The 57,671-nt window shown below is 35.6% G+C and carries 45 protein-coding genes and 9 pseudogenes; 40 read left to right on the forward strand and 14 right to left on the reverse strand.

The window, feature by feature from the left end; translation table 11 throughout:
* Positions 1-581: LPXTG cell wall anchor domain-containing protein (locus ACQKNI_RS17130; protein WP_427282515.1), on the forward strand; the 581-nt coding region annotated here is incomplete at its 5' end.
* Between the two features lie 100 nt (positions 582-681).
* Here ACQKNI_RS17130 and ACQKNI_RS17135 read toward each other — a convergent pair.
* Positions 682-1,146 (reverse strand): hypothetical protein, encoded by a 465-nt coding sequence (locus ACQKNI_RS17135; protein ID WP_002170575.1) that lies wholly within the window; start codon positions 1,144-1,146, stop codon positions 682-684.
* A gap of 187 nt (positions 1,147-1,333) precedes the next feature.
* On the opposite strand from ACQKNI_RS17135, the gene ACQKNI_RS17140 reads away from it, so the two are divergent.
* Positions 1,334-2,812: a SulP family inorganic anion transporter gene (locus ACQKNI_RS17140; protein ID WP_098357037.1), complete on the forward strand. Its 1,479-nt coding sequence runs from the start codon at positions 1,334-1,336 to the stop codon at positions 2,810-2,812.
* 217 nt (positions 2,813-3,029) lie between these two features.
* Positions 3,030-3,389 carry a hypothetical protein gene (locus ACQKNI_RS17145; RefSeq protein WP_140417478.1) on the forward strand — a complete coding sequence of 120 codons (360 nt, stop codon included), beginning with the start codon at positions 3,030-3,032 and terminating at the stop codon, positions 3,387-3,389.
* An 88-nt stretch (positions 3,390-3,477) separates the two neighbouring features.
* Here the strand turns inward: ACQKNI_RS17145 and ACQKNI_RS17150 are convergent, their stop codons facing one another.
* Complete coding sequence (locus ACQKNI_RS17150) at positions 3,478-4,362, reverse strand: accessory Sec system S-layer assembly protein (protein WP_141552241.1); 885 nt, start codon at positions 4,360-4,362, stop codon at positions 3,478-3,480.
* A gap of 13 nt (positions 4,363-4,375) precedes the next feature.
* Complete coding sequence (gene secA2 / locus ACQKNI_RS17155) at positions 4,376-6,739, reverse strand: accessory Sec system translocase SecA2 (protein WP_427282516.1); 2,364 nt, start codon at positions 6,737-6,739, stop codon at positions 4,376-4,378.
* Between the two features lie 251 nt (positions 6,740-6,990).
* On the opposite strand from secA2, the gene ACQKNI_RS17160 reads away from it, so the two are divergent.
* Together ACQKNI_RS17160 and csaB are read left to right on the forward strand one after the other, a co-directional pair.
* Positions 6,991-8,511 (forward strand): putative polysaccharide biosynthesis protein, encoded by a 1,521-nt coding sequence (locus tag ACQKNI_RS17160; RefSeq protein WP_280147297.1) that lies wholly within the window; start codon positions 6,991-6,993, stop codon positions 8,509-8,511.
* A gap of 148 nt (positions 8,512-8,659) precedes the next feature.
* On the forward strand, positions 8,660-9,748 hold the full coding sequence (gene csaB / locus ACQKNI_RS17165) for a polysaccharide pyruvyl transferase CsaB (protein WP_141524737.1): 1,089 nt from the start codon (positions 8,660-8,662) through the stop codon (positions 9,746-9,748).
* Between the two features lie 25 nt (positions 9,749-9,773).
* Here csaB and ACQKNI_RS17170 read toward each other — a convergent pair whose 3' ends face one another.
* On the reverse strand, positions 9,774-11,192 hold the full coding sequence (locus tag ACQKNI_RS17170) for a glycosyltransferase family 39 protein (protein WP_427282517.1): 1,419 nt from the start codon (positions 11,190-11,192) through the stop codon (positions 9,774-9,776).
* Positions 11,193-11,451: 259 nt separating this feature from the next.
* Between ACQKNI_RS17170 and ACQKNI_RS17175 the strand changes: the two genes are divergently transcribed.
* Together ACQKNI_RS17175 and ACQKNI_RS17180 are read left to right on the forward strand one after the other, a co-directional pair.
* A complete protein-coding gene (locus ACQKNI_RS17175) occupies positions 11,452-13,299 on the forward strand; it encodes an S-layer homology domain-containing protein (protein WP_098357033.1) in 1,848 nt (615 codons plus the stop codon).
* Positions 13,300-13,863: 564 nt separating this feature from the next.
* Positions 13,864-16,512 carry an S-layer homology domain-containing protein gene (locus tag ACQKNI_RS17180; protein WP_427282518.1) on the forward strand — a complete coding sequence of 883 codons (2,649 nt, stop codon included), beginning with the start codon at positions 13,864-13,866 and terminating at the stop codon, positions 16,510-16,512.
* Between the two features lie 202 nt (positions 16,513-16,714).
* Here ACQKNI_RS17180 and ACQKNI_RS17185 read toward each other — a convergent pair whose 3' ends face one another.
* Positions 16,715-18,094 carry an O-antigen ligase family protein gene (locus ACQKNI_RS17185; protein ID WP_098252329.1) on the reverse strand — a complete coding sequence of 460 codons (1,380 nt, stop codon included), beginning with the start codon at positions 18,092-18,094 and terminating at the stop codon, positions 16,715-16,717.
* Between the two features lie 303 nt (positions 18,095-18,397).
* On the opposite strand from ACQKNI_RS17185, the gene ACQKNI_RS17190 reads away from it, so the two are divergent.
* The 6 genes from ACQKNI_RS17190 to ACQKNI_RS17215 all read left to right on the forward strand — a co-directional run bounded on the left by ACQKNI_RS17190 (position 18,398) and on the right by ACQKNI_RS17215 (position 24,127).
* The gene (locus ACQKNI_RS17190; protein ID WP_141524735.1) at positions 18,398-19,210 is read left to right on the forward strand and encodes an enoyl-CoA hydratase; all 813 of its coding nucleotides are present in this window, start codon (positions 18,398-18,400) and stop codon (positions 19,208-19,210) included.
* A 63-nt stretch (positions 19,211-19,273) separates the two neighbouring features.
* Complete coding sequence (locus tag ACQKNI_RS17195) at positions 19,274-19,594, forward strand: hypothetical protein (protein ID WP_427282519.1); 321 nt, start codon at positions 19,274-19,276, stop codon at positions 19,592-19,594.
* Between the two features lie 17 nt (positions 19,595-19,611).
* Positions 19,612-19,938: a nucleoside triphosphate pyrophosphohydrolase gene (locus ACQKNI_RS17200; protein WP_098252326.1), complete on the forward strand. Its 327-nt coding sequence runs from the start codon at positions 19,612-19,614 to the stop codon at positions 19,936-19,938.
* Between the two features lie 149 nt (positions 19,939-20,087).
* Positions 20,088-21,137: a M42 family metallopeptidase gene (locus ACQKNI_RS17205; protein ID WP_427282520.1), complete on the forward strand. Its 1,050-nt coding sequence runs from the start codon at positions 20,088-20,090 to the stop codon at positions 21,135-21,137.
* A 264-nt stretch (positions 21,138-21,401) separates the two neighbouring features.
* Positions 21,402-23,012: an N-acetylmuramoyl-L-alanine amidase gene (locus ACQKNI_RS17210; RefSeq protein ID WP_098840916.1), complete on the forward strand. Its 1,611-nt coding sequence runs from the start codon at positions 21,402-21,404 to the stop codon at positions 23,010-23,012.
* Between the two features lie 161 nt (positions 23,013-23,173).
* The gene (locus tag ACQKNI_RS17215) at positions 23,174-24,127 is read left to right on the forward strand and encodes a TRM11 family SAM-dependent methyltransferase (protein ID WP_088232466.1); all 954 of its coding nucleotides are present in this window, start codon (positions 23,174-23,176) and stop codon (positions 24,125-24,127) included.
* A gap of 202 nt (positions 24,128-24,329) precedes the next feature.
* On the opposite strand, the pseudogene ACQKNI_RS17220 reads toward ACQKNI_RS17215, so the two are convergent.
* A pseudogene (locus ACQKNI_RS17220) lies at positions 24,330-24,520 on the reverse strand (YflJ family protein).
* Positions 24,521-24,828: 308 nt separating this feature from the next.
* Here ACQKNI_RS17220 and ACQKNI_RS17225 point away from each other — a divergent pair.
* The 6 genes from ACQKNI_RS17225 (at position 24,829) to lhgO (ending at position 32,295) form a co-directional block, all read left to right on the forward strand.
* Positions 24,829-26,253: an amino acid permease gene (locus ACQKNI_RS17225; protein ID WP_088232468.1), complete on the forward strand. Its 1,425-nt coding sequence runs from the start codon at positions 24,829-24,831 to the stop codon at positions 26,251-26,253.
* A 17-nt stretch (positions 26,254-26,270) separates the two neighbouring features.
* On the forward strand, positions 26,271-27,599 hold the full coding sequence (gene gabT, locus ACQKNI_RS17230) for a 4-aminobutyrate--2-oxoglutarate transaminase (protein ID WP_427282521.1): 1,329 nt from the start codon (positions 26,271-26,273) through the stop codon (positions 27,597-27,599).
* Between the two features lie 19 nt (positions 27,600-27,618).
* Positions 27,619-29,061, forward strand: coding sequence for an aldehyde dehydrogenase family protein (locus tag ACQKNI_RS17235; RefSeq protein WP_427282522.1), 1,443 nt, complete (start codon positions 27,619-27,621; stop codon positions 29,059-29,061).
* Between the two features lie 32 nt (positions 29,062-29,093).
* Entirely contained in the window at positions 29,094-29,447 is a 354-nt protein-coding gene (locus tag ACQKNI_RS17240) for a DUF3870 domain-containing protein (protein ID WP_088232471.1), read from the forward strand.
* A gap of 648 nt (positions 29,448-30,095) precedes the next feature.
* Positions 30,096-31,034, forward strand: a complete 939-nt coding sequence (glaH, locus tag ACQKNI_RS17245) for a glutarate dioxygenase GlaH (protein WP_088232472.1) — start codon at positions 30,096-30,098, stop codon at positions 31,032-31,034.
* 58 nt (positions 31,035-31,092) lie between these two features.
* Positions 31,093-32,295 (forward strand): L-2-hydroxyglutarate oxidase, encoded by a 1,203-nt coding sequence (gene lhgO / locus ACQKNI_RS17250; RefSeq protein ID WP_098252320.1) that lies wholly within the window; start codon positions 31,093-31,095, stop codon positions 32,293-32,295.
* A gap of 312 nt (positions 32,296-32,607) precedes the next feature.
* Here lhgO and ACQKNI_RS17255 read toward each other — a convergent pair whose 3' ends face one another.
* Together ACQKNI_RS17255 and ACQKNI_RS17260 are read right to left on the reverse strand one after the other, a co-directional pair.
* On the reverse strand, positions 32,608-33,381 hold the full coding sequence (locus tag ACQKNI_RS17255) for a class I SAM-dependent methyltransferase (RefSeq protein ID WP_427282523.1): 774 nt from the start codon (positions 33,379-33,381) through the stop codon (positions 32,608-32,610).
* A gap of 231 nt (positions 33,382-33,612) precedes the next feature.
* On the reverse strand, positions 33,613-34,992 hold the full coding sequence (locus ACQKNI_RS17260) for a sigma-54 interaction domain-containing protein (protein WP_427282524.1): 1,380 nt from the start codon (positions 34,990-34,992) through the stop codon (positions 33,613-33,615).
* 151 nt (positions 34,993-35,143) lie between these two features.
* Here ACQKNI_RS17260 and ACQKNI_RS17265 point away from each other — a divergent pair, with 151 nt between their 5' ends.
* The 8 genes from ACQKNI_RS17265 (at position 35,144) to ACQKNI_RS17300 (ending at position 46,510) form a co-directional block, all read left to right on the forward strand.
* On the forward strand, positions 35,144-36,196 hold the full coding sequence (locus ACQKNI_RS17265) for a proline racemase family protein (RefSeq protein ID WP_170933786.1): 1,053 nt from the start codon (positions 35,144-35,146) through the stop codon (positions 36,194-36,196).
* Between the two features lie 24 nt (positions 36,197-36,220).
* On the forward strand, positions 36,221-37,456 hold the full coding sequence (locus ACQKNI_RS17270; protein ID WP_088232477.1) for a dicarboxylate/amino acid:cation symporter: 1,236 nt from the start codon (positions 36,221-36,223) through the stop codon (positions 37,454-37,456).
* Positions 37,450-38,427: an ornithine cyclodeaminase family protein gene (locus ACQKNI_RS17275; RefSeq protein ID WP_427282525.1), complete on the forward strand. Its 978-nt coding sequence runs from the start codon at positions 37,450-37,452 to the stop codon at positions 38,425-38,427. Before ACQKNI_RS17270 ends, ACQKNI_RS17275 begins: the two co-directional genes overlap by 7 nt.
* 205 nt (positions 38,428-38,632) lie before the next feature.
* Positions 38,633-38,905 carry a hypothetical protein gene (locus ACQKNI_RS17280; protein ID WP_098252856.1) on the forward strand — a complete coding sequence of 91 codons (273 nt, stop codon included), beginning with the start codon at positions 38,633-38,635 and terminating at the stop codon, positions 38,903-38,905.
* 87 nt (positions 38,906-38,992) lie between these two features.
* Complete coding sequence (locus tag ACQKNI_RS17285; RefSeq protein ID WP_098357024.1) at positions 38,993-39,301, forward strand: hypothetical protein; 309 nt, start codon at positions 38,993-38,995, stop codon at positions 39,299-39,301.
* A 473-nt stretch (positions 39,302-39,774) separates the two neighbouring features.
* Complete coding sequence (locus ACQKNI_RS17290; protein ID WP_427282526.1) at positions 39,775-40,380, forward strand: hypothetical protein; 606 nt, start codon at positions 39,775-39,777, stop codon at positions 40,378-40,380.
* A gap of 296 nt (positions 40,381-40,676) precedes the next feature.
* Entirely contained in the window at positions 40,677-44,681 is a 4,005-nt protein-coding gene (locus ACQKNI_RS17295; protein ID WP_098357022.1) for an AAA domain-containing protein, read from the forward strand.
* A 17-nt stretch (positions 44,682-44,698) separates the two neighbouring features.
* Positions 44,699-46,510, forward strand: a complete 1,812-nt coding sequence (locus tag ACQKNI_RS17300) for a hypothetical protein (RefSeq protein WP_255291246.1) — start codon at positions 44,699-44,701, stop codon at positions 46,508-46,510.
* A 165-nt stretch (positions 46,511-46,675) separates the two neighbouring features.
* Here the strand turns inward: ACQKNI_RS17300 and ACQKNI_RS17305 are convergent.
* A pseudogene (locus ACQKNI_RS17305) lies at positions 46,676-46,872 on the reverse strand (alpha-ketoglutarate transporter); the annotation flags it as partial.
* Positions 46,873-47,261: 389 nt separating this feature from the next.
* On the opposite strand from ACQKNI_RS17305, the pseudogene ACQKNI_RS17310 reads away from it, so the two are divergent.
* Positions 47,262-47,846, forward strand: a pseudogene (locus ACQKNI_RS17310) (hypothetical protein); the annotation flags it as partial.
* A gap of 193 nt (positions 47,847-48,039) precedes the next feature.
* Here the strand turns inward: ACQKNI_RS17310 and cdiI are convergent.
* A pseudogene (cdiI, locus tag ACQKNI_RS17315) lies at positions 48,040-48,420 on the reverse strand (ribonuclease toxin immunity protein CdiI).
* A gap of 94 nt (positions 48,421-48,514) precedes the next feature.
* Positions 48,515-48,717: pseudogene (locus ACQKNI_RS17320) on the reverse strand (TIGR04197 family type VII secretion effector); the annotation flags it as partial.
* 288 nt (positions 48,718-49,005) lie between these two features.
* Here ACQKNI_RS17320 and ACQKNI_RS17325 point away from each other — a divergent pair.
* Together ACQKNI_RS17325 and ACQKNI_RS17330 are read left to right on the forward strand one after the other, a co-directional pair.
* The gene (locus ACQKNI_RS17325) at positions 49,006-49,320 is read left to right on the forward strand and encodes a hypothetical protein (protein WP_088233366.1); all 315 of its coding nucleotides are present in this window, start codon (positions 49,006-49,008) and stop codon (positions 49,318-49,320) included.
* A 350-nt stretch (positions 49,321-49,670) separates the two neighbouring features.
* On the forward strand, positions 49,671-50,810 hold the full coding sequence (locus ACQKNI_RS17330; RefSeq protein ID WP_088233365.1) for a DUF3994 domain-containing protein: 1,140 nt from the start codon (positions 49,671-49,673) through the stop codon (positions 50,808-50,810).
* Between the two features lie 331 nt (positions 50,811-51,141).
* Here the strand turns inward: ACQKNI_RS17330 and ACQKNI_RS17335 are convergent, their stop codons facing one another.
* Both ACQKNI_RS17335 and ACQKNI_RS17340 read right to left on the reverse strand, forming a co-directional pair.
* The gene (locus tag ACQKNI_RS17335; RefSeq protein ID WP_088233369.1) at positions 51,142-51,321 is read right to left on the reverse strand and encodes a DUF4083 family protein; all 180 of its coding nucleotides are present in this window, start codon (positions 51,319-51,321) and stop codon (positions 51,142-51,144) included.
* Positions 51,322-51,513: 192 nt separating this feature from the next.
* The gene (locus ACQKNI_RS17340; protein ID WP_088233364.1) at positions 51,514-52,059 is read right to left on the reverse strand and encodes a dihydrofolate reductase family protein; all 546 of its coding nucleotides are present in this window, start codon (positions 52,057-52,059) and stop codon (positions 51,514-51,516) included.
* A gap of 405 nt (positions 52,060-52,464) precedes the next feature.
* On the opposite strand from ACQKNI_RS17340, the gene ACQKNI_RS17345 reads away from it, so the two are divergent.
* The 7 genes and pseudogenes from ACQKNI_RS17345 (at position 52,465) to ACQKNI_RS17375 (ending at position 55,085) form a co-directional block, all read left to right on the forward strand.
* Positions 52,465-52,974, forward strand: a complete 510-nt coding sequence (locus tag ACQKNI_RS17345; RefSeq protein ID WP_088233363.1) for a DinB family protein — start codon at positions 52,465-52,467, stop codon at positions 52,972-52,974.
* An 11-nt stretch (positions 52,975-52,985) separates the two neighbouring features.
* A pseudogene (locus tag ACQKNI_RS17350) lies at positions 52,986-53,196 on the forward strand (hypothetical protein); the annotation flags it as partial.
* A gap of 199 nt (positions 53,197-53,395) precedes the next feature.
* Positions 53,396-53,494: pseudogene (locus tag ACQKNI_RS17355) on the forward strand (ABC transporter ATP-binding protein); the annotation flags it as partial.
* A gap of 116 nt (positions 53,495-53,610) precedes the next feature.
* On the forward strand, positions 53,611-54,012 hold the full coding sequence (locus tag ACQKNI_RS17360) for a hypothetical protein (protein WP_098253315.1): 402 nt from the start codon (positions 53,611-53,613) through the stop codon (positions 54,010-54,012).
* Positions 54,013-54,227: 215 nt separating this feature from the next.
* The gene (locus ACQKNI_RS17365; protein ID WP_088233362.1) at positions 54,228-54,437 is read left to right on the forward strand and encodes a hypothetical protein; all 210 of its coding nucleotides are present in this window, start codon (positions 54,228-54,230) and stop codon (positions 54,435-54,437) included.
* A 1-nt stretch (position 54,438) separates the two neighbouring features.
* Positions 54,439-54,626, forward strand: a pseudogene (locus tag ACQKNI_RS17370) (hypothetical protein).
* A 78-nt stretch (positions 54,627-54,704) separates the two neighbouring features.
* Complete coding sequence (locus tag ACQKNI_RS17375; protein WP_000771852.1) at positions 54,705-55,085, forward strand: hypothetical protein; 381 nt, start codon at positions 54,705-54,707, stop codon at positions 55,083-55,085.
* 193 nt (positions 55,086-55,278) lie between these two features.
* On the opposite strand, the gene ACQKNI_RS17380 is transcribed toward ACQKNI_RS17375, so the two are convergent.
* The gene (locus ACQKNI_RS17380; protein ID WP_088233361.1) at positions 55,279-56,073 is read right to left on the reverse strand and encodes an ABC transporter ATP-binding protein; all 795 of its coding nucleotides are present in this window, start codon (positions 56,071-56,073) and stop codon (positions 55,279-55,281) included.
* Positions 56,074-56,373: 300 nt separating this feature from the next.
* Here ACQKNI_RS17380 and ACQKNI_RS17385 point away from each other — a divergent pair, with 300 nt between their 5' ends.
* From ACQKNI_RS17385 to ACQKNI_RS17395, 3 genes and pseudogenes are all read left to right on the forward strand, one after another.
* Positions 56,374-56,985, forward strand: coding sequence for a hypothetical protein (locus ACQKNI_RS17385; RefSeq protein ID WP_427282527.1), 612 nt, complete (start codon positions 56,374-56,376; stop codon positions 56,983-56,985).
* Positions 56,986-57,082: 97 nt separating this feature from the next.
* Positions 57,083-57,172 (forward strand): annotated as a pseudogene (locus ACQKNI_RS17390) (ornithine cyclodeaminase); the annotation flags it as partial.
* A 132-nt stretch (positions 57,173-57,304) separates the two neighbouring features.
* Complete coding sequence (locus ACQKNI_RS17395) at positions 57,305-57,601, forward strand: WXG100 family type VII secretion target (RefSeq protein WP_000918591.1); 297 nt, start codon at positions 57,305-57,307, stop codon at positions 57,599-57,601.
* Positions 57,602-57,671 lie beyond the last annotated feature (70 nt).

Raw genomic sequence — 57,671 nt, forward strand, 5'->3', positions numbered from 1 at the left:
CAGAAGAACTGGAAGAGTCAGTAAAACCGGAAGCACCAAAGGTGACAGAAGAACCGGATGTGTTAGAAACACCAGAGGTAACAGACAAACCGGAAATTTGGGTGAAACCAGAAGAAGAAAAGATTGAAGAAGAAACAACAGAAGAACTGGAAGCGCCAGAAAAACCGGAAGCACCAAAGGTGACAGAAGAGCCGAACGTGCTAGAAACACCAGAGGTAACAGAGCGTCCGGAAATTATGGTAGAACCAGAAGAAGAACAAGTAGAAGTTGAAGCAACAGAAGAGTTAAAAGAAGAGCAACTGGAAGCACCAAAGGTAACAGAAGAGCCGAACGTGCTAGAGAAACCAGAAGTAAAAGAGCAACCGGAAGTTTCAAACAAACTAGAGGCTCAAGGTAAAGTAGAAGTACAAAACAAACAAGATGTACAACATAAATCTGAAGTGCCATCTAGTAAAGAAAGTAATAAACAATCAAAAGTACTTCCTCAAACAGGTGGAGCAGCGACTGAATCTACTTCTATGATTGCAGGTATGTTCGCATTAATTTTAGGCGCGATGATGTTTAGACGCAAAAAGAATTAATGAGTTTGAGAGTGTTAAGTTGTTGTGTTTTTAGAATAAGATGTATAGAAAAAAGCGGAGACGATAGGTCTCCGCTTTTTTCTTTTTGTATGGGAATGTATTATTTACGTGAAAACCCTTCTTCATCAAGGTATTCCGCAGCTTCTGGATAAGAGTTGAATGTACCGTCTAAGTTTACGCCAGCGTAAACGTTCCACATGTCATCTTCTGATATAAGAGTCAGGATATGACCATCTTCGTTATGCCATTCTTCTTCTTTCGCAGGTTCTGCAGGTACTACGATTTCTTCTTGTGATAGTAGTTCAATTGATTGCTCAATTACTGAACGTAATTCTTCTGCTGAAAACTCGCGGATGTTAATCATACCTTTATCGTCCGTTTTGTAGCCTTTAATGCCGCTTGCATATACAAAGCCGTTTCCATTTGGGTGTAAGTGATATACAACGTTCTTTTTATCTAAACGACTTTCTTCAAAGTGAAAGTTTACACGTTTTAATGATACGTTCTTTCTTTCTAGTTCTGGGAAAGATTCAATAATTGATAATTTTTCTTCAAAAGTTAGCATAGTGCCTCCAAGTATATAGTAAAAGATTTAATTCGTTCATTATAGCATAGTTGCAATTGTTTCCAAAGATAAGGGGGAAACTTTTCATTGAATACGTTTACGTCACGATACTGTAAAAAGTGGGATAACGAATATATCGTTTTAGGTGTACAATGGGAAATGGACTTTATACAAAGGTGGTTTTTTCATGTTTCAAAAAATAGCAAAGGAATGTTTAGCAGGATTTACTGTTGCGATTGTTGCGTTGCCACTTGCCATTGCATTTGGGATTGCCGCGACAGGAACATCTGAAGGGGCGCTTGTCGGATTATACGGTGCGATTTTTGCTGGTTTATTCGCAGCGTTATTTGGCGGGACACCTGGGCAAGTAACGGGGCCAACTGGACCAATTACGGTTATTGCGACAGGAGTTATCGCGACGCACGGGTTAGAGGCGAGTTTTATAGCCTTTATGATGGCAGGACTATTTCAAATTTTATTTGGTGTATGTAAGCTCGGTTCTTACGTTCGATATATTCCGTATCCTGTCGTTTCAGGATTTATGAACGGTATTGCATTAATCATTATTTTAGGCGAAGTGAAACATGTGCAAAATAGTTTTTTACTCGTAGTATTAACGATTATTGTGATGATTGTTTCTGGAAAGTGGATTAAGGCAATTCCATCTAGTTTAGTTGCATTAGTCGGTGTGACTGCTTTGCTTCCTTTATTTTCTCCGTTACTCGAAGGGCTTACAGTGAAGTTACCGTTTATCGGAAATCTTTCATTAAATAAAGTAATTGAAAAGATTGGAACGATTCCAGAAGCGATGCCTATGCTTCACATTCCATCTTTAAGTGGAGCAGGGATAGCGGAACTTATTTTGCCAGCGCTTAGTATTGCTTTGTTAGGATCGATTGACTCGTTGTTAACATCGGTCGTAATGGATAATGTGACAGGTACGCGTCATAAAAGTAATAAAGAGCTCGTTGGGCAAGGTATCGGTAATATGATGAGCGGATTGTTTGGCGGATTAGCAGGTGCAGGTGCGACTGTTCGGTCTATCGTTAATATAAGAAGTGGCGGTAAAACGGCGCTTTCAGCATGTATGCATAGTGTTATATTATTTATTTTCATTATGGGACTTGGTCCGGTTGTACAATACATTCCGCTTGCTGTATTATCAGGTATTTTAATTTTAACTGGTATTGGAATGTTCGACTGGGAAAGCATGAAGAAAATGCATGTAGCGCCAAAAGGTGATGTTATTGTTATGCTCGTAACGATGATCGTTACAGTGAAGTTTGATTTAATGATTGCTGTTGCGTTTGGTATTATTCTTTCTTTCATTATATATATGGTGAAATGTAAAGAACGTAAAACTTCTATTGTAAATGAAGGGGACGTGACATATAAAATTAAAGGACCGCTTTCGTTCTTATCGGTGGATCGTGTTTTTTATACTTTACAAGATGTGAAATCTCCAGTTATTTTACGTATGAAAGATGTGCGTTATATAGATGTATCAGGAGCTATGGCATTATTGAATTTCATTGAGCAGTCTCATAAAGTAGGGATGAGTGTGACGCTTGAACATGTACATCCTCGTGTTGAAAAAACAATCGTGACGATGGCGAATGATGAGCAGAAGGAACAATTGCAATTTTTGAAAGCTGAAACATTATAAAGAGAAGGGCCCTCACATGATAGAGTGTGAGGGTTTCTGATTATTCGGATATGCATGTGTGTAATTGAATATCTAGATGTTATACGTCTGTTGACAATTACTAAACTTAGCAGTATAGTAACATCTTAGATTGGCAGTATGATATCACAAAAAGTGTAAGAATTTTAAGATTTCTTTACGTTAAAAAGAAATCGCTTTAAGCTGGAGGGAATATTTGATGTACAAACAGTTACCACACGGAGTAAAAGTCGGAATTACACGTTCAATTGTTGCTTCTTTTGAGCAGTATATGAAGGAAATTGAATGGAACGAAGAAAAGTTTGATATGCAACAATTTGTTGAACAGTGGAAACAGTATTTATACACAAAATCAACTTGGATTAATAAAGTAGATGATGAGTTGAAAGGGCATCCAGATTTCCATCAAGCATTAGCAGTGAAAGTGAATGAAAAAATTAACGAGCTTATTAATGAAGAGCCGACTGAAGAGCAATTAAAAATATTAAATGAGAACAAAATAAACAATATAGATGATTTTTGTAAGTTAGAAGCAGCGTATCATATTGAACGTTTGTAGTTGAATTATATAAATAAGTTTACATAAAAAAACACGTCGTATTCTTAAAAGAGTACGACGTGTTTTTGATTCATCCATTAGCACGTAATTACGCTTGCTCTGGAATAAACGCTTTCCATTTAGATAAATCGATAGTTTCTTTTGATACAGAATTAGCAGAGAATGTAAAGGTCCAAGGTTTAGTTGAATTGGCCTTGATTTGAAACTCTTTTAATGTAAATGTTTCTTCAGCGACAACGGCTCCAGAGCGATCTGCGATATGCAATGGAAGTTGTTCAAGGGTTATATTTTGATTATAGCCATTACGAATTAAAATAGTTGCATTTAAATCGCCATTTTCTTCTACAGTTGCGTTTAGTCCTAGTAAGTTAAGTTCACCTGCTGCAGGTGGTGTAAGGTTAGCGACAATTTCTTGCAATTTCATGATTGCACTTTCAGATAGTCTTTCTTGCCATATAGGATCTAAATCTAATGAATGTTTGCCTTGTAAGTCAAATACGAGTTGCCAGTCTTCTGTAGATAGCGTTGCTTCTGTTATTGAATTTTCTTCAAAGACGAAAGTCCAAGGCATATTTACATTTGATGGGATTTCTTCTAAGAGTGACAAATCAAATGCTTGACGTGCACATGTTTCTCCATCTTTATTTAATAAGGATAGAGTAAGAGTCTCAAATTGAATTGGCTGCTTTACACTACTACGAATAAATGTAGTAATATAATACGCATTCTCATGTTTTTTACTTTCAATTCCAGCTAGCGAAATTTGATTTTCTTGTAAGGTAGGCAAAGATTTATGTAAAAATTGATAAATGTACTTTTGCTCTTGTGAAACCTCATTCCAAGAAGGGTGAAAGTATAAGTTAGGTTTTACGTTTTTTGCATTGTTGATATTGCCTTCGGTTCCTAATAATTGAGAACTCGAAATTACAGAGTCTCTACCTTTTTTTCTTGCCTTCTTTAAAAATGATAGCATGAAATTCACCTCGTTATATGTTTTGTGGAACAGTTATATATCTTGCTAAATATAAAGCAACCTCTTTTTCAAAATGGCTAAATGTTTGTAAAAAGATTTCAAAACCTTCTTGTTGATAAAGACGTGCTGGATCCTCTTGTTGGTATTGTCTTAAGCCAATACCTTCTTTTAAATGCTGCATTGCACTTAAATGGTTTGTCCAACCAGAATCAAGGAAGTGCAAGCTAACTTGACGTAATACTTGTTGTGCATCTGTATTTTTTTCTAAATCGTTCACACGTTCTATATAACTTGTAAGAGTATCTTTTAGTAGCTCTTGTAAGTCCTCTGCGGAATGGACGTTATTAGCAGATAATGCTGGAATTTCTTCGGTAGATAAAACTTCTTTTAAAGCTTCTACTAGTCTAGTGAAATCCCATTCTTCAGGAAGCATACCTTCTAATAAATGTTCTTTAGCAATAGCAACTATTGTATTTTTGATCATTGGAATGACAATCTCTATCATATCTACTTCTTCGTTTAAAAGGTTATTACGAAGTTTGTAGACTACATTTCGTTGATCGTTAATTACATCATCTAATTTCAAGTTATATTCACGCATTGAAAAATGACTACCCTCACAAATTAATTGTGTACGGTTGACTAAATCATAAATTTTCGTGTTTTGAATTAAACCGCTCTCATCAAATTTAAGTGATTTTGCATACTTTTCTATTTCTTCACCTGCGTAGCGTTGCATCATTTCATCTTCTAATGAAAGGAAGAATTGAGAACTTCCAGGGTCACCTTGTCGGCCAGCCCGTCCTTTTAACTGATTATCAACGCGGCGAGATTCATGTCTTTCTGTTCCGATTACATGTAAACCACCAAGTTCGTGGACACCTTTTTCTAATAAAATATCCGTCCCTCGTCCTGCCATATTTGTTGCAATTGTAATTTGCCCTTTTTTCCCAGCTAGAGCAATTAAATCAGCTTCTTGCTCAGCGCTTTTTGCATTCAATAGTTGATAAGAAAGCTTTGCTTCATCTAAATAACGTGCAACAGTCTCTGATTGGAGGATTGACATCGTACCAATTAAAATAGGGCGGTTTTTCTTATGCATGTTTAGTACTTCTGCACAAACAGCGTTATATTTAGCGTCAGCTGTTACATATACGACGTCTTTTTTATCTTCACGAAGTATAGGGCGATTTGTTGGAATTGAAATAACTTCCATATTATATACACGGTTAAATTCTTTCTCTTCTGTTTTTGCTGTACCAGTCATACCAGATAATGCTGGATACATACGGAAGAAGTTTTGAATTGTAATAGATGCTTGCGTTTGATTCTCATCTGTAATTGGTAAGCCTTCTTTCGCTTCAAGTGCTTGATGTAAGCCATCGCTTAACGAGCGGCCATCCATAATACGTCCTGTGAAAATATCAACAAGCATAATTTTTTCGTCTTCAACAATATAGTCTACGTCACATTGGAAAGCGACATTTGCACGTAATGCTTGAATCATATAATGATATAAAGTTTGATGCTCTAAATCATATAAGTTATCAATATCAAATAAATCTTCAATTTTTGTAATGCCATCTTCTGTAAAGTTACATGCTTTTGTTTCCGCATCATAAGTGTAATGTAAAGTGTCTTGGAATGTGTTCATTACCTTCGCACATAAATGATGGAAATCGGAACTGCTTGCTTTTTTTCCAGCGATAATAAGCGGGGTCTTCGCCTCATCAATTAAAACGCTGTCAATCTCATCAATAATTGCAAAGTGATAGGGACGCTGTACTTGTTGTGCTCGGGATGACTCCATATTATCGCGAAGATAGTCGAAGCCAAACTCAGTCCCAATTCCGTATGTAATATCAGCCTCATAGGCGCGTTTTTTATCGATAGATTCCATTTGTGGTACATTTAACCCGACTGTTAGACCGAGAAATTCATGAACTTGTCCAATTAATTCTTTATCACGTTTCGCTAAATAATCATTTACTGTAATAACGTGAACGCCTTTTTTCTCAAGAGCACGTACGTACGTAGGTAAAGAAGAGACAAGTGTTTTTCCTTCTCCAGTAGGCATTTCAGCGATGTTTCCTTCCAGTAATACAAGGCCACCGATTAACTGTACATCGTAGTGACGAAGACCAAGCACTCGTTTTGCAGCCTCTCGAACGACAGCAAATGCTTCTACTTTTATATCATCAACTGTTTTTCCGTTTTGTAACATGTTCTGAAAAACAATAGTTTTTTGGCGTAATTCATCATCTGATAATGTTTCCATTACAGATTCTAATTGATTAATATCATTCACAATTTGTTCATAATTTTTAATCTTTCTTTTTTGTGAATCTCCCAACAATTTCTTGACCGAATTCAGCATTCTTGTAACACTCCTCTGACTGACAATAGATACATTATAGCATAGTTATACTAGAAAAAAGTAGAAATGGAAAGTGGTAGGGGATTTGAGTAAAATCGTTTTTTGAGTAAGAATACTTTCGTTTTGTTGTAAAAAAGGAAGTATTCAATATATAAGAAATTTGGTATGATAATTTAATGAGATAAAATACAATCTCTATAATTTGTAATAATATGCTTGAGAATATATGTATAAAAGAAAAGAGAAGGAACATGAATAAGAAATTTGTAAAAGGTGCAGCGATTTTAACAATCACAACTTTTTTGTCGAAATTGCTTGGTAGTTTCTTTCAAATTCCATTACAAAATATTGCAGGAGATGAAGTACTTGGTATATTCCGCCTTGTGTTTCCTGTATATATGATTGCTCTTACATTGTCAGTAGCAGGTGTTCCGCTAGCAATTTCAAAATTGATTGCAGAGTTAAACGGAAAAAATAAGAAAAAAGAAATTGCAAAATTATTTAAATCCGCATCAATTATAGGAATGGCTTTCGGTGCATTCGGATGTTTGGTTATTGTATTATTTTCTACTGAAATTGCAAGTATGCTTGGTGGACAAGAAACGAGGGTGCCTTTACTGGTTACGTCATCGGCGTTGCTCGTTGCACCATATATGGCAGTTTATCGTGGTTATTTTCAAGGGTTTGGTGATATGAAACCAACGGGGATATCACAAGTCATTGAGCAATTTGTACGTGTATTTTTTATGTTAATCATCGCTTATATATTAGTATATTGGAATAAGAGTAGTGCTGTCATTACTAGTGGGGCAATGGTTGGATCTTTCCTCGGGGTAATAAGTTCCCTTATATATTTACGTATGACGTACAATAAAAGTTCATACAAATATAAGGAAAGCTCGTATTCGTTGCGAGATTTGAGAGAAGACGGAAAGAAAATATTGCAAGTATCTATTCCAATTGCTATTGGAGCTTTATCCATGCCGCTTTTAAATTTAGTGGATTCGCTTACAGTACCACATGTACTGCAAGGGTCGTCGGCAGAAATTCAAGCGCAATTTGGTATATATAGCCGAGGTTCTGCATTTACACAATTAATAGTTGTTTTCGCAAGTGCAATTGTATTTCCATTAATACCATTATTAACATCTGCGCTAGCAAAAAGAGATATGAGTTTAGCAAAAATGACAGTTCAAAATACGAATGCACTTATGCATGTGCTAACAGCCCCTTTAACGATATGGCTAATTGCATTAACAGTTCCTTTAAATGTGGGATTGTTTACAGATGCGAAAGGAAGTAGTATGTTAGCTGTTATGATTGGTAGTTCGTATTTCACATCAGTTATGGTATTATCAATAGGAGTTTTACAAGGGATTAACCGCTCTGCACAAGCTGCGTGGATTGTTATTGGCGCAAGTTTTGTGAAAGGTTTATTAAACATAGTGTTAACGAGAAAGTTTGGCATAGATGGAGCGGCGTATAGTACATTGATTATATATGTGTTAATCTGTATCGTAAATCATCTATACATCCGCAAATATCTTTCCTATTCTATTCGCATAGGAAGATTTTTTACTGTAATAGGAGTATCTTGTATTTTAGGATTAGGACTATATGAATTATCTACGGTGCTAGATGTTACATCTTCAAGAATGGTTGCGCTATTATATAGTGGTGTAGCATTTATTATTGCAACAATTTTGTACGGGGTATGTGCTTTGAAGTTAAACTGGATATCAACAAAACAAATACCATTTTTAAAAAAATAAATAAAGAGAACTACGAAATTTGAGAATTGGAATTCGGACGGGCTTATTGTGATGATACTTTTTAATGTATCGTGTGTTTTAGGTAAGGAGTTGGTACCAATTATGATGGATGAAACAATTGGTCACCAAATGTTGGAGGAGATTAAGAGTGCGGTTAGTTTTATCAGGATATTATGGTTTTTATAACGTTGGAGACGAAGCTATTCTACAATCGATTATTGAATCGTTACATAAAGAGAATCCGAATATTGAACTCGTTGTGCTGTCAAATGACCCTGACTATACAAGGAAAATGTACGGAGTGGAAGCGGTAAATCGTTGGAGTATAAAATCGGTTTATAATGCAATAAAAAATAGTGACGGGCTTATTAGTGGTGGAGGGAGTCTCCTCCAAGATAAAACGAGTGTGAAAAGTATTTTATACTATACGGGTATAATGGGGTTTGCTCGTATGCTAAAAAAACCGTATTACATTTATTCACAAGGAATAGGACCGATTACAAAAAGACATAATCGACTATTAGTAAAATGGCATTTGTCAAAAGCTGCATATATATCAGTTCGAGATGAGGATTCATTTTTATATTTAAAAGAGCTTGGAATGAAAAGGGATATTGAGCTTGTTCCAGATCCGGTTTTAACATGGAAACGAAAAAAACAATCAGATTGGTTACAAAAACATGCTCTGCACGGGAAAATTATTGCAGTTAGTGTGCGTCACTGGAATGCAAAAGAAGATTATATAAAAAAGTTAGCGATCGCTTTAAAAAAATTGAAGCAAGAAGGGTACCAAATTTTATTCGTCCCGATGCATGGGCCATTTGATCAAAATGCTTCGCGTGATGTAGTGGATTTAATGGGAGAAGAAACGTATATGCTCCCATATAAAATGGATATTGATGAGAAAATATCTATTTTATCAGAGTGTTCACTTTTAATTGGTATGCGTCTTCACGCTCTTATTTTTTCTGCTGTCGCGAAAACACCGATGGTCGGAATTTCATACGATCCAAAAATTGATTCGTTTTTAAGACAAGTGAATCAACCTGTTATAGGAAGTGTGGATGGAGACTGGAGTGCCGAAGATTTATATAAAATTGCGAAAAAGCAAGTGATACAACATGAAGATATACAGCAATCTCTGCAAAGAAGAGTAGATGAGCTTCAACTGCAAGGTGAACAAGCGGCCAAAAAAATTATTTATCATATAGAAAAAAACACTCTACAGAAAAAGTAGAGTGTTTTTTTGTTAGTGTACTTCTTTACGCTCGGAATCTTTTTTTCATATATTGCGTAATGAGATAGACGCCGTAACCTTGCATCATCATAAACGTCGGTATAATAAAGTAGCGATAACGCGATTGTATTTCAATAAATATATGGACTCCCGCGTAACCTAAAATTAATAGAGAGAAGAATAATAACGTTTTATTTTTTTGTTCTTTTATCGTTTTGATGGAAGCTATAAGGGCGAATAGGCAAATGCTTACGTAACATAATTTTTCTAACGTCCATAGTAATCGTGATAACTCAGGTTTTGTATACCCTTCTAGCCCCCAATAAATGGATGCGTCATAATCTCCCCACATAACTTTAAATTTATCTTTGAATAACAATAATAGCTGTCCTTTATCGGCAGTTCTTTCTGAAATGAGTTGTTTTTCAACTTCAAAACGTTCCTCGCCAATTGGATATTGAAAAACAAGTTTATGGTCAGGGAAAGAAAATCCACCTGTTGTCTCAGGGTTGAATCCGACTACAAATTTCCAATAAGGGTCTCGACTAGATAATGGGTATTGTGTAACTCCTGTAGCGATTAATGTATAGCTAAAGATGAAATGCACGATATAATAAATGCCAAGCATACCAATTAACTTTGATACGACCATTTTTTTATTTATTTTTTGATCACCTATTATATGAGTGATCAGTAAGAAAAGAATGAGCGCTAGTAAAATAACAATACCAATCGGTCTCATAATATCGCCAAATGCAATAAGAATACTAACGAATATCCATGCATACGAATGCGAGATTCCTTTTTTTACAAGAAGATAAAAACCAGCATAGAATAAAAATGTAGCGATGTGCTGATTTGTTAAAACAGAAGTCATCATAATGTTAGGGATGTATGTTGCGAAAATAAGTGCTGCGACTCTACCGCTAAATTCGTTAAATAGATGCGAAGCTATGCGATATATAAAGTACGTAATGCCAGTGCAATACAGTATGTTTAGTAATTTAATCGCTAATACACCTTCGCCAAACAATTTCATAACACCGGCTTGATACATCGTAAAGCCTAATTGATATACCCAAGTCGTAAAGTATGTTTCGTTTGCAAATGAGAAATTATTATTTGCTGCATCAACTGCTCCGTTATACATTTGAGCGAAATCTTGTACGATATTTGTATGGACTGTTAACACCCATGCAAGGCGAAGTATAAATGCTAGTAAACAAAGAAATATGATAAATTGTGTTTGAGTAAAGAATCGGTTCACGATAATAGAAATGAATATAATACCGGTTAGAACAATTATGAGTGCAACGATGAGTAAAAAGGTGTTGTACTTCGGTTCAGTTATTAAATATTGCAATGAGAAAATAAGAGTCATTGCAAAAAATAATACTGTTAATATTTGCAGTGATTTAAATGCAAATGTATATAATCTAGGCATAGTTATCCTCCGTAATATGTAATATCTTTTTAGTTATTTCTATATAAACAGAAATAACTACGCCATTATATCATAAAGAATTTCACGGTTGTAAAAGGAATGAGGTACGAAAGAAAAATAGCACCTGTATATATTATTGATATATAATAAAATATGTATTTTAAAAAGGCTTTATACTAATTTGTATTTATCATGTTTATATAATTAGTATATAATCGGTGTTGGAATAATAAATTGGTAGATTATGAGGAGGATAACCGTGAAGAAATTTTCAAAAGGTATTACGGCAGTTGCATTAACGGGGTCATTGCTTTTAACGCCTATTTCAAGTTATGCGGCGAGCGATGATATTACTGGGCACCTATTTGAGCAGCATATGCGTACTCTTATTAACAAAGGGATTATGTCTGGGTATGGAAATAATGTGTATTTACCTGATCAAGAGATAACGAGAGCAGAGTTTGCTACATTAATAGCGAAAGCTCTGCAACTTCCACAAGCAGATTCGAATTTCAGTGATGTGCCAAAATCTTACGGCTTATATGATGGTGTAAGTAGGGCATTCGGAGCGGGAATTATTAAGGGGCGTAGTCCTGAGAGTTTTGCACCTGGTGATATTATTACACGTGAAGAAATGGCCGTAATGGTAAAACAGGCGCTAGATTATAAGAATGTTAAAGTAACTGTAAGTCCGCTTACATTTGCTGATACGAATCGTATTAACTATAAAGAACATGTACAAGTTATGGTAGCTACCGGGATTATTAAAGGTTATCCAGAAGATAATACGTTTAGACCGCATTTATCAGCGACAAGAGGTATGGCTTCGGCAATGCTGAATTTAATGCTTGATAAAGTTGGAAACACCGGGGGAGAAACGCCTGTAGAAACAAAGAATTATGTATTGCTAAATGATGCAGGGAAAGTAGTAGAGCGTTACACTACATATAAAGAAGCTGTTACGGCTGCGCAAAGTAAAGGCATCAATGCAGTAAAGTATGAAAATGAATACGTATGGATTAAAGATGGCTTTGCAACTGCGAAGCGAATTCCTGGAAATACAATTAATGTTTACGGTGAAAATTTACAAACAGCATATACATACCTTCAGTACGGAACAGAATTTAAAGTGTTAGAAGTTGGAGAAGACCGCGTGAAAGTTCAACTCTCTGATTTAACAGGTTATGTGAAGAAAAATGAAGTCACTTTAGTTCCAGAAAAAGAAATGCAAAAATCATCCTATTACGTAAAACCAGATGGATACTTATATCATAGGTATTATACGTATGGTGCAGAGGCACCGCGTTATACAGAATATAGATATGGTGCGGCACCTTCTTTCATGAAGCAAGGGCAATCAATGTATAGTATAGATGGAAAGACATTTGGAAATGAAACGTTCTATCAATATTTTAATTACGTATCATTACGTTCTAAAACAGAATACACAGCAGAACAATTAGATAGTTATGTAAAATCAGTTAGAGCGGATTCTCCATTAATCGGTTTAGGTGCGAAATTTAAAGAAGTAGAAAGCAAGTATAATGTAAATGCACTATTCTTATATTCATTAGCAGTTCATGAAAGTTTATATGGAACAAGTGACCTTGCGCGAGATAAAAATAATTTATTTGGTTTAAAGGCAACTGATGATAGTCCATATGGTAACGGTCTAACATTTAATTCAAAAGAAGATTGTATTGAACATGCTGCAAAAGTATATATGAATGAATGGTATTTAAATCCGGGACATTGGCGTTATACAGCAGCGTATACAGGTGATAAATCTGGTGGTGTAAATATGAACTATGCATCTGATGCGAACTGGGGTAAAAAAGTAGCAGGGCATATGTTCCGTTTTGATTCATACTTAGGTAAAAAAGAGTACAACAAATATAAACTTGCACGTGTAACAAACAAGGTAGAAGTGAAAAAAGATCCTCGTACGTCAGGCGCCAAACTGTATAGCTTATCGCCAAATAAAGTTGTTACGATAACAGGCGAAGAAACGATAAATGGACAAGCATGGGTTAAAATCATTTCTGATGACCCTGCTGTAAATGAAGCGTATGTTGCAAAAGAAAATGTAGAGTACGTAAAACACTAATAAACTTTAAAAGACTGATCATCCAGATGCATTTTGAGAAAAATGAAAAAGATGATCAGTCTTTTTGTTTGCCGAATAAAACGAATGACGGTATCTAATGGTATTTAGTTACATTAAAATGAAAACAATCCCATTTTATGAAAAATAATAACAAATAATTCGACAAAACAACTAAAATAAAACGTATACATGTCGAACAGTGTCGATAATTTTAAAGAGTATAAATTGTCAATCCATTTGTAATATGTGCTATAATACTATCTGTATATTAGATACAAGCGATGTATATACGTTTACATATTAGAAAATTTGATAAAGGTATAATTCGACAAAAGTTAAGAATTTGTCGAATTATGCGATAAGAAATTCTTTTAAAAAAAAGAATTATGACGTATTATATACATGGTTTAACTTTTTGGTAAAAGATAGAATTTATTATGGCTGATAAATTACTATTCTTCAAAAAGTGTTTGTAATTTTAATATATGAATCAGGTAAATCACTAGTTTTTCAAATACATATTTCTAAAGCTAGTATTATATTTCTCAAGGAGGAAATAAATCAATGGCAAAAAATAAGTCTTTTAACAAATTAATGGCTGGTACAATGACAGCTGCAATGGTAGCAGGAGTAGTAGCACCAGTTGCTACAGCGGCAGAAGAGAGTGCATTTAAAGATGTTCCTAAAGGACATTGGTCTGCAGATGCAATCAACGCTATGGCTGCACAAGGTATTATCGTAGGTGTTGGTAATGGCCTATTCGGATTTGGTGACGATGTAACTCGTGCTCAAGTAGCTACTTTCATGGTAAAAGCGAAAGGTCTTGAAACTGGATCAACAAAAACTCCATTCACAGATGTACCAGAAAGCAGCATTTATGCTAAATTCATCGCAGCTGCTGAAGCTAACAAAATCATGGCTGGTTTAGGCGACAATAAATTCGGTCCAGACGAGAAGTTAACTCGTGCACAAATGGCACAGCTTCTTGTTAACGCATACGGCTTCAAAGCTGATGACAACAACAAAAAAACTTTCAATGACATCGACGGTTTATCTTGGGCAACTGCAAAATCTTCAATCGAAACTCTTGCAAGCTTAGGTATCGTAGCTGGTGAAGGTGAAGGCAAATTCAATCCAAACGGCGTTGTAACTCGTGAGCAAGCTGCTCAGTTCATCTACAATGCAATGACATATAGCCCAGAAGTAAAAACAGAAGCTAAAGTTGAATCTGTAAGTGCGATCAACGCTCAAGAAATTAAAGTTTCATTCACAAACCCAGTAAATGAAAAAACTGCGATTGACGAAACTAAATACATTTTCAAACAAAATGGTGCTAATTTAACATCTGCTGATTTCTTAGGTGACGCAGGTAAGAAAGGTGTTCTTTCAGAAGATGGTAAGAGCGTAACTTTCAAATTAAAAGCTGAGAAAGCATTTGCTAACTCTCACAAATATGCAGTACACGTAACTACAGGCGTATTAGGTGCTGACTTAAAACCTGTTGAAAAATATCTTGATTCAGAAAAAACATTCTCTGACTCAACAGCTCCAGAATTATTAGGTGCACGCGTTATTGGTAAAAAAGTTGAATTAACATTCAACAAACCAGTGACAACAGATGCAAAAGTTAAAATTGATGGTGTTGAGCTTAAAGAAGCAAAAACTGCAAGTGAAACTCCAGGAGTATACACTTTAACAACTGGTGAAGTTGTAGGAAAAGACGGTATCTTCGCGAAAGGTGATCATGAAGTAGTTGTATACGATGCGAAAGATACATTACGCGAAAACCCTAATACATCTTCAATCTTAACAACAAAATACACTGTATCTTCTGATACAACAGCACCAGAAGTGAAAGAATTAAAAGCTATTAACAGCCGTACTTTCAAAGTTACATTCTCTGAGCCATTAAGCCAACAACCTGAAGTAACTGTGAAAAAAGGTAACCATACATTCACGACAGCTGAATATAAACAGCCAGGTCAGTTAGGTCAAGTACAATTTACAGTTGATCCACAAGATCCAACTTCATACATCGTTTCTGTTAAAGAAGATAAAGATGGAGAGCGTAACCCATTATATGCAGGTAGTGAAAAGAACGTTGACTTAAGTGTTAACCTTAAAAACTTCAAAGATGGAGCAAACTTACTAGGTAAACCAGTTGATATGAGCGTTTCTTTATCTGAAGATACTGCTACACCAAAAGTAGCTACTGATAGCTTAAACAAAATCGAAGGTAATAGCTTAAAAGTTAAATTCGATGGTAAAATTGATGTAAATAAACCAGAACAAATCGTAGTACGTGACAAAGAGGGCGTAGTTGTAGAATCTACTTTCACAAAAGATGGTGACGTATTAGTAGTTACTCCTAAAGGTGGAGTAACAGCAGAGCCTTACACAGTAGAATTCAAAGCTGGTGCTGTTAAGTATGCAAAAGATAACGACTTAGCATCTTACTCTGTAAACACAAACAGCAACGTTGCATTCATTACAACTGTTGGTAAAACAGGCATCGTAACACCTGTTGTAGAAAAAAATGCTGACATTATTTCGATCGCAGGTGATGTAATCACTGTAAAATACGGTGAAGACATGAGCGGTAACGCGAAAGATGTAGAAAACTACAAAATTGACGGTAAAGCATTACCAGCAGGTACAACTGCAGAATTCGTTGGCAACAAACAAACTGTTGAGATTTCTTTACCGAAAAACTATTTCTCAAAAGCTCAAGATGCTAAATTTACAATTAGCACAAACGTATTAACTGCTTCTGGAAGCAAAGTAGTAGCTAATTCTCAAACGAAAGCTCCAGTTGAAAAATTAATCAACTTCGCTGATAATACAGCTCCAAAATTAGCAAGTGCTGTTTATGTGAAAGATAATAACCAAACTGATGTTTCAAACACAATCAAAGTTACATTTGATGAAAACATTAAAGAGTTCACTGCAGACGAAGCTCAATTTATCAATGACTTAAAAGTTGTTGTAAATGGCAACGATGCAGCAGTTAAAGGTATTAAGCATGGCGGAGCAAACGAGAAGAACGTTGTTTACTTAACAACTACAGAAGCTCTAAACGTTGCTCAAGCTGCAACAATTAGTGTAGTAGCAAAAGGTTCAGCTAATACAGAAGGCATCAACATTACAGATGCTGCTGGTAACCAGTTAGCACTTGGTAACGTAACTGCATCAACTGCTATTGTTAAAAAATAATAATAGATAGTATATCTGTTATTGATGAAAATCCCTTGTAGGAAATTTCCTGCAAGGGATTTTTCTATATTATTTAGTTGTTTGCGAGTAGGAGACTTATGATGTTTGATTGTTGCAAGGCGATGGAATATCAAAATTAAACATAGAAAGTATAAAAAATACCATGCCCTCAAATGATCACAAGGGCATGGTATTTCAACTGTTATTCAATTTCCAAATCAACAATCATATAAGCAAGTATAACAGCAAAGAAAATGCTAACGGCTGGTGATGTTAATACGTGGCCAGACATAAAGGCGATGCCGAGCGATAGGACGAGTGTGCTAGCTAGTAGCATATGTTTGACACTAAATAGTTTATTGAAGTTTGTGATCATACGAATGAATATTTTTATACCGAAATAAAGAAGCGGTAGTAAGTACGTAAGGAACCCGACAATTCCGAATGCGAAGAATAGGTCGTAGAAATCCATTTCGATTAACTTCACTTTCGTTGTATAGTTACCAGCGTATCCCATTCCAAATAGTTTTTGAGATAGTGGTGCGTCTTTATAATATTGTTTGTATACTTTTAAATACTTGTCACGATCACTGTAAATTAAACTTTTCACTTCAGAGTCTGTTAGTTCACCTTGCTTATGTTCTTCTTCTTTAATTACTTTTCCTTCTTTTCGTTCTTTTTCTTCTTGTACTGATTTTTTATATTCATACATTTGTAAATGAATGCTCATATTTTTTGCGATAGGAGTTTGTGGTGTAAGGACAAGTAAACCTCCTAATACGATAGCAGCAATAACTGTGTTTACAAGGTATGTGAATCCTTTTCCTTCTCGTTTGCGATGAATCATATATTGAATGAATGAGAATAGGAGTGCAACGCCAAGCGTAACAATAATTGCACCATATCCTACTTTCGTTCCGACCATAATGCTTGCATACATCGCGAGTACAGTTGGAATCCAGTAATAGAATTTTGAGAAAGAAGTTGTTTTATGAACGGAGTATAAGACAACGATTGGGAACATAATTGCAAAAATAGAACTTAAATCATTCCCAGCAAAGAACCAACCTCTTGAACCGATCTTTGAGTGAGGATAGCTTTGGAAATCTGTACCCGTTACCATTGCCACAATGAGTGAGATACTCAAAATTAATGTTGCATATAAGAAATAGGTAATGATTTTATGAAACGCATAGTCGTTATTTTTTAGTTCTTTCAGTGCGATAATATATCCAAACAGTAGTACAATTGGATATACACTCTTCATAATAAATTTCACTTCTTCTCCGAATGAAATAGGAGATTTGACCATTAAATTATTCACAAGGCCGATTGTGAGTACAATGCCAAATAGACATAAGTAAATAATATATTTTTTCGCACCTTGTTGTTTATAATGAAGAAGTAGATAACCTAATGCAAGAAGCATAAAGGCGAAACGGACTACGATTCCGACTGTTGCACTCATGTGTAATACATAGATTGAAAAGGATGTTAGTAAATCTAAAATTGGTTGAAATACAATGAATAGCAGTAGGAAATGCGGGAAGTAGTTATCCGTCTGTTTCAACTTATTAACCATATGTTCCTCCATTTCTTCATTCTTTTATTTTCAGCACCTGAGACAGGGGATAAAGGCCTTTTTTATAGGAAGGCGAATGAATTTCAATATTTGATTTTTTGTATCAAACTTAAGAATACACCATTTCATTGTAATGGTAAATAGATGAAATGGGTGGGTAAACCGACTTTAATTGCTATATTTTTCAACGGAATTGTATGTTTTATACAAGGGTATATACAAATTACGAGATTATTAGACAGAAAATTAAGAAAAAAGAAGGGTTTTTCACTAGCTTTCTATAATTATATAAGTATAATCTTTATGTGGAAAAGAGGGGTATATATAATGGAAGTAACAAGTAAAACAGAATCTGTTGTTGTGAAGTATGAAGGGCGCGTTGCAACGGTTATGGTCAATCGCCCAGAGGTGTTAAATGCATTAGATGAGCCGACATTAAAAGAGCTATTACAAAAGTTGAAAGAAGTAGCGGAGAGTTCTGCGCATATTGTTGTGCTATGCGGGAATGGCCGTGGTTTTTCTGCGGGTGGGGATATTAAATCGATGCTTTCAAGTAATGATGAAAGCAAGTTTGATGGTATTATGAATACGATTTCTGAAGTCGTTGTCACTTTATATACGATGCCGAAGCTTGTTATTAGTGCCATTCATGGACCAACTGCAGGTCTTGGATTAAGTATTGCATTAACAGCTGATTATGTGATGGCAGATATATCATCTATTATTGCGATGAACTTTATTGGAATCGCTTTAATTCCAGATGGTGGCGGTCATTTCTTCCTTCAAAAGCGCGTCGGTGAAAATATGACGAAGCAAATTATTTGGGAAGGAAAGAAATTATCGGCGAGCGAAGCGCTTGATATTGGGTTAATTGATGAAGTAATCGGCGAGGATTTCCAAACGGCTGTGAAGCAAAAAATTAGTGAATGGTCACAAAAACCGATTAAAGCGATGATTCAAACGAAGCAAATTTTGTGTGAAGTAAATCGCTCTAATTTAGAACAAACATTGCAACTTGAAAAACGTGGCCAATATGCGATGAGACAAACTGCGGATCATAAAGAAGGCATTGCTGCTTTCTTAGAAAAACGTTTACCTACATTTAAAGGTGAATAAAGTGGAGAAAGTGCTAACACATTTTAGTATAATTGTGTTAGCACTTTTTTTAGGAGTAATAATATGAAAAAAATTATCGGTGTGATCGGCATGATTGTAATTGTATATTATGCTTTGCATAGTACGCCATCTGTGGCGGTTCGGACTGCGTTGTTTTTTGAAGGACATCCGAGCGTTGCTTTCTCAGGTGAAGTGACGAAAGAACGGGATGTGAAAAAAGAGGCGATTCCTGATGAGTACCAGACCTTATACGGCGATAAGAAAGAAGAATTAGAGCATTATTTCTTTCCACATGTAAAAGCAAAAGGTTCAGGAATTGATATGACTAGTGCATGCGTGACGAAAAGCTGGTTTTTCTATAAAGCAGAGCTTGGGTGTTTCTAAGTATAGGAGGTTGAATGATGTCAGCGTATAACAAGTTAGTAAGAGATCGTGTTCCAGAGAAGATTTTAATGTCTGGAAAAACGTATACAGCACAAAAATTAACAGGGCAAGCATACATACAAGCGTTAGCGAAAGTTGGAACGGAAGAAATTCGTGAATTTGCTTCTATGAAAGAGCGTGAACATGCGCTAGACTCTCTTGCAGATGCACTGCAAGTTATAATTTCATTAGCGCGTGCAGAAGGTGCGTCAATTGAAGATGTAGAACGTCTTCGTAAGCAAAAAGAAATAGAGCGCGGTGGATTTGAAAGAGGCATTTATTTATTAGACGTTTCAGAAGAATAGTTTTACAGGAAGGCATAGCGTTAATGAGTAACGTTATGCTTTTTGTTAAAGTGAATTTTATTACAATTTAGAAAATTAAGCTATATGAGTAGAGGTTTTCTAGCAAATTTTGTATACTGAATAGTAGAGAAAATGAGGAGGAAACGACGATGGCACATCATACGAAAGAAACGATGGAACTTATTAAGGAGCTTGTCTCTATTCCGAGTCCATCTGGAAATACAGAGAAAATCATTCGTTTTATTGAAAACTATGTGAGTGAGTGGAATGTAGAAACGAAGCGTAACAATAAAGGGGCTCTTATTATTACGGTAAAAGGAAAAAATGATGCGCAGCACCGTTTATTAACAGCGCACGTGGATACGTTAGGTGCGATGGTGAAAGAGATTAAGCCTGACGGTCGCCTTCGCCTTTCTATGATTGGCGGATTTCGCTGGAACTCTGTAGAAGGGGAATATTGCGAAATTGAAACGTCAAGTGGCAAGACGTATTCAGGAACGATTTTGATGCATCAAACATCTGTGCATGTATATAAAGATGCAGGTGAAGCGAAACGCGATGAGAAAAATATTGAGGTTCGTATTGATGAGCGTGTTTCTTCGGTAAATGAAGTACGTGAATTAGGAATTGAAGTAGGAGACTTCGTTTCATTTGATCCACGCGTTCAAATTACAGAGAGTGGATACATAAAATCACGTCATTTAGATGATAAAGTAAGTGTTGCGATTCTATTAAAATTAATTAAGAGATTACAAGATGAAAACGTAACATTACCATATACAACTCATTTCTTAATTTCTAATAATGAAGAGATTGGATACGGTGGTAATTCTAACATTCCAGAAGAAACGGTTGAATATTTAGCAGTTGATATGGGAGCGTTAGGTGATGGACAAACATCTGACGAATATACAGTATCTATTTGTGCAAAAGACTCTAGTGGTCCGTATCATTATGCACTGCGTAAACATTTAGTACAGCTTGCGAAAATGAACAATATTGAATATAAAGTAGATATTTATCCATTCTACGGCTCTGATGCATCAGCTGCGATTCGTGCTGGATTTGATGTGAAACATGCATTAATTGGAGCGGGTATTGATTCTTCTCATGCATTTGAGCGTACGCATGAAAGCTCGATTGCGCATACAGAAGCACTTATATATGCATATGTGATGTCTCAGTTAATTGAAGGCTAATTTCATAGAGAATAGAGAAAGCTGATTGAAAATAGTATTTTTCATCAGCTTTTTATTTTGGGGATGACTAGTCGCCTTTTTAAAATTTCACTTATATTTATTGTTCCTTATATATTAACATTTGATAATTTGAGTAGGAAACGTATTTACTCCAGTGATAGAATGTTATAAACTATGAAAGGAGTTATTTTCCAGTTAATATTTTTAATATTAGTTTGATTAAGAGAATTATAATGTGAGATGTCGAGAGGAGATTTGTTTTTCATGAAGTACAAAGCAATAGCTGCTGGTATGTTAGCGGCAAGTTTACTAGCTTATCCAGTTAGTAGTTTAGCAGAAACGAAGAAGTTTTCAGATGTTCCGGATAACGCATGGTCAAAAGACGCAATTTACTATTTAGTAGAAAGAAATGTAATTAGCGGTATGACGGACAGTACGTTTGTACCACAAGGTCTTTTAACACGCGCTGAAGCAGCGACAATTGTAGCGAAAGCAATTGGATTAAACGTTGATCCAGCTGCGAAGCCATCTTTTAATGATTCAAAAAATCATTGGGCAGCTCAGTATATTGCAGCAATTGAAAAAGAAAATATTATTGCAGGACGAGGAGCAGGCGTATTTGATCCTAACGGAAAAGTAACGCGTGCTGAGATGGCGTCTATGCTTGTGAAGGCTTATAAATTACAAGGATTCGTAAAAGCGCCAATAACGAATAAATTTACTGATTTAGAAAACCATTTCGGTAAAGAAGCTGCAAATATTTTAGTAGCGTTAGAGATTTCTGCTGGTACAGGGGGGACAAATTGGAGTCCAGATCTTTCTATACCACGTGAACAAGCAGCACAAATGACGTATAAAGCGGACAAGCTAACGAAAAATAATGAGGACGTTAGCAAACCAGAAGATACAACGAAGAAAATGTATATCGATCGTAAGTTCATTACATACCATCAACCATCTTTATCATCAGGAATCACTGACGTGCAACATGAACCACAAACAGTTGTAGTAAAAGAAGAGCGAGATGGATGGATTAAAATTGTAACGAATAAAGGTGATAAATGGACACCTTTAACAGAGAAAACAGAAGTTATTAATGAAGGATTTACAACGTATGCAGAAGCGTCACATTCTTCTAAAGTGTTAGGGAAACATGAAGCGCAAAAAGTAACAGTTATTGAAGAAAAAGATAGCTGGATTCGTATTCGTACAAATAGCGGCTTCCAGTGGGTGGATAAAAACCAATTAAACCCAGTGAAACAAGGTAACTTCTTAGAAGGTAAAGCGATTATTATTGATCCAGGTCATGGTGGAGAAGATCCAGGACATCTTGGTGTAAATATGGATGAAAGTGCTATTGTATTAGATACATCATTACGAGTACAAAAATTATTTGAAAAGAAAACACCATTTACTGTGTTATTAACACGTACAGATGATACACGCCCGGGAGTTGATTCTGGCGATTCTTTAAGAAAACGTGTAGAATTTGCTAATAAAAATAACGGTGACATTTTCGTAAGTATTCATGCTAATGGATATAACAACTCAGTAGAAGGTACTGAAACATATTATTATAGATCAGCAACACCAAATCCAAACAAAGAAGAAAGCCGTATACTAGCAGAAAAAATACAAAAACGTTTAGTTACTGCCCTTGATACAAATAATAGAGGGGTAAAAACAGATAACTTCTATGTAATTAAATATAATACAATGCCGGCTATTTTAACTGAACTAGGATTTATTGATGCAAAAGATGAAGGTGAAAAGCTATCTTCAGAAAAATGGAGACAACGTGCAGCGGAAGCGATTTATCAAGGTATTTTAGATTACTACGAAGCAATGGGTAATAACGTATCTTCTTTCCGTTAATAACTAACAAGAGATTGCCAATAGGCAGTCTCTTTTATTTGTAAAACAAATGATAAAGGTTTCTCTTTATTTCAGGCATGTGATATCATTTAATTTTATATATAAAAGTATTCGAGTAATTGTGTTCATAACAATTTTAAACGATAAAGGATGATCATAGATTGAATAATCATAGTAAAACACCTGCATGTATATATACGTATGCATTTCGCGAGGAGGAGCGTGCTTTATGTTACTTGGAAATGCGCTCGTTCTTTGGAATGGAATCTCACGTTAATATTTTGAAAAGTGATGTTAAAATTGACCCGAGTAGAAGTGCGTTTATGAAAGAGCGCGTTGAAGTTATGTATGAGGGAGATGACTTAGAAAGCATCCTAAAACAAGTGGAACAAATTGACTTGGCGGGAGCGACATTCAAAGTTATCTTCGTTAAAATAAATGACCTTGGGAAAGAAAATAAAATTGAATATGGAGAAAGACGTCTTATTGAACGAGACCTCGGCATGCATATTGAAGGAGAAGCGGACGTTCGTAACCCAGAGCGTGTATTCGGGATTGTTCCTCTTGGAGGACGTTGGTATTTCGGACATTATGTAGAAAGTGAGCCAGTTTGGTATCATCATATAAAAAAACCGCATAGCTATTCGACTTCTCTTAGTACACGTGTGGCGAGATCGGTTGCAAATATTGCTGTGCCAAATCCAGAGGGAGTACGAGCAATTGACCCGTGCTGCGGTATTGGAACGGTAGTAGTAGAAGCACTTTCTATGGGAATTAACATCGTTGGTAGAGATATTAATCCACTTGTAGTTCTTGGAACGAGAAAAAACATCGCACATTTCGGGTTTGAGGGAACGGTAACGAAAGGTCCGATCGAGGAAATTACTGAGAACTACGACGTTGCAATTATCGATATGCCGTACGATTTATTTACGCATGCAACACCAGAGGATCAGCTTTCCATTCTTTCAAGTGCGCGCCGCATCGCTAAAAAAGTAGTCGTTGTTACGATGGAAACAATGGACGATATGATTCATGAAGCAGGATTTGAAATTACAGATCGTTGTATTACAAGAAAAGGATCATTTACTAGACAAATTCTTGTTTGTGAATAAGAAAGGAAGGTCACCCGTTTGGGTGACCTTTTTTGTTTGTGTTGATGTGCGATTGGTTGGTGGTTTAGGTGGGAGGGGGGACGTGGTTTGTCGAATGGTCGATATTCCTTGTCGAATCGCCGATATATGATAAGTTGTGATCGATATATTTGAAAAATCGCTGATATATTCCGAGAATTGTTGATATCGTCTTATTACTATATTACTCTTCTTTCGGTTTTTCCTGTTGTGCGGCTAATAAATTGCGTAATACGTGTCCGCGATAACTTTCTAGTTTTCGTCCTTCATAGTAACGAACGCCTAATTTTTTCAGTTCGGCTACATACCAGCCTTTTGTTCCGTAGTACATGAGATCACTTCCTTTTGCTTTTGAACAGTATATGTTGAGGAGATTTGGAAATTTCATCTCAAATTAATATTGAATATTCAGTTTATTTATATTATGATTAACTTATTATCGGATGACAGTGATTAGCCTCCCTGTAAGCCCGGATGCATGTTTGAAATGAATAGAGGAACTTCTTTCCACTTGAGCTTCCTTAGCAGGAGGACGAGCCATAAGGATAGAGGCAGTAAAATTCAATGCAGTTGTATGCGTTGTTTTTCTGGCTCTTTTTATTTTTTCTTAAAACGTAGGAGGGGATTTTTGAGAAAGCGTTATCAATGGGTTGTGGCGCACGTTCATGCTAATGGAGGGGTTGGTGAACTGTTTGGCTAAAGAGAAAAAGGAGTTACAAAAGGATTTAAAAACGCGGCATATAACAATGATTTCGATTGGCGGGGTTATCGGGGGCGGTTTGTTCGTAGGAAGTGGGACGATTATTCAATCTGCAGGGCCTGCGGCGATTTTGTCCTATATTATCGGTGCTTTAATGGTTGTGCTTGTGATGAGGATGTTAGGAGAAATGGCAGCGGAAAATCCTGATAGCGGTTCTTTCGCAACGTATGCGAATAAGGCAATTGGACCGTGGGCAGGATACACGATCGGATGGTTGTATTGGTTTAACTGGGTCATTATTATCGCAATTGAAGCGGTGCTTTTAGGCGTCATGATTAACAACTGGTTTCCTTCCGTTCCAGCTTGGATCGCAAGTTTATGTATGGTTCTTTTAATGACGATGACGAATGTATATTCAGTGAAATTGTACGGTGAGTTTGAATATTGGTTAGCGTTTATTAAAGTCGTGGCGATTGTTGCGTTTTTAATTTTAGGAGTTTCGATGTTTTTTGGCCTTGTTCCAGGAGTGGATAAACCGAGTCTTTCTATTATTACAGAGCACGGTGGTTTCTTCCCGAACGGAGTTGTCCCTGTTTTACTGAGCGTTGTGTTTATTTCGTTCTCGTTATCAGGAAGTGAAGTTGCAGCGATTGCAGCCGGGGAATCGGAAAATCCAGAGAAGAATGTTATACGAGCGATTAATAGTGTAGTATGGCGCCTTATGCTTTTCTTCGTTGGATCCGTAACAATTTTAGTTATGTTCATTCCGTGGACGGATAAGGAGTTATTAAAGCTTCCATATGCAAGTTTATTTAATATGGCAGGAGTACCTGCAGCCGCAGAAATTATGAATGGTGTCGTATTTTTATCACTACTTTCCGTTATGAACTCAGGTATATATACGAGTTCGCGTATGTTATTTTCCCTTGCGAAAAAAGGTGACGCTCCATCCGCTTTTTCAAAGTTAAATAGTAGAGGAACACCGGTTATAGCGATTTATGCGAGTATTGTATTTGCATTTATTTGCGCGATGTTGAAATTTATATCTCCTGATAAACTGTTTGCGTTTTTAGCAAATAGTTCAGGCGGAGTAACGATGCTTATGTACATGTTCGTTGCCGTTTCGCATGTGAAGTTAAGACGAGAAAGGGAACGAGAAGGGGCTGGAAAGTTAAAAGTGAAAATGTGGTTATTCCCTTATCTCACATATGCAACGCTTTTAATGATTGTTACGATCTTTGTTTCACAGGCGTTCATCGCAGATATGCGTATGCAGTTTTATATGACATTACTAGCTACTACCCTAGTAATCATAAGTTATTTTCTAAGAGTTAGAAAGTTAGATAAGCAAAAGTTGAATGATTTTACGATTATAAAAGATTCGGGAGTTAGCATAGAAAAAGAATAAGAAAAGGGGTATATACTATGTTGAAAGAGAAGAAGGATATTACAACTACAAAATCTAGCATATTACATGAAAGAAGAAAAAATGCGGTGCCAGAAGGACCATACAATATTACGGAGCTGTATGTGCAATCAGCAAAGGGAGCGATTATTACAGATATAGATGGTAATGAACTGATTGATTTTGCGGGTGGAATTGGTATGCAAAACGTTGGGCATTGTCATCCGAAAGTAGTGAAGGCGATTCAAGAACAAGTGGAATCTTCTATTCATAGTTGTTTCCACGTAGCGCCATATGAAAGTTATATTGCGTTAGCTGAAAGACTGAATGAATTAACGCCAGGTGATTTTAAGAAAAAAACGATGTTTGCTAATAGCGGAGCTGAAGCAGTAGAAAATGCGGTGAAGATTGCTAGAAAGGCAACGGGAAGAAGCGCGATTGTTTCGTTTGAACGAGCTTATCACGGACGTACACTTATGACGATGTCACTTACAAGTAAAGTGAAACCGTACAAGCATGGATTTGGGCCGTTCGCATCCGAAGTGTATAAATTACCATATCCGTATTATTACCGTGCTGACGAAAGATTGACGCAAGAAGAAGTAGACGAACAAATTTTATCGTATTTCGAACGTTTTATGTTAGAAGAAGTCGCAAGTGATAATATTGCAGCGATTATTTTGGAACCGCTTCAAGGAGAAGGCGGATTTATCGTTCCGACGACTACATTCATGCAAGGTGTTCGAAATATTTGTGATAAATATGGAATCATTATGATTGCGGATGAAATTCAAACTGGTTTTGCTCGTACGGGTAGCTTATTTGCAATGGATCATTTCGATGTAGCTCCTGATTTAATGACTTTCTCAAAATCAATTGCTGCTGGCATGCCGCTTAGCGCAGTAACAGGAAGAGCGGAACTAATGGATGCACCTGGTCCTGGTCAACTTGGGGGCACATTCTCTGGAAGTCCGGTTGCTTGCGCAGCTGCGTTAGCTGTTTTAGATGTAATAGAAGAAGAGAATTTAGTAAATCGCGCCGCTGAAATTGGCGCACGTATGATGACAGTATTTAATAGTTGGAAAGAGAAATACGAGCTGGTCGGTGATGTGAGAGGAATCGGCGCGATGACTGCAATCGAGCTTGTAAAAGATAGAGAAACGAAAGAGCCAGCAACAGAAGAAGTAAAAGCGATTATGAAGGAAACGCATAGTAAAGGGGTTATTACGATAAGTGCAGGTATTTATAGTAACGTACTTCGTTTCTTACCGCCTCTCGTTATAACAGATGAACAGCTTGAAGAAGGGCTTACTATTTTAGAAGCGGCAATTGCAAAACTATCAAAATAAAAACGGTGGGGGCAGGGGAATGAAGTTTTTCAATTATATAAATGGTGAGTGGAGAGAGCCTTCCACAAATGCATACGTGAAAGATTATAATCCGCATAATGGGGAAGTGCTAGGCGAATTCCCGTTTAGTTCAGTAGAAGATACAAGAGTCGCAATTGCATCAGCGAAAGAGGCTTTTCATAAATGGCAAAAGTTATCGTTTCAAGAAAGAGCGAGCTATTTATGGAAAGCGGCAGCTATTTTAAAAGAAAAGGTAAATGAAATTGGCCAGGATGTAACGAATGAAGAAGGAAAGACGATTGCAGAAGGAATAGGCGAGACGAAGCGAGCAATTAGCATCCTTGAATATTATGCCGGGGAAGCAAATCAGCCGATCGGGGAGATTATCCCGTCTGCGAATGAAAGTACGATGCTTTACAGTAAACGTGTCGCAGTAGGACCGGTCGGATTAATTACGCCGTGGAACTTTCCAATCGCGATTCCAGCATGGAAAATGGCGCCGGCACTTATTTACGGAAATACAATTGTCATTAAGCCGGCTGAAGTGACGCCGAAATCAGTGTACCATCTTGTAAATGCGTTTCATGAGGCGGGTATTCCGGCAGGTGTTATCAATTGTGTGTTCGGAAAAGGTTCTGAAGTTGGTGCAGAGTTAACGGGAAATCCGGATATAAAAGCGGTATCCTTTACAGGCTCTAATCACGTTGGCAATATCATTCAGAAAGCAGCCGTTGAAACGAGGAAAAAAGTGCAATTAGAAATGGGCGGGAAGAACCCGTTAGTCGTATTAAAAGATGCCGATGTTGAAAAGGCGGTAACGATTGCGATAAAAGGTGCGTTTATGTCAACGGGGCAAAAATGTACGGCAACAAGTAGAGTCATTGTAGAAGAGGAAATTTATGAAACATTCAAGGATCGACTGTTGCAGCGCACGGAAGCTCTTACAGTTGGAAACCCGTTAGAGCCAAGTACATTTATGGGACCATGCGTTTCAAAAGGGCAGCAGCAATCTGTTTTATCGATGATTGAAGTTGGAAAAGGAGAGGCTACCTTACTGTATGGTGGTAGTGAGCCGAAAGATGCTGAATTGCAGAAGGGCTGTTACGTGTTACCGACTATTTTTGAAAATGTAGACGGGGATGCACGCATTGCGAAAGAAGAAATTTTTGGCCCGGTAATCTGTTTATTCAAAGTGAACAGTTATGAAGAAGCAGTATCTGTCGCAAACGATACAGAATACGGACTAAGTGCATCGATTTGTACGAACAATTTAAGTTTGTCACAAAGGTTCATTGATGATATGGAAGTTGGAATGGTTCATGTGAATTCAGAAACTGCAGGAGCAGAACCTCAAGTTCCGTTTGGTGGAATGAAAAACTCCAGTGCTGGACCGCGTGAACAAGGAAAAGCGGCGAAAGAATTTTACACGAGAATAAAGACAGTATACGTAGATCAAGTATAAACAATAAAAAACATAGTAATGGAGGATGCAATATGCGTAAAGGGACATTTTTTATGGCAGGACACTCTAGGCTTCCGAAAGGTATGGCTGTTCGCAGCATGTATGAAACATTAACAATTACAATTGAGGCAGATCATAAATATCATGTCATTATTGAAGCGTCATGTACGCTTGCGACAGAGCATGGTAGAGACTTCGTCGCTCAAATTTTGAGAGGACATAGTTTACGAGATGGTATTGAAGAAATCGTGCAAGATATTACAGATCATTATCAAGGAAAAGCGCAAAATGCTATCGTCAGTGCAGTAAAAGATTTACATCGCCAATATGTAAGTTATTTAAATGATGAACAGCTCGAGGGAGAGTACGAGGAAACAACACCATAAAAACTGTCTAGTTTATCCCGCATTAACGCGCAGTAAGATCTCCACGGGAGATCAACTGCCCATAAATGCCCGATTGGTGAAACTAATGATCAGTGGGAATGAACTACGTCCCCACTGATCAAAGTTTCACTTTATCACCATAAACAAGAGCCAGTTGTATTTCCGTTAACGGGATACGACTGGCTTATTTTATTGAGGAGGCAAGGAATATGAAAAAGTTAAATGATGTACAAGTTGTAAAACAAGAGACGAAAAAAAGAGGATGTGCGGAAAGTAAAGGAATTTGTAAAATGTGTAAAGCATGTCGAGAAAATAAGAAAAAATAAATTGACAGTTAGAATATTTTGAATTATTATTTAATTAATAAGATCCATTCGAGAAATTAGCCTTCTCTAAACCCGATCTTGTTTTCCTGTGTTACACATATTTTCATATGAACTGTCTATTATTATTGTACTTTAAGAGATTAAAGAACATTCGTAATTATGAGCCAGTTGTATGTATCTGCGATTGTTTTGTCGCGGATATGTATGACTGGCTTTTTCGTTGTTAGGGCAGTAAGACCGGATCTCAGCATAAGAAGATAAGGATAACTGTCTGTAAAAAGCGTCAATACGTTCTTCATATTTCATTTAGGGAGGAATTGAAATGTCGATTATTACAGAACAAAGTGCGAAGATGAAGTTTGCAAAAAAATATGAGGGATATGAAATTGTTCCTCATCCGGAACATAAACGTTTATATCATATCGTATTAAACCAGCAATTGCTTAAGCAGTTTTTTGAAGAGGTAAAAGAGCATTCAGAGCAGTCACTCCAGTACATTCCGTATTCTCGGTTTAATCTTGCGGATAGTATGAGAAAGATTTTTGGGCAATCATTTATGGATAACATTCGCGGCATTATTCATGACCGTGAAACGGGCGGATTTACAATTGGAGTACAAGGTGAAACGATAGATCCAGCAGATTACGTGAAATTTGCGACAGCGTTAACGCATTTAATTGGAACGCCAAACTTTGATGCGATGACAGGAACGTATTATGCTAGATTTAATGTGAAAGATACGGATAGTAGTGATTCGTATCTTCGTCAAGCGTACCGATTATTTACACTTCATACAGATGGAACATTCGTTGATGAGCCAACTGACTGGCTTCTTATGATGAAAATTGAAGAGCAAAATGCGGTAGGAGGGGAATCCCGTTTACTACATTTAGACGATTGGGAAGATCTTCAGAAATTTAGAGATCATTCGCTTGCATCTGTTAAAGTTACGTATAAAGCACCACCAAGTAAAAATTCGCAAGAAATCGTGTATCGTGAAACATTTTTTGATGTAAACAACGCACCGTGCATTTGCTTTATTGATCAGTTCGCGTATCCAGATAATATTGAACAAGCGAACTATCTAAAAGATTTATCGTATTCAGTTGAAAACTCACCGGCAACACACGCATTAAAATTACCAGTTGGTGATTTAGTTCTTTTAAACAACTTATTTTGGATGCACGGTAGAGCGGCATTCGAAAAGAATAAAGATTTATATAGAGAACTCATGCGTCAGCGCGGTTGTTTTTCTAAATAATATGTACGGCGGGTCTTTCAAAGAGACCTGCCTTTTACACTATTAAGGGGGAAGTAGGATGTATGACTTTATAATTATTGGCGGAGGAATCGTTGGTCTTTCAACGGGAATGGCTTTAACGAAAAAATTCCCACATGCAAAAATCGCAATCATTGAAAAAGAAAAGGAACTAGCGCATCATCAAACAGGACATAATAGCGGTGTCATTCACTCTGGCATTTACTATAAACCAGGGAGTTATAAAGCGAAGTTTGCGAAAGAAGGAAATGCAGCGATGGTCCAATTTTGTGAAGAAAATGACATCGCTTATGACATGTGCGGAAAAGTAATTGTCGCGACAGAAAAAGAAGAACTTCCTCTTTTACATAACTTATACGAAAGAGGCTTACAAAACGATTTACATATTTTAAAAATAGATAAGGAAGAATTAGCTGAAATTGAACCTCATGTAAAAGGACTAGGCGCCATTCGTGTTCCGTCTTGCGGGATTGCGGATTATAAAGGAGTCAGTTATGCATTTGCGCGCTTCATAGAGGAAAGCGGCGGTGAAGTACACTTAGGAACAGCCGCAGAGCGTATTACGGAAAAGAAAGACCTTGTCACAATTGAGACGAACAAAGGTACATTTAAAACGAAATTTCTCATTAACTGCGCTGGATTACATAGTGATCGTATTGCGAAAAAGACAGGCATATTAACGGATATGAAAATCGTTCCGTTCCGTGGTGAGTATTATGAACTTGTCCCGGAAAAACGCCATCTCGTAAAACATTTAATCTATCCCGTTCCAAACCCAGAATTCCCGTTTCTAGGTGTTCACTTTACAAGAATGATAAACGGAGACGTACATGCGGGACCGAACGCAGTATTAAGCTTCAAGCGTGAAGGCTACACGAAAAAAGACTTCGACATAAAAGACTTCATGGAAACAATGACATACACAGGCTTCTGGAAAATGGCAATGCCAAACATGAAAGAAGGCATAAAAGAAATGGTGCGCTCATTCAGTAAACAATCATTCCTAAAAAGCTTGCAGCGCCTCATACCAGAACTAACAGAAAAAGACATCGTCCCAACGCATGCAGGCGTAAGGGCACAAGCCATCTTATCAAACGGAAACATGGTAGATGACTTCTGCATCATCCCTGGCATCAATTCGCTGCATATTTGCAATGCACCATCCCCGGCCGCAACAGCTAGTATAAAGATTGGTGAGGAAATTGCGAAGCAAGTGCCGGATGTGGTGGCGGTTAGGGTTTGATGGATAGATTGGGTGTCCTCGGGTGTACCGGGTGTGGGATTGGTTGGTGGTTACCGAGCGTAAACGTGCGGAATTTGTCGGTTGGTCGATAAGTTGTGTCGAATCGCCGATATATTCGAAGTTACGGCCGATATAATTGAATAATCGCTGATATATTTTTGCGGGAGTGTTGGGAATGCGTATGTTTCTACCATTAATGTTCGTTAATGCCTAAATAATAGTTTGTATGGATTTGAAATAAAGCTACCTCACTTTGTTAAGTTAAGTAGTTGCCCGTATAATAGAGAAGTCCGCGCTATTATACGGGCATTCTTATTTCCTTCCGCTCAAAATCATTGCATTTCCTAATACCTTTTTGTTTAATAAGAGTTTTGGTAACTCCATTTCTTCAGCAAGCTTGTAGCTATTCAAGTCAGATACACCATATTTCTTTAAGACGTGTAAGAGCTCTTTCTCATCTCCAAATATTTTTTCATCCATAAACAAATCTAAGAAAACAAATTCACCACCAGGTTTTAACACTCTTAAAGCCTCTTTCATTACTTCAATTTTATTTTCTTCATCTTTTACTTCATGAAATGTTAGACAGCTTACAATTATATCAAATTCATTATCAGTAAAAGGGAGTTCGGCAGCACTTGCTTTCAGAAAATCAATTCTATTAGAGACCCCTTCTATTTCAGCATTTTGTTGGCACTTAGATTTGGAGTATTCCCAATTTCCACCCCAATAATCAATTCCAGTTAGAAGGGACTTAGGAAAAGTCTTTGCCAGTTTAATAATTAGTGAACCACTACCGGTTCCTATATCTAGTATTTTTCCTTTTCCATCCCAATTCACCTTGGCAACAATTAAATCATGTATTTTTGACTGATAATTCCCTCCAAATGCTGCAAATTGGTAAACTGAATAAGAAAGTATAAATGCTATATAAATAAAAGGTAACGTGAAAATACCTGATAGGATTCGCAAATATACATTAACAGGTAATAATGTTACCGAGAGAAGAATGAGTGAAATAACCAAAAAAATAATTAGTTTGTAAATTCGTATCCAAGTTTGATATTTCGTTTTTGTTTTCAACATATGAGCCATCCTTAAATAACCTATCTTTTGTTTGCTACAATTATATAGGAAATCAATAATCCTGTCCTATAGTTTAAGTATATGACTTCATAATCATAATCTTAATATGAATATCCAATTATTTCAGAAGAGATCTGTCACAGCACCTCCCAAGAACGAATATGTAGCTTGAATTCCACAATGAATAAATGACCTTTTCATTGGCTTATGAACATACATATACACCGCTGATTATCGCTCTACTTCATAAGTAATCCCATACTTCTTCAGCTTCTTATATAAATTAGCCCGGGACATGCCTAACTTTTTCGCAGCGATGCTTTTGTTTCCGTACGTGTCTTCGAGAGCTTGTATAATTCTAGTTTTCTCCAAGCTCTTTTTCTCATCAGTGAGTGAACGCTCTGTATGATGGACAGGCTTCTGCAACGGCAATAGTTGTGAAATGTTCGCTTCCCGTATTTCTTTCCCGTCATGAAGGACAATTAATCTTTCTATTATATTGCGCAGTTCGCGAATATTACCCGGCCAAAAATATGTGTGTAGTTGATTCATTGCTTCTTGATGAACGAAAGGAGCGGGCTTGTTATATTTAAAAGAAAATTCTTTTAAGAAATGATGAGTTAAAAAGGAAATATCGTCCGTTCGTTCTCTTAGCGGCGGGATATGCGCTGTGAAGACATTTAATCTATAAAATAAATCAGATCGAAATGTCCCGCTCAGCACCATATCTTCTAACATACGATTCGTTGCGGCAATAATTCTTACGTTTATCTTTTTCGGCGTTTGTCCGCCAATTCGGTAAATCTCTTTTTCTTGTAAAGCACGAAGTAGTTTCACTTGCATATCAAGCGGGAGTTCTCCTACTTCATCTAAAAATAAAGTGCCGCCATTTGCTAATTCTAGCTTTCCTGCTTTTCCGCCTTTAGCGGCTCCTGTGTACGCTCCTGATTCATAGCCGAATAATTCACTTTCAAAGAGAGCGGCAGGAATAGCGCCACAATTAATTGGGATAAAAGGTTGCTTGCTTCTAAGGCTGGCTTCGTGAATGGCCTGGGCAAAGAGTTCTTTCCCAACACCGCTTTCTCCTGTAATTAAAATCGTCGCATCAGTTTTTGCTACCTTTTTCATGTTGTGGATAATGTGCTGAAGTGTTGCGTTATTTCCTTTAATCGTGCTGAAGGGGTCATCTTGCTGATGTTGAATCATTTGCTTTAATTGCTGTAATTCTTCAGAAGTAGAGGATAATTTTTCATTTAACTTAATCGTCGTAGTAATATCTCTTTCTACAGACATAGAACCAACTAATTCGTTGTCGTCGTTATAAATAGGAGTCGTACTAATTAATACGTGCTTATCTGGCAGAGGAAGGTGATAAATATCCCGGACCGGTTGCCCGCTCTCAAGAACTTTTAAATTCATAATATCTTCTTTTGAAAAGAACTCTTGCACATTTCTACCGATAATATCTTCCTTTTTAATGTCATACATTTTTTCTGCTGCCTCATTCCAGTACAACATAACTCCTTCTGTATTTACGATAGAAATCGCTTCTTCCACGTAAGAGAGGAGTGTATGCAACGTTGGAACTGCGAAGTTATCAAATTGTTTCATAACATGGCCTCCAAAGAATTTATCCTGCTATTTGCGGACTGAAAATCCCTACTGATTTTATAAAAAAGTAGACAGTAGTATACAGATTTGTTGCCAAAAGGATACACCTTTTTCAGAAAAATGTAAACAAATTAACGCTTTACAATTTGGCATGATACTTGCAAAGAAAATAGTATCAACATATAGGGGAGAGATAGAAATGAAGGTTAGTAAAATATACACAACAATTGATGCACACGTAGCTGGGGAACCACTTCGAATTATTACGGGTGGCGTGCCAGAGATAAAGGGAGAAACGCAGTTAGAAAGACGTGCATACTGTATGGAACATTTGGATCATCTTCGCGAGGTTCTTATGTATGAACCGAGAGGACATCACGGCATGTACGGTTGTATCATTACACCGCCTGCAAGTGCTCACGCTGATTTTGGCGTATTATTTATGCACAATGAAGGCTGGAGTACGATGTGTGGTCACGGTATTATCGCTGTTATTACAGTTGGAATTGAAACAGGTATGTTTGAAGTAACAGGTGAGAAACAAAAGTTCATTATTGATAGCCCTGCTGGGGAAGTTATTGCGTACGCAAAATATAATGGGAGCGAAGTAGAGTCCGTATCATTTGAAAACGTTCCTTCGTTCGTATATAAAAAAGACGTTCCTATTAAAATAGATAACTATGAGTTTCAAGTAGATATCGCGTTTGGCGGAGCATTTTATGCGGTAGTAGACAGTAAAGAATTTGGTTTGAAAGTTGATTTCAAAGACTTATCTGCCATTCAAGCATGGGGCGGTAAAATTAAGCACTACATTGAAAGCCAAATGGAAGTAAAACATCCACTGGAAGAAGATTTAAAAGGAATATACGGCGTCATTTTTTCAGATGAACCGAAAGGAAAAGACGCTACTTTAAGAAACGTAACGATTTTCGCTGATGGGCAAGTAGACCGCTCTCCTTGCGGCACAGGAACTTCCGCAAGAATCGCAACTCTTTTTGAAAAAGACGCTCTGCAAAAAGGAGAAATTTTCATTCATGAATGCATTACTGACGGGAAATTCGAGGGAGAAGTATTGTCAGTAACAGCGGTAGATACATATGAAGCTGTCGTTCCAAAAGTAACGGGGAATGCATTTATTACAGGATTTCATCAGTTTGTTGTAGATCCGAGGGATGATTTGAAGCGTGGGTTTTTGTTAGCTTAATGTTTTCTTAAAGGGGGCCTTTGGATGAAGTGGTGGAGAAAACAAAAGTTACCTGTGAAAATTTTGATAGGGGCATTAATCGGTATTGCTTTAGGGGTAGCATTTGGACCGAAAGTAGCTGTTTTAAAACCGATTGGGGATATATTTATTCGTTTATTACAAATGATCATCGTTCCTTTAACTTTTTTAAGTATTGTCTCAGGTATTGCTGGGCTTGAAAATCCGAAAATGTTACGAGCGATTGGCGGGAGGATTTTTATTTACTATGCAGTTACGGCGGTATTAGCAACTAGTATTGGTGTAGTAATCGCTTATATTATCAACCCTGGTAAAGGGGTAGAAGGTCTTCTTGCGAGCGGGCAGAATTTTAAAGAGGAGAAGTTTAGTTTTGTAGATAATATTGTGCAATGGTTTCCTTCCAACGTCATTCAAGCAGGTGCAGAAACAAGCATGCTTCAAATTATTATCTTTGCTATTTTTGTCGGTATGGCCCTCATTCTTCTTGGCGATCAAGCGAAAGGGACTCGTAAACTAGTTCATGAAGGTGCGAAAATAATGATTAAAATTGCGGAAATCGTTATTGGATTTGCACCGTACGGAATTATGGCGTTAATTGCTCATGTAGTTGGCACATTTGGAGCAGATATGCTTACGGCGGTTGTTAGCTATGTAGTAGCTGATTATTTGTCATTGTTACTTATCATTCTCGTTATGTATCCAATTGTATTAAAAGTTTTCGGGAAGATAAGTCCAGTACATTTTTATAAGCAAGCAAGTCCAGCTATGCTCGTAGCTGCAAGTACGACATCGAGCAGCGCAACGCTTCCAGTAACGATGGAAGTGGCGCAAAAAAGACTTCGTATATCAGAGTCAGTAGCTGGCTTCACTATTCCGCTTGGAGCTACTATTAATATGAACGGACTATCAGCAGCGCTCGGTGTTTTAGCCGTTTTCGCATTAAATGTATACGGGATTCCAATTACATTTGGGCTTATTATGCAAACTGTATTTTTAGGAATCGTCCTTGCTGCGGGCTGTGCCGGAGTAAAAGGTGCAGACGTTATTACTGCGACTATTTTACTTTCTACACTAGGGCTCCCACTAACGATTATCCCAATCATTGCGGCTGTTTCTCCGCTCGTTGATATGGGGCATACTGTCGTGAATATTACAGGTGACTTAGTAGGAGCGCAGGTTGTGAATGAAAATATAGTACAAAGTGAGGAGAAGAATATAGGAAAGGGTGAACAAATATGCTAGTCATAAGCGCGAACGAACAAAGAAACTTAGTAAATATGAACGAAGTCATTGAATACGCGGCGCTTGCTTTACAAGAATTTTCCGCAGAAAGAACGATCACACCAATACGCGGCTCATTACCATTTGCAAGTGAACAAAATACCGCATTAATTATGCCTTCAGTCGCAGAAGGACTTGAAGCGCTCGGTTTAAAAGTAGTAACAGTAGTTCCGCAGAACAAGAAGATAGGAAAGAAAACGATAAACGGGATTGTGATGCTATCAGACTTTCAAACGGGAGAACCACTCGCCCTTTTAGAAGGATCGTACTTAACGATGATCCGAACAGGCGCCTTATCAGGCGTAGCGACAAAACATTTAGCTCGTCATAACGCAAAAACTCTATGTATCATCGGCACCGGTGAACAAGCGAAAGGAATCACTGAAGCTGTACTCGCCGTTAGGGACATCGAAAAAATCAATTTATACAACCGAACAGAAGAAAAAGCGTATGCATTTGCGCAATATATACAAGAGAAATTCAGCAAACCGGCTTACGTTTACAGGGACCCAAATGAAGCAATAAGCGAAGCAGACATCATCGTCACAACTACGAATGCATCCACACCAGTCTTCTCAGAAAAACTAAAAAAAGGCGTACACATAAACGCCGTCGGCTCATTTAGGCCAAGCATGCAAGAACTACCATCCCACGCCATTACAAGCGCAAACAAAGTAGTAGTCGAATCAAAAGAAGCAGCACTAGAAGAAACAGGTGACCTTCAAGTGCCGATAAACGAAGGTGTATTTAAAGCTAGTGACATCCACGCCGAACTTGGTCAAATTATAAGTGGAGAAAAAGCTGGTAGAGAGAACGATGAAGAGATTACTATTTTCAAATCAGTTGGTTTGGCGGTAGTGGATATTATCGTTGCGAAGTATTTGTATGAGAAAGCGGTGGAGCAAGGGATTGGGACTGTACTTGAGTTTTGAGGGACTGCCTTTTGGTGGTCTTTTTTTGTAGTAGTGGATTGGTTGGTATTTTAAGTATAGGTACATGCGATTCGCAGAGAGTTAGATAAATTAGAAAATACGAATGATACCATTTATATGCAGGGTATATTAGAAGGAGTGGTTGACTAGGATTTAATCCGGATGTTATGTTATATGATAACGAACCTTGGAGGTGAGTAGATCGTTGACTAATGAAAAATATGATATATCAGAAGTTATAGAAATTCCAGATGAGTACTATTATATAACTGTCCCTAAACAAGTAATTGCAGAAGCTGTGCGTGAAGGGATGCATAATAAGCGTCTATCATTACGAAAGGCAGCAGATAAGATTGAGGGCATGAGCTTTCCGCAAATAGCTCGTATTACTTCTGGAGAGAATTATAATATTGATACATTGCTTAAAGTATTAAATGTACTAGATTTGGAAGTCCAAATTAAACCGAAAAGTAAGTAAATTATATGCATTTTTATTAATATTAATCTGTATAAAAATAAATTGTTTCTGTCGATCATTGAAAAGTACATATAGGGGGAGTTTCTAATGAATTATGTTGTTATTACAGAATATCCGAATTTGGTGTTTGATAAGGATTTTGTAAAATTGTTAAATGCTGCGCATTCTAAGCGAGCGAAGCTGGAGTTATTGGATAGTCTCTATCGTTTAAATCGATATGGATTAGATTCCATGATGGCAGGAAGTCGCTTGCAGGAAAAATCCGAGGGAGTGGGGATTTTATATATCCAGCAGGATAATATGAAGTTAGAGTTAATGATTGAAGCGAAAGAGAGCTTTTTATTCGTTAGAGTACATAGTTTCAAGAGAGAAGGACTAGAAGCTATAAGGGATTAGAATACGATTATGCTCGTATTCTAATCCTCCTAATAATAAAACCCTTATATGAACTGAGATGACACAGAAAAATATGGAATAGAGAATATAAAATATAAAAAAGAGAGGGAGGAAATTCAGAAAAGTTTAGCTTTAGTTTAATGGAGTGAGAATATAATCCAATTTTGTTAATGGATAAGAATGTAGAATATATAGTGAAAAGTTAATTTAATAGTTTTTTGTTTAATACAGAGGGTAGTTATTCTATTTGTAAAAAAGGGCTAATAAACAGGATTAGTATAGTACAAAAAAATAATGAATTTTTGAAAAAGGATCTATAAACATTTGTTTATAGATCCTTTTTAGTTGAAGGGAAATTGACTTTAAGCGCCAGTGAATAAAAAACAAAAAATAAAGGGTATGGACATAATTTTTGTTATCATATAAAATAACGAATGTAATTATATACGATAACAAAAGCGGGGGTATCTTGTATGGAGAAGGACTTTAATAAAATAGAGAATCATGAAATGATAAAACGTTTGTTAATTTCAGAAGACTATTATGAATATTGCATCATAGAATCTTATCGAGAATTGAACGTAGATCATGCGTATTTAATTGGTATCAACGGGTTTTATGTAAAGGTTATATGTTTCGGTAGTCGTTTGGTTGTAGCATCCGTTGTTTTTCCGAAAGCATGGAAGGTTGAAGAAGTTGCAGAATGGTTATATGGAAGTGATATTGGTATAGCGATGGAAAATGAACATGGGTACTTTGTTGAAAGAGCGGATTGCATTTTAGGAGGGGTTTTCTTCAAGGAAAGGTGTATTGTTGCATACGTATCAGGAACTGAAACAGTATATTGTTGGGAGGATACGTATGTTGATGCTGGAAAATTATATGGAGAAGAAAAGTGTAGGGTAGATTTAATGTTTCCTAAGCCTACTAGTAGTATTTCGATACATTCCTATCAAGAGAAGTATATTGAAGATACAACTTGTATAGTACCATCAGAGAAGTTAGAGAGTTTGAACAATATAAGTACGGTTAATATTGAAGTTCAAGGTAATTCTACAATTACCCTAACGATTAATTGATAATAAAGATAATGGAGAGATTTTTTCCATTTTTTTATATTTTAGTAACAGGGGGAATACATTATAATATTTTATAGAGCAATAATAAGCTGAAGTAACGTAGCTATGGTTTGTATCAATATAATTTCTAGCGAAGGACTTTTGATACAAGCCCTTTTCTTTTTTAGACTGATTCTTCATGATATTCCTCTATAGCAGCGATACGGATATTTTTGTGAGTGGATTAGGAATTGCTTTTGCGATATATAAAAATACAGTAGAATTCATTTTAGAAAGTAGAGGGAGATAGTATTAATATGAATCAAATAATTACAAATAAAGTAGATGAAAAAACAGTATATCCTTGCTATATAAACTTTACAAACAAAGCTTTGGAGCATATTACCAAACTGCTTGGTTATAAGATTGAAGAAACATCCTGGCGTGAACAAAAAGAACTAGTGAAAGCGTTGCTTGCATCTCAAGATACATTTCTAGTTCATTTTGAAAAAGCTAGTGGACAAGATGAAGAGGAGATGTATATAGATCTTCATTTTGATACCTCTAAGAACGAAAAGATGGAAGCGTATTCTAAAGATAAAGCATTAAACTTTTATGGAGTAATAAAGAAAGATGGCTTGTTAATTATAGCTGCTAAGTTGTTGCCAAAGGGAGTTGGACAAGCAAATAATAGAAGGCTTACTACACAAGTTCGTTTTTTTGTAAACGAATCTAGTAGACAATCACTACCCGCTGAAATTATTGAAGAAATAAAATTATTACCGATCGCTAGAGAGCAATCTAAGCTTGTGAAACGACGTTTAGAAAGCTGGGAAATTTACTTAGATATGATAGTAAATCGAGCTGAGCAAGAAGAAGTACTAATGGATTTTAGTTCGGCGAAGTTAACTGAGAATTTAAGGGAACTGGTAATACATTGTCCGGACTTACGAGAAAAAGTCGGTAATAAAAAATTAAGAAGTGCAACAGCAAAGTTTATTTTTGGGGAAGATCTTACAGAAGAAACAGAAGAGACGGTTGGAAGAGTAAGACGCTTTATTTTTGAAAAGGATTTAGTAGAAATTGAACTAGATGAGGATTATGTTGAATATGCGCGGCAAAATAAATGGTCCCCTGTTTCATCTGGACAAGTACATATTAGTAATTATGGTGAATTAGCACAAGCGAGGCGTTTAAGAAATGGATTTAGGGATTTACAAAATGGTTTAGCGCAAAATCCGAATTTAGAAAATCTTTTGTTTGACGAGGATCCTGTAAAGGAGACAACAGGGAATATACATCATTTTGAATTCACTGAAGCAATCCAAGAGAATTTAAATAAATATCAGATTGAGGCTGTGAGAGGGGCATTAGCTGCTGAAGACATCTATTTAATTCAAGGTCCACCAGGTACTGGGAAAACAACAGTAATAGCAGAAATTTGTTATCAAAATGCTGAAAGAGGATTGAGAACCCTTATTGCTTCACAATCAAACCTTGCTGTTGATAATGCTTTAAGTAAATTGTTAGATCATCCTAAAGTTCGTATTCTTAGAAAGGGACGAACGCAAACGATTGAAGAAGAAGGAAAAAAATATATCGAAGAGAATATCGCTGAGACTTGGAAAGCGCAAACAAAGGATCACATAGAGCAAGATATTATTGAAATAGATAAAAAGGTTCATGAGGTTAAAGAATTAATTAAATTGAATAATAATGATATTAAGTTAAATGAAGAGAGATTAGAGTTCATTAAACAGAAGCCATCTATAGAAGAGTGTATTCAGCGGTTAGAAGAAGAATTGTCTCGATATGATGTTCAACTTGATTCTTATCAGCATACTCAAAGAAAAGTAGAAAAACGAAGAGTGGGAATTGAAAAAAGGTTAATAAATGATGAGAAAGAAATACAGCACATTAGAGAAATGCTTGAAAATTGGTCTGAAGAAAATGTATGGAAAAATAAAAAAGAACAATTGAAGGGGGAAATGAAAAAAATAAATGAAAAAATTATTTTTGTGGAGAAGCAGGAGTTATTTGAACGGACTCAAATTCAACATGAAATAGTAGAATCGCGATTAAGTACATTGCAAGCGGATTACTTAGAAGTTGGAAGATTTGTTTCTGAAGCAAAAAATATGGTGTACATGCAATTAAATGATTTTATTAATGGACGAAGAATAAGAAAAAGAGACTTAAATTCAGTAGAAATCCTACAATTACAAAAGAAAATAAATAACTATTTGAACATGAGACATGATGGTGAATTGGATCAAGAGAGATTAGATAAGGAGATAAAAAAATCTGTAGATGTTGTGAAACAGCTCGATTCTATTATAAATAAACAAGAGGGAATTTTAGCGAAATATAATTATGATATCAAATTAGCTAGAGAGATTTCTCAGGGATATGAGCAAGTAAATTTCAAAGATGTAGAGCGACGTATTTCTCAGTTGGGTACTAGTATACTTGCCTTTAATACACCAAATATGTGGGAGACTCTTTTTTCAAAACTAAAGGGAAAACGTCCGGAAAAAATTGAGAAATTAATTTTAGAATATCGTGAAGGGATGGAAATAAGAAGTTTTCTTTCAATAGAAATTAAAGAGAAGGAGAAACAATTACGGGAATTCGTAGATTTACAAAAACAGTTACCTGAATTTGTAAATGAAATCAGAAACAAATTAGTGGATTACTATAAATGTAGAATGTCAGAAATTTCTAATGAAGTTAATGAATTGGAATCTAATTTGGAAATAATAGAGAGAGACTTGAAGCAACTCGATTTAGCATTAGTTGAAATGAAGAGTAATAATATTCGTGTAGAGGAAAGTCTGACAATAGCAGATTTAACAATTGTATTAAACAATAAAGAAAAGGAACTTGAAGAATTAGGAAGTGAAAAAGAATTTAAACAAAGTCTAGAAAAAACTTTACAAACAATAGAAATTGAGTGTCAACGTAATAAAGAATTATTACTAGATGTGAAGGAAACTTTCACAGAAAATCAAAATGCTATTGTACAAATAGAGTCTAGCATTATGGAATTACATAAGAAATTAATAAAAGAAAATGTAATATTCGAACCTCTGCGTGAGGTTGATGTGGATAAAGAAAAACGTGCTATAGCGAGAAAAAAGAAGAAAATAGAAGACGCTATTCAAATGTTCCATAATAAAATAACCGAGTTAAATAATCATTTAATTATTAAAAGAGAATGGTTGAATATGCTGGATAGTGCAAAGGATTATGATTTAAAGGCTATAAAGAACCTTTATATAAGATACGCAAATGTAATCGGGATCACTTGTGTACAATCTGCGAGTAAGAGTTTTGTGGAAGAGTATCCAGATTTTGATGTAGTTATAATCGATGAAGTTTCTAAAGCAACACCACCGGAATTACTATTGCCGATGTTAAAAGGAAAGAAAATTATTCTTGTTGGGGATCACCATCAATTACCTCCTTTAATAGGGGAAGAAACATTAGAAGAGGTAGTAGAGAAAATTCCGGATGAAGCGAAAAAAGAAGAAGTAAAGGCATACTTAAAAGAGCCTTTATTTGAACGATTATTTAATTCTCTTTCTGATGAATATAAAACGACTTTACGAATTCAGTATCGTATGCATAAAGATATTATGGAAACAATCACTCAGTTTTATGAAGGAAAGGGTGGTAAGACTAGTTACGGTTTAAGCTGCGGGTTAGAGAATTCGGATGTGCAGCGTGACCATCAGTTAGAGGGGGAATATGTTAAGCGAGGACAGCATATTATGTGGTTTGATATTCCTCATGAAGAAGAATTCTTTGAAAGACAAGAAGCTGGAATGACTAGTCGTTATAATGATGCGGAAATTAAAATTATTTTGGAAGTATTAAGGGATATAAATCAGGCGGTTGAGAAGGGGAAAAAAGAAGGGCGTATTAACGAAAACGAGCAGAAGAAAATTGGGATTATTAGTTTCTACGGTGAACAAGTCCGGAAATTAAAACATATTGTAGACGATCATCGTAAGGAATTACCACATTTAAGATTTAGAATAGGAACAGTGGATAGATTCCAAGGAATGGAAAGTGATGTTATAATCGCAAGTTTCGTTCGAAATCATAATAAAAGAAATGATGACATTGGATTCTTAAATGATTATCGCCGTTTAAATGTAGCTTTATCACGTGCAAAGGAGCTTCTAGTTATTACAGGGAGTTCTAAGATGTTCACACAAAAGGCGAAGCGCATAGAGAGTAAAAAAATGTATACGAAAGTAAAAGAAGTTGTTATGGATAAAAATGGTATGAGAGATTATAAAGGTTATGTGAAATAGGAAAGGACTTGATAAGTTTGTTATGGAAATTGTGGGACACGTACTCTAAAGATGAATTTCAAGAAAGAATGCTACAACAAGCAATTCAAGATAAAGAATATCTACAAATTTTAGAATCGAAAGAATGGAAAATTCCTCTCCATTTATATCGTATAAATCTTACGACTGCTACAAAGATGAAGATTGATATTTTAAAAAAAATGATTATGCATACGATGTTGAATATGGAAATCACGAGTTTGGAACAACTAAGTGAGTTTTTACATGTGGATAGTTTATTTATCTATGATATTGTAAGTGAAATGCACGATACTCGTGTTATCGAAGAACAAGAAGGCGTATATTGCCTAACTCAAAGTGGAATAGAGCAGTACAAGGCAGGCATGATATTGAGTAACCCAATTCAAGAAGAGTTCCCATTTACGTATAGTGCCTTTAATAAGGAAGTTGTACCATCGGAAAAAACGAATATGAACAATGTACTAATTCAAGAAAATTGGGAGATTGATACATATCGTTATGAACCGGAGAGTGAGAGTTTAGAGGGTAAATTATTTGATGAAGCATTATTGCGTCAATTTATTAGGCAAAGTGGTAGGGAGTTTGAAAGAGGAGGGAATGAAAAGATAATTTCAAAAATAGAGCCTACTGAACTTAAAGATGGACAATATGTAAAATATGCAAAATGTATAGAGTATCAGTTGTATGATATGTTAGACGATAAAGTATATGCAAGGGTATGGAATGGTGCTTTAGGAAGATGGGATGAACGTTTTGAGGAAGAGATTAATAAGCTTGAGAGCGAGCAATGGAAGGTTCAGTATGATGAAGCGATTATTCAAAACTTCCCAGAGCGTTATGAATATTTAAGAAAAATGTGGAAAGCACCAAATAAAAAAGGGAAAAAGAACGTTTTACATATTTTACGTGGAAAGGACATTAGGGATAAGTTTCTTAATTCTTTTACAGAAACAAAAAGGAAAATGTTGATGGTCTCACCATGGATTTCTAGCCACGTTGTTGATCGTGAAATGCTAGTACGGTTGCAAAATTTCGCAAAGCAAAATAAGACGCTATACATTTCATGGGGAATTGCGAAGAACAGAAATAATGAAGATCGCCTTCCAAGTGTAGAACTTCTTGAACAATTAAAAGGGATTAAACATGCTGATGGTACCCAGGCGGTCTTTGTAAGATGGTTTGGTAATCAGCATAACAAGGAAATTGTTGTAGATAGTAAATATCATTTACTAGGCTCTTTTAATTGGTTGTCGTATAGAGGGGAATATGACATTCGTCATGAATCAGTAGTTATGGTTAATGATGAAAAAGTGATTACAGATACTACAGAATATATTGAGGAGAAATTTATTCGAGCTCTAGAAAAAGAGTTGAATGATTTCTTGTTAATGAGATATTCAAATGTAGAAGAAATCCAAATGTTAAATTGGATGAAAGAATTGGTGCTATTAGATAGTTCATTTGAAAAACGAAAGCAAATCTCTGATAAATTCGTTACATTTTTGCGAGAAAATCAAAAAGAGGAAGTACTTCACAAGATTGCTTGTTTGTGGGCTCGTTATAATGCCGAAGATTTTGGAGTCCGCTTATATTTAAGTGAACTACTAAAGCAAGAAAAATTGGACCTTGCAAAAGAGTATATTTCGCTGTGCCTTAAGCACATCCCGACAAGTGTAATGTGGGATAGATCTCCAGAATTACAGGATTATAAAGACTGGATGACGGAACAAATGAATTCACAAAAAGTGAAAAAGACTAAAGTGAAGGCGACAGGTAAAGGGAAAGGAAGACCAAGAGTGAAAAAGTAGTGACAAAAGGTCTTTCGTAAATAAGTAAACTTTAGTGGTTGTTATAAGGAGAGGGAGTGTTTCGTTTGAATAGGAATGAAATGCTCTCTTTATTTAATAAAAAGACTATCTCTAAATGGCTGTTTAGAGATAGTCTTTTAAAGTATTAGAAGAATTAAAATGATTTTAACTAGACTTATTATTAACTAGTTTATCTCTACCACCAAGTTCCGCCTCAATCTGCGAAGTCTTCGATGACTCATCCATACGCCAATACGTAATAAAGCTGATCGCGATACAGCCAGCTACGTAGAAGTAGAAGTAGAAGTTGGGAAGAGGTTGGCTTTTACAATTGCGTTAATTGAGGTGTAACCAGTAACGATATGGATAAAGTATTTTATAAATAACATCAACGTAAAACATGATCTTGGTACTACATCAAGATCATGTTTTTTTATGCAATGAAAACAATTGATTATTCTTAATCATTCGACAAAATACAACAATTTAAGATTTTATTTTTTGCTATGATGAGTAAGGAATTTATATATCGTGTTATTGGGGGATAAAAAGAGATGTTGAAAAAATTTATTACATGTATTTTAGGTGGGGCTTTAGTATTCAATTTATCCCGCTTTAATGGGCAGTAAGACCCCCACCTCAAAATTCAGCGAAAGCAAAGAAGTTAGGTGGGGGATCAACTGCCCATAAAAGTCCGATTGGTTCAACTAATAATCAGTGGGGGATGAAGAAAACCCCCACTGATTAAAGTTTCACTTTATCTGGTTGCGACAATACATCCGACAAAACTTCTTCAGAATCTAAAGAAACTAATTCGAAACAAGAAGAACAGAAAGTGCAAACAACGGATGAGGCGAAAACGAAAGAGAATACAAAGCAGAAAAATACAGAACAAACAAAAGAGAAATCAAAAGTAAAAGAAAAAGAGTATGCTATAAACAAGGATTTTCATACACCTAAATTTGATGTAACTGTAAAAAGAGTTGTAGAAAGAGATAAGGTTGGTAAAGAAAGTATAGGATTCCAAAAACCTGAAGATGGACATGTCTTTATTGTTGTAGAAGCAGAAGGGAAAAACATCACAAACGAACCGATGAAATTAGCCGTTTTACCATCAGTGGATTTAGTGGATGAAAATGATAATGCTTACCAAAGTGATGTGTGGGCAGCTAGTACTTATGCGGTTGAAAAAGGCGAGACCGCTACTCTTACTAAGGGATTAAAACCAGGGGAGGTAATGAGAGAAAGTAAAGTTTACGTGATTAATAAAGAAAAATTTGATACAGGAAAATGGTATGTAGTTGTTAACCATGAGTATAAGGAACAAATTAAGTAGTGTTTATTTATTAAGGGGAGATGGCTCCTCTTTTTTTGTTGTCAAAAAGATCTTTTAAACTTTGAATACCTAGTTCTTTCCCTCATAACAACTAAAAACCAACATATACTGCTACAAGCAAACAAGAAAGAAAACGATCATGAACTGGTTAGAAGCTTTTATATTAGGAATTATTCAAGGATTAACCGAATTTTTACCTATTAATATTGTATAATTCAATAAATTTGTTAAGACTGTCTTCTAAGCTCTTAATTGTGTTTGGATACTTTTTTGAATAACCTTCACACATTTTTTAAAAATAATGATAAAGTGTTTGATAATCAATTATTACCTCATCACCACTGTATAATGCAAATTCTACACCTTTAAATGAATCTCCATTGGCAATATCATACTCATCCAAATCTCCTGGAAAAGTACATGCGCCATATTCCTCTCCAAATCCTACTCCTTCACAAACTGAATTGATTACCTTTAAAAATCTTTCATCATCTACCATATTAAACACTGCTTGTATAGGGAAATGAGTTAAATCTAGTAAATCCTCATCTTTTAATCTAAATTCTCTTTGCATACATATCCCTCCTCGTATATCTTTAATTTATTCTGGAAAAAAAGAAGAGATTTCTCCATCTTTATGGCATCCTCTCCAAGTTATCTCTTTACTGTCAACACCTGTCCATTCCCTCAAACGCTTTGGCTACCAAATGAATATTATCGACCGCTTGTTGAAAGGCGCGGAGAATTGTTTCGTCAAATCTAAAACTTGTTGGTTCGCTTCTTGCGCTTTTGGATTAGCAGAAAGCGTAGTACGCGTCGCTTTTTTTATAGAACGATTTGTCGCACTTTGGATTGTATCCGAAGCACTCCTGGAAAGATATTGCGAATTTAATTATAACAACAAATGGATAAAAATTACTTAGGGGAACTTCATTTTACAATATATATGTTTCTCTCAGTTCTCAACAGACGATGGCAAGTCCTGATACAGATGTAAATGAGGTGTTCAAAGATGTTCAATCATCTGATGGGAGACGGGAAAATAAAGCCTGGAACTTCCAGGTGAAAATGTAAATTTTTACATATAGGTCTTTAAAAATCGCTTATTGTGTTAAGGGGTTGGATTAAGGAATGATATACTTTAATTGAGGTGAAAAATATGATTCCGACAATAAATGACCTGATTATTATTTGCCATTATTCTTTGTTAGGTGCAATACCGAACAATTTAAGAGGACTTACTGTAAAATTAGAAAATAAAACGCTATATTGGAAAGGTTATTTTGATGGAGAACCCACTGAAGAAGAAATAGAAATATTGAGTGTAGCTTGTACAGAGGTAATAGCTAATTTCCCTATCATTATGGACTGTAGCGAAGAATATATCAGCCATAGATATCCATTAGAAATGGAGGTGTTGCAGTTTTGGGCATTCTTAAGATGGGAAGAGGATAAAAACATAAATGTAAAGTAGCTCCAAAATATACAATGAAAGTTGATTTTGGAGTTGTTTTTTGTTTACTTTTGGGAGAGCGATGTGGTCCTAACAACAAAAACTCCATTTTGAAAAAAAGCCTGATCAAAATGGAGTGAGATCTTTTAAAAAAAGTTTAATCAAAACTCACTTGGAATTTTTTACTTGAAGGAATAAAGCATCGCATCTTTTTTATGAACATTGTTAATTTAGAATGAATTTTGACTATATATGTAATTACTTGTAAAATATTATACATAGAAAAGTATTTTAGGATAAATATAGAAGGGGTATGTTTTTTAGTTTTAAAGGGGCTAAAGCGCATCTATTTTATGTTTTGAGAGGGAGAATTGGAAAATCACATGAAGAATTTTAAAAAGAGTACAGGTAAAATTTTACTAGCATCTGGATTAGTAGTTTCTATGTCAGCTTGTAGTGTAACTAGTTTATTTGGAGACAAAGAAAAAACAAATGCTGAATCTGGTAAACAAGAGAGTAAGGAAACTACGACAGAAGGAACAAGTTCAGCTAATTCAGAAAGTAAATCATCTGAAACAAAGGAAAAATCAACTAACTCGAAAGAAGAAAGTAAAGATGTTAAGATGATTATGGTTTTACCTGAGGATTATCCACAACTTATGGTAGACATTGAACAAGATTTATTAAGACGATTAGATTATTATGATGCTTCTGTAAGAGATTGGAAAAAAGGTAGTAAATCAAATGCTGAGGTAAGAGATAGTATCAAAGACTTAGATAAAGTATTTGATAAACTAGAACGTATAGACGCACCTGGTAAATATAAAGCAGACCACAAAGAAATAGTAAAATCTGTTCAGAAGTTAAGAGAGTCTTTCAAGGAAATAGAGCAGTTATTTGACTACTCAAAAACACCTAAAGATTCTAATGATGTAATCATAGATAAAGCAAACAATAAGTTAGATGAAGCAAAACGTATTTGGACTCCTATCTTTGATAAGTTAAAAGCAGAAGCGAACGGTGGTTCAACTACTTCTACAACAAGTAGTTCTGATAAACCAAGTCTAGCTAGTGGTAATGAAGTAAAGACATACAGTAGCCAAGCTAAAACTGGTATATTCAAAGGACAGATTGATACACCTGACGAGAGTTCCGCTAAGTTTAAAAATGTACAGAACAATTATAAAGATGGTACAGAACTCGTAGGTAACTGGGGTATTGATTACGGAGACGGAGTAAAAACTACGTTAGTCCTAAAAGCAGACAAGACATTTGAGACATATGCAAATGGTTCTTATCCAAACAAAGATAATTACTTAACAGGAACATATCAAGCAGACGTTGCTTCCCATCAGTTAACGTTAGTAGTAGAAAAAGGAACTCAAAACGGTCAAGAAGTGAAATTGGAAAGACCTATTTATTCATCATATGAGGTTAAAAACTTGGATGGTAAAGCATTACAGATTTTCCACATAGACGAACAAGTAACAATTTGTTATGTGAAACAATAAATAATTAGCAAAAAACTCTGTAAAATAATTTTTACAGAGTTTTTTTGTTAGTTCTAATTTATTATAAACGATCAGACTCTTTTATAAATTAGTCCTACCACATGCCAATCAAGCTAAGAAATACAAATTTCCCAAAACGAAAAAATGAGCATTTTGTTACAAATTAGTACAAAATTTCGTTCTGGGGATATTATGATATTTTAACTTGATAGACATAGGGTATCGCCAGCATTTTTCAAAATAATCTATGCTATGCTGAAAAATAAAATCAGCTGATTTATATAATTATCGTTATTGGAAGTTATTTTTAACTTTTTCTGATTTGAAAGAGTCAATCTTTGTTTTGTTTTTCTAACAGTTGAATAACCTTATCTAATTTTTGTTCAACTAAATCTTGCTTTTTGCGATTGTTAGTATACCGAATTATACGTATAATTCCCCCAAATATTGCACCGATGATTACTAAAATAATAGCAATTCCTATGTAATAAATAGAGTTTTCTAAAGGTATTATTTAGAACCTTATTTCCCTTGTTTTACCATTTAAAAGAATTGATATATTGTTTGATTTTGGTTGTATATTCTATACATGTCTGGTTAAAATAACGTTTCATTTTTATAAATTAATATATGTATTATTTTATAGAAAAGCTCATCAGGATTTATTCTGATGAGTTTTTTTGTTTATATAATTTATCAATAATTATTCTTTTTTCTCCGGCTGATAGGAAAGAATAACGACACCTGAACTGGTCGTTCTTGTTTCTATAAGTTTTAATGCTTTTGTATTGTTCTGGTCTTTAAAGAGACGCTTTCCGCTCCCTACGATAACAGGATTGACTATAAAGTGATATTCATCAATGAGGTCATGTTGCATTAATGTTTGTGTAAGATCACTGCTGCCATAGATTAAAAGGTTCTGACCGGGCTGTTCCTTCAGTTTCGATATTTCTTCTACAATATTACCCTTGATAAGATTTGCATTCCATTCGGTTTCTTCCAAAGTTGTTGAAGCAACAAATTTAGGCATGCTGTTCATCTTATCAGCAAAACCCTCTTCATCAGTCATAGAAGGCCAGGCAACTGCAAAACCTTGATAGGTTACTCGTCCTAGTAGAAGAGCTTCACTTTCAAACAGTAAATCGGATTGAAACTTTGCTACTTCTTCATTGAAGTATGGAGCAGTCCAAGCTGGTTCCTCCATGACACCATCTAGTGAGAGGTACATCGATACAATTATTTGTCCCATTTTGTTCTCCTTTAGTTTTAAGTTGAGATTTTTACATATCGGTAACACAATTATTAATTCTCCAGCTAGAGAAATTCTCCTTTTTTAATAATTTCGACAAAATGTATTTATGTATATTCTATACATGTTATGTTTACATAACGTCCCAATTATCGGTAGCAGATAATTTCATAGAATCCTTGTATGTACAGGGATTCTTGTTTTTTGTCTATGTATCTCTTATACAGGATTTTATACATTATTGATTAGCAATGCTTATTGTGCTAACGAATCAGGATAGTGTGGCGACCAACTACATGGTTGCTTATCCTCAATTATTAGAAGGAAAGTTCTATCATTTTGCGAATTTATTAGACATAGACGAGTGCTATAATTTTCTATATCTCCATAAAGAGGTGACTACGCATGAATCAAAGACCGTTAGAAGAAGAATACGCCGGGGGCTCCGGCGAATATATCCGTTTGGTGCCGGACGGTAACATCATCGACATTCTGCTCGCCCAGGAAAAGCAAATGACTGAGCTCCTGGCATCGTTGACCGAAAGCCAGGTCGCATATCGGTATGCGGAAGGAAAATGGACGCTGAAAGAAGTCGTGGGCCACATCGCAGACGCGGAACGCGTCATGACCTACCGCCTGCTCCGGTTCGCAAGAGGGGACCAGACGCCTCTGACCGGTTTCGATCAGGAATTGTTCGTGCCACCTTTCGGAAGCTGGACAACCGCGCAATTGGCCGAAGACTACCGGGCCGTACGGCAATCAACGATCACATTGCTGCGCGGGCTACCGGCAGAGGCGTGGACCCGCAAGGGCATAGCTAACAACCTAAGCATTACGGCGCGCGCCCTCGCATACGGCATCGCAGGACACGAACTTCATCACATGAGGGTCATCCGAAATCGGTACTTGAGTTAATCGTCGGCTGAGGCCAAAGACAGCGCATCAGCATCGCGCGCGCACTATCTGTAAAACCTGACTTCATCCTATGTGAAGAATCAATCTCAGCACTGGATGTCTCAGTCTAAGTCCGCTCAATCACCATCCGGCTACAAATTCACCACTGAAAAATGCGCACAGGAAGTACCGAAAATGGTGGAGATTGCAAAGGGGCATCAGGTGGCTTGTCATTTGTTTTAGAGGAGAAAGCATCAGGGGGACCTGGTGCTTTTTTGTTTTGTGTGGGATGGGTTGTAGACTAACGGTCAGTGACTGTATATATTTGCATCTCCTGTCATATAATTTTCCTTATTTTTTAACTATAATTGTAATGATATGTTAGATTGTATATTTCGTCCTTAATATATTTAAAGGGTAATTGGGTATTAAGATTAATTAATGGAATGAAAGATTTGGATTAAATGTACCTATTATTAAATTCGGAAATAATATCTCTAACGCTGAAAAGATAGTTGGTTTAGGGGTTCTTTTCTATTAATACTGTTAAAGTAGGTACTGAAGGTTCATTAGATGTCAATGAAAGAGGATGAAAAGGAGAAGCGTTTAAGTATGGCTAATGCAGAAGCTTCTTTAGTAAAATATGAAGGGGGGATGATGTTGAAAATTTTTAAAAATACAATTTTATTTGTTTTATGTTTAGTAGTTCTTAGTGGTTGTTTTACAAGAGAGGGAACTATTGTTGGTGGTAAAGTTCATGGTTCTTCAGATAGTGTATCAGGTAGTATATCTGGAGATTATAGAAAATTTACTGGATTTGCAACTCAAGATAGGAAAGTTAAAAAAGGTGAGAATTGGATTTTTTCTTTTGATGATAAAACTAAACAAGGAACTATAATTGCTTATGTTGTGGATTCAAATGATAATACAATACTAGAGTTTAATAGTGGCGAAGGCGAAAAAAATATTAAAGTGCCTAAGGATGATACATATAAGGTTAAAATTAAAACGGAAGAACATGGTGGGGAATTTCGAATATCATGGAAAAAAGAAAAATAGTTTTTTTCAGTTTTTAATTAAATAGTTTTGAAAACCCTTCCTCCATTTATTAACAAAAAGTTACAAATTAGGGAATCAGCATTGCTTGGGACACTTAGGGGATCTTTTGAAGCTGGAAAAAGCTGATTGAAATTCGATGCACCATTTGGTTCTAGTGTAGGTTTATGGGGATTTGGTTTAGAAGTTAGTGCTAAGGGATAAAGGAGATAATTAGTATGAATAAAAAAGTGAAAAATTTCAAATATCTTATGATTATATTAGCTTGTATTGCAATTTTTGGTACGATTTTACCTAATGCATTGGATCCAACTGAAACATTAGCAGGTAACATTTCAGTTGCAGTTTTTGGTACAATTGGTACTTGTTTGTTATTTTCTATCACTTATTTCATTATAAAAAAGGCTATTTTAAGAAGTGGAAACTAAGATGGGACAAAATTTAGAGTTAGAATTACTTCCAATAGGTTCTGTTGTTATTTTCCTCATGGTAATATTCCTTTGGAGTATAATTTCTTTTGAATCATGAAGATATTTCTAGTGTTTTACATCTTGGTTTTTGAAACAGAATTAGAGTTTCAAAAATTATTTAAAAAAGAAGTTGAAGAAAAACGGTGATCCTTTTAAACTGTTAGTGTTTTTGAAATAGTTAATGGATGAATGTTAATACATATATTTAAAGGAAGGGGACTCTCTATGAAATTGCTTCGTTCATTTCTCATTTTCACTCTTGTTGTATTGTTAAGCGCATGTAATACAGCAACAAAAGTCACAAAGGTTCAAAAAAATGGCGAAACGACTTTAACAATTGGTTCTTTGCAGGGGTATTACGATGTACAAACGCTTAAAGCTGAAAAAGGAAATGTGGAAATTCCTTATGAGGCAGCAGTTGAAGAAGGTACGATTTTATTGCAAGTCACAAAGGACGATAAGGTCATTTATGAAGAAGAAGTCACTTCTCAAAAAGAAGGTTTGCTTTCTTTTGAAGCGCCAAAACCCGGATCATATGATTTAATTGTACGTGTGAAGGGTGAAGAAGAGAAAGCAAAAGGAATTCAAATACATACAAAGCTATAAAAAATAGCAATTGGGCTTTACCCGTTTGCCAATTCTATTTCTAGTTGGTTTTGGTAATACATGCTTATTAACTTTAAGAAGTAAACGTAAAGTAGCTCCAAAATATACAATAAAAATTGATTTTGGAGCTACTTTCACTTTTGGTGATTCGATTCTTAATAAAACATTTAATAAATTTTATAATAATTTAATTCTAATCATTAAAAATTCTACTTTTTCTTACTTTAATAGTTTCTAAAATATAAATAAGAATACCTAAACCAAATATCTTTTCAGCATTAGAAATATTATTACCTAATTTAATAATAGGTACATTTAATCCGAATTTTTCACTCCATTCTAAAGGCATATATCCTTTTTTACAGTTTATTAATATACGATCATCTATTGTACGAAAAGATGTTTCAAAAAAATCAAATTCCACTTCTATCTCAGAAATTTTTATCTCTTTTTCATTCATCAAAGAACCACGTACCATTCCAAATCCTTGTATCATATTTTCTTTAAACATACCTACACAATTATAATTCGAATCATAAATAGCCCAATCATAATTTTCAACTTCACTATGAAAGTATGCAAGAATTTCTCCATCACGTGCTTCCAATCCAACAACGTGATTATTTTTTAAAGAAGATACTGTCATCATATCAGTTGAAATTAGCTTTGTTCCTGCTACATAAGCTCCATCAGGAGTATATAATCCAAAATGTTTATTACCTTCTGGTAATTCTAATAATACAAAAGTATTAGTATCCCAAAGTGTTATACTATTTTTAACAATATTTTTTTCTAATAACCTCCCTTTTCTTAATTGCAAAAAACCAATTCCTAAAAAAACAAACGAAACTATAATAATAAAAATAACCTGTCCCCAATTAATATGTCCCCACTTTTCATATACAGCACATAGTGCCAAAATAAAAACACCAATTCCAATAAAAAATTTAAACTTCCCTTTCTTTTTATAATACTCAAATAATTCCATACAAACACCTCTATCAGTTGGTCTTAATATTTCAATTACACTTCAAATAGGGGGCACATTACCGAAAGTGAAAAATTGTACGCTAAGGGTGTAAAAAACTATTATAGCAGGTTTTATAGAGCATATAAGTCTATGTTGATGCTACCCCAATATAGACTTATATTTACCTTGATAATAAAAGAGGACGTGGAGTAACTTGATTATTCTTAATTATTCAACAAGATGCAACAATTTAAGATGGTATTTTTTGCTATGATAAGTAAGGAATTTACATATCGTGTTATTGGGGGATAAAAAGAGATGTTGAAAAAATTTACTACATGTATTTTAGGTGGCGCTTTAGTATTCAATTTATCTGGTTGCGGCAATACATCCGACAAAACTTCTTCAGAATCTAAAGAAACCAATTCTAAACAAGAAGAAAAGAAAGTGCAAACAACTGATGAGGCGAAAACGAAAGAGAATACAAAGCAGAAAAATACAGAACAAACAAAAGAGAAAGAGTATGCTGTAAACAAGGATTTTCATACACCTAAATTTGATGTAACTGTAAAAAGAGTTGTAGAAAGAGATAAGGTTGGTAAAGAAAGTATAGGATTCCAAAAACCTGAAGATGGACATGTCTTTATTGTTGTAGAAGCAGAAGGGAAAAATATTACAAACGAACCGATGAAATTAGCCGTTTTACCATCAGTGGATTTAGTGGATGAAAATGATAATGCTTACCAAAGTGATGTGTGGGCAGCTAGTAGTTATGCGGTTGAAAAAGGCGAGACCTCTACTATTACTAAGGGATTAAAACCAGGGGAGGTAATGAGAGAAAGTAAAGTTTATGTGATTAATAAAGAAAAATTTGATACAGGAAAATGGTATGTAGTTGTTAACAATGAGTATAAGGAACAAATTAAATAGTGTTTATTTATGAAGAGGAGATGGCTCCTCTTTTTTTGTTATAAGTTAACACAGAATTTCGTTATGAGGACACTATTAAATTTTGAAGTTGATGGAGATAGGATTGAGTTTTGAGGGACTGCCTTTTGGTGGTCTTTTTTGCATAAAATCTTGTAAAGCAAGAAAAAGTATAATGTTTAATGATTAGAATTGAATATTAATATTCTAATATTCAACAGAAAGATAAAACGTTTAAAAGTTCAGAATAATACTTTATAATATATTTAGTAAAATTAACCAATTTATATTTTGCTCATTATGTATTAAAGGGGAAATGAAAATGGCTGGACAAATTCGTATGTCACCAGAGGAGCTTAAATCGAAAGCGGCTCGATATGGACAAGGTGCAAATCAAATTGAGGATATTTTAAGTCAATTACAAAACTTACAAAATGAATTAAGAGGAGAATGGGAAGGTCGTGCTTTCGAAGGTTTTGATCAACAGTTCAATCAATTAAAGCCAAAAGTACAAAACTTCGCACAGCTATTACAAGAAATTAATATGCAGCTGAATAAAACTGCAGAGGCTGTTGCTTCTCATGATGAAGAATTATCACGTAATTTCGGTTTGAAATAAAAATTGCTTTACTCTATATAACAAGCATTTCAAATGAGCCATACAGCTTATAGTGTATGGCTCATTTGAT

This window comes from Bacillus sp. NPDC094064 (assembly GCF_050279585.1).
GTDB lineage: Bacteria > Bacillota > Bacilli > Bacillales > Bacillaceae_G > Bacillus_A.

Coding starts and splice junctions, on each gene's coding strand:
- ACQKNI_RS17135 (WP_002170575.1), bottom strand. CDS start 1,146: ATGCTAACTTTTGAAGAAAAATTATCAATTATTGAATCTTTCCCAGAA.
- ACQKNI_RS17140 (WP_098357037.1), top strand. CDS start 1,334: ATGTTTCAAAAAATAGCAAAGGAATGTTTAGCAGGATTTACTGTTGCG.
- ACQKNI_RS17145 (WP_140417478.1), top strand. CDS start 3,030: ATGTACAAACAGTTACCACACGGAGTAAAAGTCGGAATTACACGTTCA.
- ACQKNI_RS17150 (WP_141552241.1), bottom strand. CDS start 4,362: ATGCTATCATTTTTAAAGAAGGCAAGAAAAAAAGGTAGAGACTCTGTA.
- secA2 (WP_427282516.1), bottom strand. CDS start 6,739: ATGCTGAATTCGGTCAAGAAATTGTTGGGAGATTCACAAAAAAGAAAG.
- ACQKNI_RS17160 (WP_280147297.1), top strand. CDS start 6,991: ATGAATAAGAAATTTGTAAAAGGTGCAGCGATTTTAACAATCACAACT.
- ACQKNI_RS17170 (WP_427282517.1), bottom strand. CDS start 11,192: ATGCCTAGATTATATACATTTGCATTTAAATCACTGCAAATATTAACA.
- ACQKNI_RS17180 (WP_427282518.1), top strand. CDS start 13,864: ATGGCAAAAAATAAGTCTTTTAACAAATTAATGGCTGGTACAATGACA.
- ACQKNI_RS17185 (WP_098252329.1), bottom strand. CDS start 18,094: ATGGTTAATAAGTTGAAACAGACGGATAACTACTTCCCGCATTTCCTA.
- ACQKNI_RS17190 (WP_141524735.1), top strand. CDS start 18,398: ATGTGGAAAAGAGGGGTATATATAATGGAAGTAACAAGTAAAACAGAA.
- ACQKNI_RS17195 (WP_427282519.1), top strand. CDS start 19,274: ATGAAAAAAATTATCGGTGTGATCGGCATGATTGTAATTGTATATTAT.
- ACQKNI_RS17200 (WP_098252326.1), top strand. CDS start 19,612: ATGTCAGCGTATAACAAGTTAGTAAGAGATCGTGTTCCAGAGAAGATT.
- ACQKNI_RS17205 (WP_427282520.1), top strand. CDS start 20,088: ATGGCACATCATACGAAAGAAACGATGGAACTTATTAAGGAGCTTGTC.
- ACQKNI_RS17210 (WP_098840916.1), top strand. CDS start 21,402: ATGAAGTACAAAGCAATAGCTGCTGGTATGTTAGCGGCAAGTTTACTA.
- gabT (WP_427282521.1), top strand. CDS start 26,271: ATGTTGAAAGAGAAGAAGGATATTACAACTACAAAATCTAGCATATTA.
- ACQKNI_RS17235 (WP_427282522.1), top strand. CDS start 27,619: ATGAAGTTTTTCAATTATATAAATGGTGAGTGGAGAGAGCCTTCCACA.
- ACQKNI_RS17240 (WP_088232471.1), top strand. CDS start 29,094: ATGCGTAAAGGGACATTTTTTATGGCAGGACACTCTAGGCTTCCGAAA.
- glaH (WP_088232472.1), top strand. CDS start 30,096: ATGTCGATTATTACAGAACAAAGTGCGAAGATGAAGTTTGCAAAAAAA.
- lhgO (WP_098252320.1), top strand. CDS start 31,093: ATGTATGACTTTATAATTATTGGCGGAGGAATCGTTGGTCTTTCAACG.
- ACQKNI_RS17255 (WP_427282523.1), bottom strand. CDS start 33,381: ATGTTGAAAACAAAAACGAAATATCAAACTTGGATACGAATTTACAAA.
- ACQKNI_RS17260 (WP_427282524.1), bottom strand. CDS start 34,992: ATGAAACAATTTGATAACTTCGCAGTTCCAACGTTGCATACACTCCTC.
- ACQKNI_RS17265 (WP_170933786.1), top strand. CDS start 35,144: ATGATACTTGCAAAGAAAATAGTATCAACATATAGGGGAGAGATAGAA.
- ACQKNI_RS17270 (WP_088232477.1), top strand. CDS start 36,221: ATGAAGTGGTGGAGAAAACAAAAGTTACCTGTGAAAATTTTGATAGGG.
- ACQKNI_RS17275 (WP_427282525.1), top strand. CDS start 37,450: ATGCTAGTCATAAGCGCGAACGAACAAAGAAACTTAGTAAATATGAAC.
- ACQKNI_RS17285 (WP_098357024.1), top strand. CDS start 38,993: ATGAATTATGTTGTTATTACAGAATATCCGAATTTGGTGTTTGATAAG.
- ACQKNI_RS17290 (WP_427282526.1), top strand. CDS start 39,775: ATGGAGAAGGACTTTAATAAAATAGAGAATCATGAAATGATAAAACGT.
- ACQKNI_RS17295 (WP_098357022.1), top strand. CDS start 40,677: ATGAATCAAATAATTACAAATAAAGTAGATGAAAAAACAGTATATCCT.
- ACQKNI_RS17325 (WP_088233366.1), top strand. CDS start 49,006: ATGATTCCGACAATAAATGACCTGATTATTATTTGCCATTATTCTTTG.
- ACQKNI_RS17340 (WP_088233364.1), bottom strand. CDS start 52,059: ATGGGACAAATAATTGTATCGATGTACCTCTCACTAGATGGTGTCATG.
- ACQKNI_RS17345 (WP_088233363.1), top strand. CDS start 52,465: ATGAATCAAAGACCGTTAGAAGAAGAATACGCCGGGGGCTCCGGCGAA.
- ACQKNI_RS17360 (WP_098253315.1), top strand. CDS start 53,611: ATGTTGAAAATTTTTAAAAATACAATTTTATTTGTTTTATGTTTAGTA.
- ACQKNI_RS17365 (WP_088233362.1), top strand. CDS start 54,228: ATGAATAAAAAAGTGAAAAATTTCAAATATCTTATGATTATATTAGCT.
- ACQKNI_RS17375 (WP_000771852.1), top strand. CDS start 54,705: ATGAAATTGCTTCGTTCATTTCTCATTTTCACTCTTGTTGTATTGTTA.
- ACQKNI_RS17380 (WP_088233361.1), bottom strand. CDS start 56,073: ATGGAATTATTTGAGTATTATAAAAAGAAAGGGAAGTTTAAATTTTTT.
- ACQKNI_RS17385 (WP_427282527.1), top strand. CDS start 56,374: ATGTTGAAAAAATTTACTACATGTATTTTAGGTGGCGCTTTAGTATTC.
- ACQKNI_RS17395 (WP_000918591.1), top strand. CDS start 57,305: ATGGCTGGACAAATTCGTATGTCACCAGAGGAGCTTAAATCGAAAGCG.